Below are 57,671 nucleotides of genomic sequence, written 5' to 3'. Positions count from 1 at the left end.
GCGTGCCGCGCGGCGGCGGCGTCGCGCCGGGCCAGCAGCCCGCCCGCCGCCACACCCGCCGCGTGCACGACGCCGTCGACGCGCGGGGCGACGCGGGCGAGACGGGCGAGGACCTCCTCCGGCGCCGCCGTGGCCAGGTCCGCCTCCAGCAGGTCGACCCGGCCGGCCCACGGTTCCAGTTCCTCCGGCAGTTCCGCGCGGCGGGCCACCAGGACGACGCGGCGGTCCGGGCCGTCCAGCAGCCGGGCCGCGACGCTCCGGCCGATGCCGCCGGTGCCGCCGAGGACCACGTACGTGCCGGGCCCCGCCGGGTGTTCCGGCGCGGGGGCGGGGGCGGGCACCGGCAGCAGCGCCTGCCGCCACCAGTAGCCCTGCCGCAGCGCCAGCCGGCGCGGCGGCTCCCCGCCCGCGGCCGCCGCGGCCAGCAGGGCGGCCAGCGGCGCCCACCCGGCCGGGTCGCGGCCGGGCAGGTCCACCCAGCGGCCCTCGACGCCGCACTCCTGCGGGACGACCTCGGACGCGCCGGCCAGCAGGCCGAGTTCGGGCCGGACGACGGGGCCCTCGACGGGCTGGGCGCCGTACGACAGCCACCACGGGCGCAGCCGCGTCCCGGCGGGGAGGCCGGCGGCGGCCCGGAGCAGCGCGGCGGGTGTGTCGAGGCAGGCCCACCGGGCGCGTTCCAGCGTCTCCTCGTCCGGCTCCCCCTCGACGGCGAGGGGAAGGGCGTGCAGCCAGTCGACGCCGGTGGCCCCGGCGCCGGTGAGCGCGTCCAGCACCCGCCGCAGCGACGCCGGTTCGGCCGGGTCGGCCTCGTAGCGGTCCGCGCCGGCACGGGCGAAGGCCGCCGCGGCGCGGACGTGCACCACGCGCTCGTACACCGCCTCGAACGGGCGCAGCGCCCCGGACGGCAGGGGGCCGTCCGTCAGCACCACCAGCGTGCCGGCGCCGCGGGAGGCCGCCGTGCCGGACGCGTGCCGCCACCGCACCCAGTGCGGCTGGTGCAGCCACGCGCTCTGCGGGAGCCGCTCCGGCCAGGCGGGCCCGGGGGGCGGCCCGGGTGCGGCAGGGGCGGTTCGCACGACGTAGCGGTCCAGGTCGAAGGCGGGCGGCGGGAAGTCCCACGGTGCCTGTGCCGTACCTCCGGGCCACCGGACCTCCGCGCCGGCCAGCCAGGCGGCCGCCAGCTCCCCGGGCGGCACGTCCTCGGCGGCCAGGGTCGTCCCGTCCGCCGTCACGGCGGTGCCGCCGGTCACCGTCCGCAGCCAGGCCACCGCCTCGGCCGCGTCGGCGCACACCGCCGCCGCCCGCCGGGCCAGGGCCGGGCGTCCGGCCTGCAGGTGCCGCAGCACCCGCCCGTACTCCTCCGGCCGCTCCCGCAGGTAGTCGGCGATCCGCGCCGCGTCGGCGCGCAGACCGGCCTCGCCGGCACTGGACAGCGGCAGGACGGGCACGGGCACCGGGACGTCACGCGGCGCGTCCGCCGGGTCGCCGGCCTCCAGCACCAGGTGGACGTTGGTGCCGCCGATGCCGAAGCTGCTCACCGCGGCCACCCGCGGCCGCCCCTCGGGCCAGGGCTCCGCCGCCGCCGGGATCCTGAACGGCAGGCGCTCCGAGGGGATTTGGGGGTTGAGGCGGCGGAAGCCGACGGTGGGCGGGACGATCCCGTGGTGCACGGCCAGCGCGGCGCGGACCAGGCCGACGACGCCCGCCGCCGCGCCCAGGTGCCCGAGCTGGCTCTTGACCGACGACAGCGCGCACCGGCCCGGCTCCTCCAGGCCGTACGCCTGCCGCAGCGCGCCCACCTCGACCGGGTCGCCGAGCCGGGTGCCCGTGCCGTGCGCCTCGACGTAGCCGAGGTCGGCGGCGTCACGGCCGCTGCGGCGCAGCGCGGCGCGGATCACCTCGCGCTGCCCGGCCAGCGAGGGAGCGCTGTAACTCATCTTCTCCGCGCCGTCGTTGTTGACCGCCGAGCCGGTGACCACGGCGTAGACGGTGTCCCCGTCCCGCCGGGCCAGCCGCAGCGGCTTGAGCACGACCACGCCGACCCCGCTGGCGCCGACCGTCCCCGCGGCGTCGTCGCTGAAGGGGCGGCAGTGCCCGTCGGGGGAGAAGATGTGCTGCGGCTGGTAGCGGTAGCCGCCGGTGAGGGTCGGATCCACGAGGACGCCGCCGGCGAGCATCACCTCCGCGTCGCCCTGCCGCAGCAGCCCGGCGGCCACGTGGACGGCCAGCAGCGAACTGGAGCAGGCGGCCTGGACGGTGAACGCCGGGCCGGTCAGCCCCAGATGGTAGGCGACCTTGGTCGTCAGGAAGTCCTTGTCGTGGTGCTGCGCCAGCCGGAACCCGTCGGGCAGCGCCGCCGGGTCGGCGTCGCGCAGCAGCGACTGGAAGTAGGTGTTCTCGCCGCAGCCCGCGACGATGCCGGTGCGGCGCGCCGCCGGGCCGCCGCCGAGGCCGGCGTGCGCCAGGGCCTGCACCGAGGCCATCAGCAGGTGCCGCTGCTGCGGATCCATCAGCCGGGCCTCCTGGCGGCTGACCCCGAAGTGCCCCGGGTCGAAGTCCAGCGGCCCGGACAGCTGGCTGCGGGCCCCGACCAGGCCGTCGTCCGCCTCGAAGTGCTCGATGCCGCGCCGTCCTTCGCGGACGAGCTCCCAGAAGGCGGCGAGGTCGTCGGCGCCGGGCAGCCGGACGGCCATGCCGACGACGGCGACGGGCTCGTCGCCGCCCGCGGCCGGCGTGCGGTCCGGTGCCGCGGCCGGGCCGGCCGGCTCCAGGAAGCGGGCCAGCCGCCGCACCGTGACGTGCTCGAACAAGTCCGGTATGGAGAAGTCCAGTCCGGGTTCGTCCGTGCAGCGCAGGTGGAAGCGCATCAGGTCGAGGCTGGAGGCGCCGGCGTCGAAGAAGCGGTCGTCGGGGGCGACGGGGCGGCCGAGCACCTCCTCCAGCAGCGCGGAGAGCCGTGCCTCCAGCGGCGACGGCGCGGGCCCGGCTGCGGCCCGCGGGCGCAGGTCCCTGCCCGGCGCGGCGAGGGCGCGCCGCCGGTCGAGCTTGCCGCTGGGGGTCAGCGGCAGCGCGTCGGTGACGCGGAAGCGGTCGACGCGCACGTGCGAGGGCAGCAATTCGCCCAGGTGGGCGGTCAGTTCGTCGGCGGTCGGGGGCTCGCCGTGGCACTGGAGGCAGGCCGCCAGGCGTCCGCCGTCCGCCACCACGACCGCGTTGACGACGGCGGGGTGGCGCAGCAACGCCGCCTCGACCTGGCCGAGTTCGAGCCGGTGGCCGCTCAGTTTGACCTGCTGGTCCTCGCGGCCGAGGTAGTGCAGCAGGCCCTGCCGGTCGAAGAAGGCGCGGTCGCCGCTGCGGTAGAAGGTCCCGGCGCCCGGGACCTCGGTGAAGCGGGAGGCGTTGAGCTCCGGGTCGCCCAGGTAGCAGGGGGCGGCCATGGGCCCGCCGATCAGCAGGCTGCCGGGGCAGCCCGGCGGCACGGGCTCGCCCGCCGCGTCCACCACCCGCAGCCGGGCGCCGGCCACCGGGCGGCCGATCGCCGGGCGGGACGGCCAGGCCGCCGGGTCGCCGTCCAGGCACAGTCCGCTGACGACGTGCGTCTCGGTCGGCCCGTAGTGGTTGAACAGCCGGGCCCCCGGCAGCCCCGCGAACCAGGCGCGCACCGCGTCGGTGCACAGCAACTGCTCGCCGGCGGTGACGACTTCGCGCAGCCGTGACGGGTAGCGGCCCAGTCGCACCCCGTGCTCGGCGAGGAGCTGGAGGGCCACGTACGGCAGGAAGAGCCGCTCGACACCGGCCGTTTCGAGCTGGTCGAGCAGGGCCGGCACGTCCTGCCGCCAGCCGGGCCGGACCAGGTGCAGGCGGCCGCCGCCGGTCAGGGTGGTGAGGATCTCCTGGAACGACACGTCGAACGACAGCATGGAGAACTGCTGGGTGACCGCGGGGCCCGCGAGCCCCCCGTCCGTCTCCTGCCAGCGCAGCAGGTTGCACAGGGTCGCGTCCGGCACCTGGACGCCCTTGGGGCGGCCCGTGGAGCCGGAGGTGAACAGGGTGTACAGGGGGCGGGCGCTGCCGTGGGCGGGGGCCTCGGGCAGATCCGCCGCGCCCGGCGCCGGCGCGTCGTCCCGCAACTCCACCGCGTGCCGGGCGAGTCCGTCCGGGGCGATCGCGTCGAGCGCAGGTGCGCCGCCCGGCGGCACCAGCACGCACAGCGGCGTCGCCTGCTCCAGCACGTGCCGCAGCAGCTCCGGCGGGTAGGCGGGGTCCAGCGGGACGGCGGTGACGCCGAGCCGGGCCAGCGCGAGGAGCGCCGCCACGTGCTCGACGGAGGGCTCCAGGTACAGCGCGACGCTCGCGGGCACCTCGGCGGGCGGCAGCGGGTGCAGGTCCCGCAGCCGGACCGCCAGCCCCGAGGCGTACGAGGCGAGTTGGGCGTAAGTGACGTGCCGGCCGTCCGGCGTCACCACCGCCGTCGCGTCCGGCGTGCGGCGCGCCTGCCGGGCGAAGCCCTCGGCCACCGTGGTGAACGCGGGCTCGGCCTCCGGGGCCCGCCCGGGCTCGGGCAGGCCGCGCCGGTGCCCGGCGACCAGCTCGGCCGGGGTGCCGTCGCCGCCCTCGGCGAGCGCGTCCAGGCCCTGCCGGAAGAGGCCGTCCACGGCCGCGACCTCGTCCGCCGTGAAGTGGTCGGCGGCGTACTCCCACAGCAGGTCGAGGCCGTCGCCGCGCTCCACGACGGAGAGGGTCAGCGGGCACTTGGCGTCGGCCGGGGCGTGCCACACCGGGCGCGCCTCGACGCCCGGCAGGGCCAGCGCGGAGAAGTCCGTGTTCTCCAGCACGAACAGGAAGTCGAACGGCGGGGCGTCCGTGCGGGACGGCCGGTCGGCGAGCACGTCCGCGAACGCCACGTCCTGCCGCTCCAGCACCTGCCTCACGCGCTCGCCCTCGCGCAGCAGTTGGCCGCGCAGGCTCTCGCGCGGCGCCACCTCGACGGGCAGCAGCACGGTGTTGGCGAACATGCCGACGCTGTCGGCGAATTCGCGCACCGGCCGGTTGGCGACCGGGGCCGCCAGCCGCGGCCGGGTCCGGCCCGCCACCCCGTACAGGCTCCACGCGTACACGCCCAGCAGCAGTTGGAAACGGGTCAGCCCCAGGCCGGCGCAGAGCCGGTCGAGCACGGCGCGCCGCTCGCCGTCCAGCGCGGTGCACAGCAGCCGCCCGGAGCCGTCCGGCCGGGGCAGGGACGGCAGGACGGGCTCCGCCTCGTCCAGTCCCGCCAAGTGGCCGCGCAGCGCGGCGCGCTGCTCCGCGTAGCCGGGCGTGGCGAACCACTCGGCCTGCCATCCGGCGAAGTCCAGGGGCGTCGGCGCGGCGCCGGGCGCCTGCGGGCGTCTTCCGGCGGCCAGGTCCGCGTAGGCCGCCGACACCTCTGCGAACAGCACGTTGAGCGACCAGCCGTCGACGGCGATGTGGTGCAGGCGCAGCAGCAGCGTTCCGCCGCCGGTGCCGTCGGGCAGCCAGCGGGCGTGGAAGAGCTCGGGCCGGGCCAGGTCGAACGGCGCGTCGAGGAAGTCCCGCACGGCCGCCTCGGCCGTGTCCGTCCCGGTCGTCCACGGGTCGTAGGGCGCGCCGGTCTCCTGGCGCAGGCCCTCGGCCGAGGGGACGAAGGCGGTGCGGAGTGCCGGGTGGCGTACCACCAGCAGGCGCAGCGCCTCGCGCAGCGCGCCGGTGTCCACGGGGCCGTCCAGCCGGAAGGCCAGCGGCACGTGGTAGGCGCGGGAGCCGGGGTCCTGCTGCTGGAGCAGCCAGAGCCGCTGCTGTTCGGAGGTGGCGGGCGCGGTCGTCGCGCCGGCCGGGGCGGGCACGGGCGGGCAGGGGGCCGTGCCCGTCTCGCGCGCGGCGGCGAGGGCGGCGGCCAGGGAGGCGAAGTCCCCGTCGACGACGGCCGTGCGCGGCGGTTCGCAGCCCCAGCGGCGGCGCGCCTCGAAGCGCAGCCGCAGGGCCTTGAGGGAGTCGCCGCCGCAGGCGATCCACCGGTCGGCCGGCCGCAGGCCGATGACGCCGAGCACCTCCTCGGCCAGGGCCAGGACCTCGCGCTGCCACGGTGTGACGGCGTCGCCGTCCGCCGTGCGCGCGGGCCGCCAGGGCTCGCCGGCGCGGGCGAGCAGCGCGGCCTCGTCGACCTTGCCGTTGGCGTTCCGGGGGAGGGCGGGCACCCGGTGGACGTGGTGCGGGCGCATGTACGGGGGCAGGGCCGCGGTGAGGTGGCGGTCGAACTCCTCGTAGGACAGCGCCTCGTCGGTCACGACGAAGGCCAGCAGCTCCAGTACGCCGGCGGCGTCGGGCCGGGCGCACACGTGGGCCCGGCGGACGGCCGGGTGGGCGGTGATGCGCTCTTCCAGCTCGCCGGGCTCGATGCGGAAGCCGCGTACCTTCACCTGCCGGTCGACGCGTCCGACGTAGGTGACGAGCCCGTCCTCGTCGAGCCGGACGAGGTCGCCGCTGCGGTAGTGGAGCTCGCGGCCGCCGTCGTGCCGGGGCAGGCGGACGAAGGCGCGGGCGGTCTCCTCGGGCAGGTTGCGGTAGCCGGCCGCCAACCCCTCGCCGGAGAGCAGGAGTTCGGCCAGCTCGCCCGGGGCGGCCGGGCGGTCGCCGGCCACGACGGCGAGCGCGCCGGTGCCGGGCAGGGGGCGGCCGATGGGCACCGCGTCCCCGTCGAAGTCGCGCGGGATCGGGTGGGTCAGCGCGAAGGTCGTGCACTCGGTCGGGCCGTAGGCGTTGTACAGGACGGTGGCGCTGTCCGGGTTGGCGCGGTACCAGTCGCGGACGACACGGGCGTTGAGCTTCTCGCCGCCGATCAGCACCTCGCCGACGCCGGCGAAGCAGTCGGGGACGGTGTCGACGACGGCGTTGAAGAGGGCCGCCGTGACGAACAGGGCGTCGACGCGGGTGTCGCGCAGCGCGGCGGCCAGCAGGTGGGGCGACTGCACCGTCGCGTCGTCCAGCACCACGCAGCAGCCGCCGGTCAGCAGCGGCACCCACACCTCGAAGTTGAGCGCGTCGAACGCCGGGTTGGCCAGCCAGGCGTGCCGCTTGGGGCCGCCGGGCCGCAGCCAGCCCTCCCGGGCCAGCCGCAGGACGCCGGCGCCCGGGACCTCGACTCCCTTGGGCAGGCCGGTGGTTCCGGAGGTGTAGAAGACGAACGCCGTGCCGGGCGCGTCGGTCACCGGCCCGTCGGCGGCGGGGTCCGCGCCGTCCAGGAGCGCCGCGGCCTCCAGGGCGGTGACGCCCTCGCCCGCGCCGGCGGGCGGCGTCCCGTCGTGCACCACGACGACGGCACCCGAGTCGGTGAGGATGTGCCGCTGCCGGGCGGCGGGGCTCTGCCCGTCCAGCGGCACCACCACCGCGCCCGACCGCAGGGCGCCGAGCATCACTTGGACGAGCCGGGCCGAGCGCGGCAGGCACACCGCCACGGCCTGCCCGGGGCGGACGCCGTGGGCGCGCAGGGCGCGGGCGACGGCGGCGGAGCCGGCGTCGAGGCCGGCGCCGTCGAGGACCCGGCCGCCCTCCACGACGGCGGGCGCGGACGGGGCGCGGCGGATCCGGTCGAGGACGCGGCGGGCCAGGCCGGGGGGAGCGGATGTCATCGTGCCTCCTGGGCCGGGGCGGTACGGGGGGCGGGAACGGCGGCCGGGGGCGCCGGGGAGCGGGACAGCTCGGCCGCGACGACGGCGGCCACCCGGACCGCCCCGTCGCCCTCCAGCACGTCCCAGTGGCCGCGGGCCAGCGGCTCGACGACCAGGCCGCCCGCGGTCCGGCGGGCCCAGAACTCCCGGATGCGGCGCAGGTGGGCGGGGTCCACGGGGTCGTCGTCCGGCCCCTCGGCCTGCACCAGGACCGTGCGGGCCGCCGTCGCCGGCACCTCGTAGGCGCGCGCTGTGAGCCGGCTGTGGTTGTAGACGCGGAAGTACCGCTCGATCTGCTCGTCGTCGATGCCCGGGTACATCCCGTTGAAGCGGACGAGCTTGTCGCGGAACTCGGCGAGCCCCACGGGCTCGACGCGGGCCCGTTCGGCCGGGTCGTCGGTGCCGTGGGTGTCCAGCAGCACCACGCTCACGCCGGTGCGGCCGGCCGCCGCCAGCCTGCGGCCCATCTCGTGGGCGATCAGGCCGCCGTACGACAGCCCGGTGAGCACCAACGGTCCCTCGGGCAGCGGTCCGACGAGGCGCAGGTACTCCTCGGCCATCGCCTCGACGGACGGCAGGAGCTGTTCCCCCTCGTTGATGCCGGGCGCCTGGACGCCGGTCACCCCGGCACCGTCGGGCAGCAGCCCGGCGAGCGGCAGGTAGCAGAAGGCGGTGCCGCCGGCGGGGTGGACGCAGATCACCCGGGCCCGTCCGTCGCCGGGGCGGAACTCGACGACGCTCCCGGGGCGGCGGTCCGCCGCGCCCTCGCGGAGCAGCCCGCCGAGCGCCTCGATCGTCGGGTGCAGCAGGACGTCGCGCACCTGGAGGGGCACGCCGAACGCCTCCCGGACGGCGTGGGCCAGCTTGATGGCGGAGATCGACGTGCCGCCGAGGGCGAAGAAGTCGTCCCGTATCCCGATCCCGGGATGGAGCAGCAGCCCCCGCCATATCTGGTACAGCGTCAACTCGATGTCGTCGCGCGGGCTTCCCTGGTTGACGGCGGCGGGCCCGCGGGCCGCGGCCCGCTCCAGCACCGCCGCGCGGTCGAGCTTGCCGTTGGCCGACAGCGGCAGCCGGTCGAACTCCACGAAGACCTGCGGCACCATGTAGTCCGGCAGCCGCCGGGCCAGCGCCGCCCGCCACTCCGCCGCCGGGCGCGGCTCGGCGCCGTCCCGGCCCACGGCCGCCACCAGCACCGGGCCGCCGGGCGCGGCACGGTCCACCAGCACCGCCGCCTCGCCGACCCCGGGCTCGGCCCGCAGCGCCGCCTCCACCTCGCCCGGCTCGATCCGGAACCCGCGCAGCTTCACCTGGTCGTCCAGGCGCCCCGCGTACTCCAGCGCGCCGTCCGACAGCCACCGGGCCAGGTCGCCGGTGCGGTACATCCGCCCGCCCGGCACGAACGGGTCGGCCACGAACCGCCCGGCCGTCAGCCCCGGCCGGCCCAGGTAGCCGCGGGCCAGGCCCGCCCCGGCCACGTACACCTCGCCGGGCACACCCGGCGGCACCGGCCGCAGCCGCCCGTCCAGCACGTACACACGGGTGTTGGCGACCGGCCGGCCGATCGGGCTCTGCCGCTCCAGCGGCCGCGGCGCGACGTGCGCGGTGCTGTACACCGTCGTCTCCGTCGGCCCGTAGCCGTACAGGATCCGCAGCCCCGGCACCGCCTCGGCGAGGCGGTACAACGCGCCCTCGGGCAGCGGCTCCACGCCCGTCAGCAACTGGCGCAGCTCCAGCCCCTTCAGCCGTTCCCCGGGCGCCTCGTCGATCCACCGGACGAAGGCCGGCGGCAGATACGCCTGCGCCACCCGGTGCTCCCGCATCCAGTCCAGCAGCGCCGCCGGGTCGAGGCGCACCTCCTCCGGCACCGGGTACAGCACGCCCCCGGTGGTCAGCGGAAGCAGCAACTCCTGCTGGGCCACGTCGAATCCGGTGCTCGTCCACTGCGAGGCCGGCGCGCCGGGCAGCGCGCCGAACCGCGCCAGCCAGTGGTCCAGCAGATTGAGGACGGCACCGTGCGGCACGCCCACGCCCTTGGGGCGGCCCGTCGAACCCGAGGTGTAGACGACGTACGCCAGGTCGTCGGCCGACACCGCGACACCTGGCGCCTCCCCGGACCCCGCCTCCGCCTCGACGTCCGCGAGCGGCAACCAGCCGGCGGGCGGCGCCGGTTCACCGCTCAGCACCACGGCGGGAGCGGCGTCCTCCACCAGCCCGGCCAGCCGCTCCGCCGGCAGGCCGGGATCCAGCGGCAGACAGGCGGCCCCCGCCTTGAGGACGCCCCAGACGCCCACCGCCAGCCCGGCCGACCGGCGCAGATGCAGCCCCACCGGCTGCCCGCGCCGCACGCCCCGGGCGATCAGCGCCCGGGCCAGCCGGTTGGCCCGCCGGTCCAGCTCCGCGTAGCCGGTCCGCACGGCACCGTCCACGACGGCCGGGGCGTCCGGGCGCGTGCGCGCCTGCTCCTCGAAGCGCTCCACCAGACCCGCGGGGCGGATCCGCAGCGCGGTGGCGTTCCACTCCTCCAGCACGCGGCGGCGCTCCCGCCCGTCCAGCAGGGACAGGTCCGCCACCGGACGTTCCGGGTGGCGCGTCATCCACTCCAGCACCCGCCGCAGCCGGCCCACATAGCCCTCGGCCGTCACCTCGTCGAACAGCGCCTCGGCGTACCGCAGGCTGCCCGTCAGCCGGCCGTCCTTCTCCGCCACCATCAGCGTCAGGTCGAACGTGGCGCCCGGGGCCGGGAGCCGCAGCGGCGACAGCTCCAGCCCCGCCAGCTCCAGCGAACCGCCGTCCGCGTACTGCCACGCCAGCATCGTCTGGAACAGCGGTGTGTGCGCCGGGCTGCGCACCGGCCTCACCAGCTCCACCACGTGCTCGAACGGCAGGTCCTGGCGGCGCAGCCCCGCCCGCGTCACCGACCGCACCCGCTCCAGCGCCCCGGCCACCGTCGGCCCGTCCGACAGATCGACGCGCAGCGCCAGGGTGTTGACGAAGAAGCCCGCGACGCCCTCGACGCCGCCCCGCCGGCGGTTCGCCACGGGGACGCCGACCACCAGGTCCCGCTGGCCCGACATCCGCGACAGCAGCAGCGACCAGCCGGTGAGGACGGTCATGAACGGGCTCGCCCCGTGCCGCTCGCCGAGCGCCCGCACCGCCGCCGTCAGTTCCGCGCCGAAGGAGAAGTGCACCTCCTCGCCGCGGTAATCCTGTTCCGCCGGACGCGGCCGGTCCGTGGGGAGTTCCAGCAACGGCGGTGCGCCCGCCAGGGATTCCGTCCAATACGCGGCCTGTTCCGCGAACGCGCCGTCCTCCCACTCGCGCTTCTGCCGCACCGCGTATTCCGCGTAACCGGCGGTGAGCGGTGGCAGGGGATCGGGCTCCCCGCGCAGAAAAGCCCCGTACAGCGCGCCGAGTTCGCGCATCAGCAGGACTTCCGTCCAGCCGTCGTACACGGTGTGATGGAACGTCAGCAAAAGGTGATGCCGGTTCTCGTCCAGGACGACCAGCCGGCCGCGCGCCAGCGGGCCGCGCGCCAGGTCGAAGGGCGCGGCGGCCTCCTCGCGCCGCAGCCGCTCCAGCCGCTCCTCCGCGCCGGCGCCGGGGGTGCCGGACAGGTCGTCCACGACCAGCGCGAAGCCGGTGTCCACCGGGTCCACGTGCTGGAACACCTCGCCGTCCACGGCCGACAGGCGTGTGCGCAGGGCCTCGTGCCGGGCCGTCAAGGCGTCCAGCGCGCGGGCCAGCGCGCCGCGGTCGAGCGGTCCGCGCACGTCGAAGGCGAGCGGCACGTGGTAGGCCGCGCTCGCCCCCGGGAGCTGCGCCAGGAACCACAGCCGCCGCTGCGCGAACGACGCCGGCACACGGTCCCGCGCGCCGGCCTCCTTCCGTACCGCGTCGGGCAGTTCGGGGTCGGGGACGCTGGAAGTCTGCTGGGCGGGCAAGGCTGCTTCTTCTCCTCGGGGGAGGGTGGTTCTGGTGCGGGCCCGTACCCGGCCGCCCGGAATCAGCGGACGGGGGGAAGGAGTCCGCCCCGGCGCGGCACCGCACCGCGGGGCCGGCGGGGGAGTGGGGCACGAGGCGCGCCGGGGTCGTGGCGCGCGAAAAAAAGGGGGGGTGCCGGCTGCCTTCACAAGGCGCCGTCAGGGCATGGCAAACCTCCGGGCCGACCGGTCGTCACGGGCGTGCTCGACGCGGTGACGACAGCCGCCGTATAGCGCTTCCTGGCTGTACGGCGATGATTGATCACCGGATTGAGCGTGTCAATGGTGATTGCCCGAATGTGATCCTGGTCCCGGAACACCTCGGCCGCCGATGGATGGCACCGGCAAAGACCGCTTGTGGGCGGGGCGCGGAACGTTCCCGAAAGGCGACGAGGACGCGGTCACGGCGCCCCCCGGAATACCGGCCGGTAATACTCCGGAAATACCCGGTCGCCACTTCTCCCGCGCCACGGCGCCCCGCCCGGGACACCGCCCGCCCCCACCGGGACAAGGCACCGGCCCCCCGCCCCTACCGCACGCCCGCGAGCCCCCGGCGGATCGTGTCGAGCACCGCGCCCTGGTGCCGCTCCAGGAAGAAGTGCCCACCGGAGAACGTCGACACCGCGCACTCCCCGTCCGTGTGCTCCCCCCAGGCGGCCGCCTCCTCCGCACTGGTCCGCGGGTCGGCGTCGCCCGTCAGCACGGTCACCGGCGCCGAGATCCCGGCCCCCGGCGCCGCCCGGTAACGCTCGATCGCCCGGTAGTCGGCACGGAGCACCGGCAGCACCATGGCCATCAGCTCCTCGTCCTCCAGCCACCGCGAGTCCGTACCGCCCAGCAGCCGCATCTCCTCGACCACCGCCGCGTCACTGCCCTGATGGACCCGCTCGTCCCGGAACCGGCCCGGCGCCCGCCGCCCCGACGCGAACAGCCGCACCGGACCGGGCCCGCCGCGCCGCTCCCGGCGCAGCGCCACCTCGAACGCGAGGACCGCGCCCATGCTGTGGCCGAAGAACGCGTACGGCACACCCGAACCGAGCCCGGCGGCCGTCAGCACCTCGTCGATCCGGTCGGCCAGCCGCCCGATGTCGTCGACGCACGGCTCGCCACGGCGGTCCTGCCGGCCCGGGTACTGCACGGCGACGACGTCCACCTCCGGGGCCAGCGACGCCGACACCGGGAAGTAGTAACTGGCCGAACCCCCGGCGTGCGGGAAGCACACCAGGCGCACCCGCGCTCCGGGAGCCGGGTGGAAACTGCGCAGCCACTCGCGCTGGTTCGCGGTCGTCGTCGTCACCGTTCGTTCCTGTCGTCCGCCGTCGGGAAGCCGTCGAGAAAGGGCTCGGGAACCCCGAACCTCGCACCGGCCGCCCGCCCCGGACAACCCCTATCGGCCCCCTGTCCCACGGCCGGGACCGGCTCAGGCCGTACTGCCGGCCCCGGCCAGCTCCGGCGCGCCCCGGTCACCGCTCTCCTTCAGACGCAACGGCAGATCCGCCCGCTGCTTCACGTTGAGCTTGCGGTAGACCCGCGTCAGATGCTGCTCGACCGTGCTGACCGTGATGTACAGCTCACGGGCGATCTCCCGGTTGGTGTGCCCCACCGCCGCCAGCGCCGCCACCCGCCGCTCCGCGTCGCTCAGCGCCTCGACCCCGTCCGCGCCGCTGTCCTCCAGGCTCTTCGCCGCGTCACCCGTCGACAGCAGCGTCCGGCACAACTGCTGCGCCCCGCAGTCCTCCGCGAGCTGGAGCGCCTGCTGGCCCAGCAGCCGTGCCCGGCTGAACTCGCCCAGCTCATGGTGCGCCCGGCTCAACTCGGCCAGTGCACACGCCAGTTGGGCCTGGTCGCCGGAGGTGCCCAGCAGGTCCACCGCCTCCCGCAGCAGCGCCGTGCGCCGCTTGCCGTCCTCGGCCTCCGCCAGCGCCCGCAGCGACAGCCCCCGCACCCGCGGATCGTGCGCCCCCGGCATCGCCAACTGCTCGGCGAGCAGCTCCCGCGCCGCCTTGCCACGCCCCAGCGCGAGATGGGCCAGCGCCAGGTCACTGCGCCACGGCACCATCTCGGGCAGGTCCATCGCCCACGACCGCGACAGCTCGCCGCACCGGTGGAAGTCCAGATACGCGTCGCCCGGCCGGTGCGTCGCCAGGTAGTGGTGGCCGCGCGCCCGCAGGTAACGCAGCCCCGACGGACTCTGGAACATGCCCTCCGGCACCGCCTGCCGCAGCACCCGCGCCGCCTCCTCGTGCCGGCTCAGCGACGTCAGCGCGAACAGCTGCACCGACAGCGGATGGCCGATGGCCGTACCCCAGCCGCGCGCCGACAGCAGCCGCAGGGCGTCCTGCGCCTGCTCGACCGCCCGGTGCAGCGCCCCCTGCCGCAGCGACACCTCCGCCAGGAACGCGGTCAGCAACGCCTCCCACGTGGTGGTCTGCTGGACACGGGCCTCGGCGAGGAACTTCCGGCAGAAGGCCGCCGCCTTCCCCGTCCGGCCGGTGTTGATGAGGGCCGAGAGCGCGAACTGCACCTCGCCCATGGTCTTGCTCGACAGCCGCAACGTCGTGGCCAGCGCGTTCTCCGCCCAGTCCACCACCCGGCCGCGCATCCCCTCGTGCAGCGCGGTGACCAGCGCCGCCTGCGCGGAGCGCGGCGCCGTCGCCCCCTGGTCGCCCGCCCCGGCGTCGGCGTCCAGGGCCTCCAGCCCGTTGTGCGGCGGCTGCGACCCCAGGTGCAGCCAGTGATGCAGGCTCTTGAGCGGGCACGACCGCGAGGAGTCCCGCGCACCGGCCTCCTCCGCCGAGGACTTGAACCAGGCGATGAGCTCGTGCGCCTCCTGCGTCCTGCCGTGCCAGAACAGCTGCAACGCCACCGTGAGCGCCTTGCTCCGCTCCAGGTCCCCCCGCACCGCCGCCTCCTTGAGCGGAGTCAGGTAACGGGCGGCGGCCGACGGGTCGCAGCTCCAGAGCAGCTCGGTCAGGGACAGGGTGAGCGAGGCGCGCAGAACGGGGTCCTCGCAGTCGCGCTGCGCCAGCTCCAGGCAGCTCAGGGTGAACCGCAGGTTGGCCTCGGCCAGCGCCTGGGTCCCCGCGTCCTGCAGCACCCGCACCGCCCACTGGCCGGGAATGCCGCCCGCGGCCACCAGATGCCGGGCCACCGCGGTGGCGTCCGCGCCGCCGTCGTGCAGCAGTTGGGCCGCGCGCAGGTGCAGGCCCACCTGGTCGTCGAGCGGGAGAGTGTCGAGGACGGCGGCCCGCACGGCCGGGTGGCGCAGCTGGCCGTCGCGCAGGAGCCGGGAACCGGCCAGCGAGTCGACGATCTTCACCACGCGCGGCTGCTCCATGCCGACGAGCTGGCCTATGATCCCCGGCTCGGCCGGGCCGTCGAGCACGGCCAGGCCCCGCGCCACGTCGATGGCGCTCTGGTCCCAGCGGTACAGGCAGGCGAACACCGCCTGGCGGAAGGATTCCTCGGTGCTGGGCACGGCCGGCAGCGCGTTCTGGTCGTCCATCGGCCGCAGGACGCCGTCCTCGATCAGGCCGCGCAGGAGGAGGGGGTTGCCGCCGCAGACGTCGTGGTAGGCGGGGGCCAGGAGCCCGGCCGCCGTCTCGTTGAGGTATTCGGTGAGGACCTCGGCCACCTGGCCGACGGAGAGCGGCCGCAGCCGGATGCCATGGCAGTTCGGCTGGCGCAGCAACTCGGCCCGGAAGGCGGGGTGCGCGAGCGGCGAGACGGTCCATTCGGTGAGGACCACGAGGAGTTTGTCGGTCTTCAGCCGCCGCAGCAGATAGAGGAGGACCTGGAGCGACGGGGCGTCGGCGTACTGCACGTCGTCGATGCCGATCACGATGGGCCGGTCGGCGGCGAACTCCAGCAGCGCCGCGCACAGGGTCCGGGCGATGCGGGCCGTGGCCTGTTTCATCGCCACCGGATCCTGGTCCGGGACCGGATCCCGCTCGGGGGCGGGATCCCCCGGTGACTGGCCGAGGAAGGCGCTGATCTGGTCGTCGGCCCAGCTCTGCAACTGCCGGTCGTGCAGATCGTGGAACAACTGGCTCAGCACACCGAAAGGATGGCTCCGTTCGGCCCGGGAGCCCATGGCCGTCAGGACCAGTGCCCCGGCCCCCGCCGCTTCTTCGCCGAACGTGTGGAGAAGGACCGTCTTCCCGCTGGCGACCGCGCCCTCCACGAGCGCGACTTGTGCCCGGTGCCGTTGGGACTGTTCGAAGAGTTCTCTCAGGAGAGCGATTTCACTGCCGCGCTCCGCAAATATCATGCGCCGTCACCCCCGTACGTACTTGGGGAGCAACCTCGTCAGGTCCGGCAAAAGCTTGGGCAATTCTTGACCATCTTTTTGCTCGACTCAATGGTTGGCGCTCCCAAACCCGTTCTTCGTGCAATCTATCGCATCAGGCCATATGCGGAACATGACCGTCTGGTTGTGAACGACTCCTTGCCGGAGGTGTTCACCGAGCCGTCAATCGGGTTGACGAGGGGACGGAATGATTGGTTCCGTGTGTTTGCCGGGAGTTGGTCCGGAGTTCGCCCGGAAGGTGCCGAACGGCCAGTAGCGTGGCCGGAACCGAAAAGAACAGGGCCCGCGCCAACGGCACGGGCCCACCAGCGAGGTGACGCCACGTCACTCCGGATCGGCGGAGCCGGTGTGCGGTGCCCGCTTCTCGACCAGCAGCGCCGCCGCGACGAACCCCAGGGCCGCCACACCGGCCGCGACCAGGAAGGAGAGGGAGATCGACGTGACGAACCCCTCCTTGAACGGCCCGGCCAGCCGCGGATCGAGACGCTGAAGGAACGACATGTCGGACAGGGCGCCCTGCCCCGCACCACCCCCCTTCACCGCAGAGAAGAACGGCGCGTTCTCCGGCGCCGACCGCACGGCCGGATCGTTCAGCGCCGCGAGGAACTCCCGCGTCCGCGCGGCCTTGACGAACGCGTCGTGGATATTCCCCGCCAGCGGACGGAAGAGCACCGACATCAGGGCCGCCAGCCCCAGCGAGCCGCCGATCTGGCGGAAGAACGTCACCAGTGACGTGCTCAGCCCCATCGCCTCACGCGGTACGCAGTTCTGCGCCGCGACCGTCAGCGTCTGCAGGCAGTTCCCCAGACCGACGCCGAACACCACCATGTACACCACCGGTTGCCACAGCGGCGTCCGCACGTCCACGGTCGCGAACAGCGCCAGCCCCGCCACCGTGAGGACCATGCCCGCCACCGTGAGCCCCTTGTAACGGCCGGTCCGCGAGACGGCACCGCCCGAGAACACCGCGGCGGCCATCATCCCGACCATCAGCGGAATCGTCATCAGCCCCGCCTCGGTCGGTGACTGCCCGCGCACGATCTGCAGGTACTGGGGAACGAGCACGATCCCGCCATACATCCCCACCCCGCTCAGCGCGGCGGTCACCATCGTCGTCCGGAACGCCGGGATCCCGAACAGCCTCAGCGGTATCAACGCCTCCAGCTTCATGGCCCGTTCCACCAGCAGGAAGGCCACCAGGGCCACCGCCCCCAGCGCGTAGCAGCCGGCCGACCGCGCCGACAGCCAGCCCCAACTGCCGCCGTGCTCGGCCACGATGAGCACCGGGACGACGGCGAACGGCAGGATCGCCGCCCCCCACCAGTCCACCCGCTGCCGGCCCCCGCTCCGCGAGCCCTTGAACGCCACGGCCACCAGCACCAGCGAGACCACCCCCGTCGGCACGTTGACGAGGAACACCCACCGCCAGCCGGTCACCCCGAGGATCGACCCCCGCCCCGAGAAGAACCCGCCCAGCAGCGGACCCACCACACTGGAGAGCCCGTACACCGACATGAAGGCGCCCTGGTACCTGGGCCGCGCCTCCGCAGGCACCGTGTCCGCGATGATCATCAAGCCGGTGATGACCAGGCCGCCCGCACCCAGGCCCTGCACCCCGCGGTACACGGCCAGCTGATAGACCGACCCCGCGAACGAGCAGGCGACCGACCCCAGGAGGAAGACGGACGTCGCACCCAGGAAGAGCGGCTTCCGTCCGTAGACGTCCGACAGCTTCCCGTACAGCGGCGTCGTCATCGACAGCGTCACCAGATACGCGGTGCTGACCCAGGCCTGGGCGTCCACCCCCTTGAGGTCGTCGGCGATCGTCGCCATCGATGTGGCGACGATCGTCTGGTCCAGGGCCGAGAGGAACGTCCCGAGCATGAGCCCGAGCGTGATCAGCCCGATCCGCCGTCGCGAATAAGGGGAAACGGGCGACGGCGCGCCGGGGCCGGCGGTATCCGTGGCCCCCGGCGGAGCGGCGGACGGGGAGACGGGAGGTCCTTCTTCGGCACGCGCCGGCTTTTCCATGGAAACAGCTCCCTCACGTTCGGGGTGCGTTCGGCGGAATGCGGAGACCCCGCCGCGGACGAATCCGGACGCGGCCGTGCGCGGAGACCTGCGCGGAGAACGGACGGTCGGGGCGGACCGAATCCTGTGAAACGGGCGCGGAAAACACGGGGGCGCGGCACGGCGACGAGGCCGGACCCGGACACCTAAGCACGCACCGGCCCTCCGGTCCCCGCCCGCCGGCACGATTAGGGGCCGCACCACGGCGAAGTGGGGAACTCCCCCTACCGCGCCCGCACGGCCCCGCGGGTCACAGCCAGCCCCGGTTCTCCGCCAGCAGCACGGCCTCGGCACGCGTGCCCGCACCCGTCTTGCGCATCGCCGAGGACAGGTGATTGCGGACCGTCCCCTCCGACAACCGCAGCCCCCGGGCCACCTCCGCCACCGTCCGCCCGTCGCTCGCCGCGCGCAGCACCTCGCGCTCCCGGTCCGTCAACGGACTCACCCCGCTCGCCAGCGACTCCGCCGCCAGCTCCGGATCGACCACCCGCAGCCCCGCGTGGACCCGGCGCACCGCGTCCACCAGATGTTCCGGCGGCGCGTCCTTCACGATGAAACCGGCCGCCCCCGCGGCCAGCGCCCGCGCCAGATACCCGGGCCGGCCGAACGTCGTGCAGATGACCACCCGGCACGACGGCAGCACCGACCGCAGCTCCGCCGCCGCCTCCAGCCCGTCCCTGCCGGGCATCTGCACATCCAGCAACGCCACGTCGGGCCGGGTCCGCAGCGCGGCCTCCACCGCCTCCTCGCCCGAACCCACCTCGGCGACCACCGTGATGTCGCCCTCCAGACCGAGCATGGCCGACAGCGCCCCGCGGACCAGCCGCTGGTCGTCGGCGAGCAATACCTTGATCATGTCTTTCCTGTCGGCCGGACTCCGCCCCGACCGTACCCGACCCCCGGCCCCCACCCCACCCCGCCGGGGAGCCGGCCGACCCCGCCCCCAGCACATGATCACTGATAGGGGCCGGTTAGGGGTGTTCGCCCCGAGGCCGTCTCCATAACCTGACGGCAACCAGCCGACTCGGTAATTCCCGGACGCACGCGCACCCATGTGCCCGCGACCCGTGAACGAAAGGCGGCCGGCCGCCAGTCGGCCCGGATTTCGGCGGTCTCCGCACCGCTCCCGGAATTCCCCGGCCCGAATCACGCCCCAGACCGGTTTCAAATGAGGTGACATTGTGGGGGACGGGAACGAAGCGAAGCTTCTCGACTACCTCAAGCGTGCGACGGCGGACCTGCGGGACGCGCGCCGGCGCTTGAAGGAGATCGAGGCGGAGCAGGCGGAGCCGGTCGCCATCGTGGGCATGGCCTGCCGCTACCCCGGCGGCGTCCGCTCCCCCGAAGACCTCTGGCGCCTCGTGGCCGCCGGCGGCGACGCCGTCTCCGGCTTCCCCACGGACCGCGGCTGGGACATCGAGAACCTCTACGACCCCGACCCCGACCGGCCCGGCAAGACCTACACCCGCGACGGCGGGTTCCTGCACGACGCGGCCGACTTCGACCCCGCCTTCTTCGGCATCTCCCCCCGCGAGGCCCTCGCCATGGACCCCCAGCAGCGCCTGCTGCTGGAGGCCACCTGGGAGGCCTTCGAGCGCGCCGGCATCGACCCCGCCACCGCCCGCGGCACCCGCACCGGCGTCTTCGCCGGCGTCATGTACCACGACTACGCCTCGCGCCTGCACATCATGCCCGACGGCCTCGACGGCTACCTGGGCAACGGCAGTTCCGGCAGCATCGCGTCCGGCCGCGTGGCCTACACCTTCGGGCTGGAGGGCCCGGCGGTGACCGTCGACACCGCCTGCTCGTCCTCCCTCGTCGCCCTCCACATGGCCATCCAGGCGCTCCGCAACGGCGAGTGCGAGATGGCCCTCGCGGGCGGCGTCACCGTCATGTCCTCCCCGGACACCTTCATCGAGTTCAGCCGGCAGCGCGGCCTGTCGGCCGACGGTCGCTGCAAGCCGTTCGCGGCTGCCGCGGACGGGACGGGTTGGTCCGAGGGCGTCGGCATGCTGCTCGTGGAGCGGCTGTCGGACGCGCGGCGCAACGGGCACCAGGTTCTCGCCGTCGTGCGGGGTTCCGCGATCAACCAGGACGGCGCCAGCAGCGGCCTCACCGCCCCCAACGGCCCGTCCCAGCAGCGCGTCATCCGCGCCGCCCTCGCCAACGCGCAGATCGCCGCCGACTCCGTGGACGTGGTCGAGGCGCACGGCACGGGGACGAAGCTGGGCGACCCGATCGAGGCGCAGGCGCTGCTGGCCACCTACGGCCGGGAGCGGCCGGAGGGCCGCCCGTTGCGGCTCGGCTCGATCAAGTCGAACATCGGTCACACGCAGGCCGCCGCCGGTGTGGCGGGCATCATCAAGATGGTCATGGCGATGCGGGAAGGGCTGCTGCCGCAGACCCTGCATGTCGATGAGCCGACGCCGCACGTGGACTGGTCGGCGGGCGCCGTCGAGCTGCTGACCGAAGCCGCAGCCTGGCCCGCGGCCGAGGACAAGCCGCGCCGCGCCGCCGTCTCCTCCTTCGGCATCAGCGGCACCAACGCGCATGTGATCCTTGAGCAGGCGCCGGTGGCCGTGGAGGACGAGCCGGAGGGGCGCGAGGCTCCCGGCGTGGTGCCGTGGGTGCTGTCCGGCCGGACGGCGCGTGCGCTGGAGCAGCAGGCGCAGCGGCTGCGGGAGTTCATGGCCGAGCGGCCCGGACTGGAGCCGGTGGACGTGGCGTTCTCGCTGGCGTCGTCGCGTGCCGCGCTGGAGCACCGCGCGGTCGTGTCGGGCGCGAGCCGTGAGGAGCTGCTGGCGGGCCTGGGGGCTGTCACCGGGACGGTGGCGGTCGAGGGGCGCCTTGCGGTGCTGTTCACGGGGCAGGGTGCGCAGCGGGTCGGGATGGGGCGTGAACTGCGCGCCGCGTTCCCGGTGTTCGCGGAGGCGTTCGACGCGGTCTGTGCCGAGCTGGACGGGCACTTGGGGCGTTCGCTGGTCGAGGTGATCGATGAGGACGGGGAGGCGCTGGACCGTACGGAGTTCACGCAGGCCGCCCTGTTCGCGGTCGAGGTCGCCCTTTACCGGCTGGTCGAGTCCTGGGGGATCCGTCCGGACTTCCTCGGCGGGCACTCCGTGGGTGAGATCGCCGCCGCGCACGTGGCGGGCGTTCTGTCGCTGGCGGATGCCGCTCGTCTGGTCACGGCGCGGGGTCGTCTGATGCAGGCGTTGCCGGCCGGCGGTGCGATGGTGTCGGTCCAGGCGTCGGAGGAAGCGGTGCTGCCGCTGCTCGTCGGGCGGGAGGACGAGGTCGGTATCGCGGCTGTCAACGGCCCTGCGTCCGTGGTGGTTTCGGGTGCCGAGTCGGTCGTCCTGGAGATCGCCGAGGCCCTGGCGTCCGAGGGCGTGAAGACCAAGCGTCTGCGCGTCTCGCACGCGTTCCACTCGCCGCTGATGGACCCGATGCTGGACGACTTCCGCCGCGTGGTGGCGGGCCTGTCGTACGGGACTCCGGTCATCCCCGTCGTCGCCGGGGGCGACGTGACCACGCCCGGTTACTGGGTGGACCACGTCCGGGACGCGGTCCGTTTCGCGGACCGCGTCCGCGACCTGGAGGGCCGTGGCGTCCGTACGTTCCTCGAACTCGGCCCGGACGCCGTACTGTCGGCCATGGGCCCGGACTCCGCGCCCGACTGCGCCTTCGTCCCGGTCCTGCGCCGGGACCGCGACGAGCAGCGGGCGATCACCGACGCGCTCGGCGGGCTGCACGCCCGTGGGGTGACGGTCGACTGGCAGGCGTTCTTCGCGCCGTACCGCGCCCGTCGCGTCGATCTGCCCACCTACGCCTTCCAGCACCAGCGGTACTGGCTGGACGACGATCTGTCACTGGCCGGGGATGTCGCCTCGGCGGGTCTCGGGGCGGCCGGCCACCCGCTGCTGGGCGCGGCGGTGGCGCTGCCCGGCTCGGACGGGGTCCTGTTCACGGGCCGGCTGTCGCTGAGCACGCACCCGTGGCTGGCGGACCACGCCGTGGGCGGCACGGTGCTGCTGCCGGGCACGGCCTTCGTCGAACTCGCGGTGCGCGCCGGTGACGAGGCCGGCTGCGGAACGCTGGAAGAACTCACGCTCGCCGCCCCGTTGGTGCTCCCCGGACGCGCCGGCGTTCAGCTGCGCGTCATGGTGGGCGAGGCGGACGCGTCCGGACGCCGTTCGGTCGAGGTGTACTCGCGGGCCGAGTCCGCCAACCCGGACGAGCCGTGGACCCGCCACGCCATGGGCACCCTGACCGTGAACGCCCCGGCCGCCGACTTCGACTTCACGGCGTGGCCCCCCGCCGGCGCCGAGCCGGTGGAGACCGAGGGGCTGTACGAAGCCCTCGCGGCCGGTGACTTGGAGTACGGCCCGGTCTTCCGTGGGCTGCGCAACGCCTGGCGCCTGGGTGACGACGTCTATGCCGAGGTCGCCCTGCCGGAAGCCGTGGACGCCGGCGGCTTCGTCGTGCACCCGGCGCTGCTGGACGCTGCGTTGCACGCCATCGGCATCGGCGTTCCCGCGACGGGCGCTGAACTGCCGTTCGCCTGGGGCGACGTGACGGTCCACGCGAGCGGGGCCTCGGCCCTCCGGGTGCGGGTGTCGCCGGTGGGTTCCGGTGGTGGTGTGGCGTTGGCGGTTGCGGATGCGGCTGGTGTGCCGGTGGCGTCGGTGGGTTCGCTGGTGCTGCGTGCGGTGTCGGTGGGTGAGCTGGCGGGCCCGGTGGCGGGTGCGGAGTCGTTGTACCGGGTCGAGTGGCCGGTGGTGTCGCCGGTTGTGGTGGACGGTGGTTCGCGGGTGGCGGTGGGTGCGGTGCCCGCCGGGCTGGTGGACCGTGTGCCGGTCCGTGCGGATCTGGCGTCGGTGGAGTCGGCGGATGTGGTCTTCGCTTTCCTGCCGGTGGTGTCCGATGCCCGTGAGGCGGCGCACGGGGCGCTGGCCCTGGTGCAGGCGTGGCTGGCGGAGGAGCGCTTCGCGTCGTCGCGCCTCGTGGTCGTCATGCGGGGCGCGATGGAGGCCGCCGACGGCGATGTGGTCACGGAGCCCGCCGCGGCGGCGGTGTGGGGCCTGGTGCGTTCGGCACAGGCCGAGAACCCCGGACGTTTCGTCCTCGCCGATGTCGACGGCACCGACGCCTCGTACGAAGTGCTTCCCACCGTAACCACCCTGGACGAGCCGGAGTTCGCGCTCCGCGAGGGCGTGGTACACGTCCCTCGCCTGGCCAAGGCGGCCGTTGCCGCCGATGCCGGTGTCACCTGGGGTGAGGGGCCGGTGCTGGTCACGGGTGCGACGGGCAGCCTGGGTGGGCTGATCGCCCGTCACCTGGTGACCGGGCACGGTGTGCGTCGTCTGGTGCTGACGAGCCGGCGCGGCCCGGAGGCTCCCGGCGCCACCGAACTCCGCGAAGAACTCGTCGGGTTGGGCGCCGAGGTGACGTTGGCCGCGTGCGACGTCGCGGACCGTGAGGCGCTGGCGGGACTGCTGGGCGAGCACCCGGTGACGGGTGTCGTGCATGCGGCCGGTGTGCTGGACGACGGTGTGGTGGAGTCGCTGTCGCCGGAGCGGATCGACAGGGTTTTCCGGGCCAAGGTGGACGCGGCCCGCAATCTGCACGAGCTGACGGAGGGCCTGGACCTCACCGCGTTCGTGCTCTTCTCCTCGGCCGCCGGCACCTTCGCCAGCGCGGGTCAGGCCAACTACGCCGCCGCCAACGCCTACCTCGACGCCCTGGCCCAGCACCGCCGTGCGGCCGGCCTTCCCGCGCTCTCCCTCGCCTGGGGGCTGTGGGCCGACGAGGCCGGCGGCATGGCGGGCTCCCTCGCCGCCGCCGACCTGCGCCGCATGGAGCGCGAAGGCTATGTGCCCCTGACGGTCGCGGACGGCCTCACCCTGTTCGACGCGGCCTGTGGCACCGACCAGGCCGTCCTCGTGCCGATCGCCCTCAACACCCGGGCCCTCTCCGGCAACGACGTACCCGCCCTGCTGCGGGGTCTCGTGCGCACGCCCTCCCGGCGTGCCGCCGCCTCTGCCTCGCCGGCCGCTGCCGAAGGCTCCCTGGAAGCACAACTGCGCGCTCTTCCCGCCGACGAACGCGATGCGTTCCTCGTTGACCTGGTCAGGACCCATGTGGCCGGGGTGTTGGGCCATGGTTCGGTTGATGGTGTCGAAGGTGGCCGTGCCTTCTCGGAGTTGGGCTTCGATTCGCTGACGGCGTTGGAGTTGCGGAACCGGTTGGGTTCTGTCTCCGGGTTGCGGCTGCCCGTTACGTTGATCTTCGACTATCCGTCGCCGGTGGCGCTTGCGGCCTTCCTGCGGGGCGAGTTGCTCGGCGAGGAGGCCGGTGCGGAGCAGTCCGCCGACGCCGGTACGGCACCGGTCGATGATGAGCCGATCGCGATTGTGGGGATGGCGTGCCGGTATCCGGGTGGTGTGTCGTCGCCTGAGGATTTGTGGCGTCTGGTGGTGGGCGCTGGGGATGGTGTGTCGGCGTTCCCGGTGGATCGTGGTTGGGATGTCGAGGGTCTGTACGACCCGGATCCGGATCACGCCGGGACGTTTTATGCCCGTGGTGGTGGGTTCCTGGAGGGTGCGGGGGAGTTCGATCCTGGGTTCTTCGGGATTTCGCCGCGTGAGGCGGTGGCGATGGATCCGCAGCACCGGTTGCTGCTGGAGACGTCGTGGGAGGTGTTCGAGCGGGCCGGTATTGATCCGGTGGCGGTGCGGGGGAGCCGTACGGGTGTCTTCGCGGGTGTGATGTATCACGATTACGCGGAGGTGGTGGGCCGGGCGGCCGACCCGGTCGAGGGCTTCATGGGCACGGGCGGCAGCATCGCGTCCGGCCGCGTGGCCTACACCTTCGGGCTGGAGGGCCCGGCGGTGACCGTCGACACCGCCTGCTCGTCCTCACTGGTCGCTCTGCATATGGCCGTTCAGGCGCTGCGCAGCGGTGAGTGCGAGATGGCGCTCGCCGGTGGCGTGACGGTGATGGCCACGCCGAGCACGTTCGTGGACTTCAGCCGGCAGCGGGGGCTTTCCCCTGACGGTCGCTGCAAGCCGTTCGCGGCTGCTGCGGACGGGACGGGTTGGTCCGAGGGTGTCGGCATGTTGCTTGTGGAGCGGTTGTCGGACGCGCGGCGCAAGGGGCACCAGGTGCTGGCCGTGGTGCGGGGTTCCGCGATCAACCAGGACGGTGCGAGCAACGGTCTGACCGCGCCGAACGGTCCGTCGCAGCAGCGTGTCATCCGTCAGGCGCTTGCCAACGCGCAGATCGCCGCTGACTCCGTGGACGTGGTCGAGGCGCACGGCACGGGGACGAAGCTGGGTGACCCGATCGAGGCGCAGGCGCTGCTGGCCACCTACGGTCAGGAGCGGCCGGAGGGCCGGCCGTTGTGGCTCGGTTCGATCAAGTCGAATATCGGTCACACGCAGGCCGCCGCGGGTGTGGCGGGCATCATCAAGATGGTCATGGCGATGCGGGAAGGGCTGCTGCCGCAGACCCTGCATGTCGATGAGCCGACGCCGCACGTGGACTGGTCGGCGGGCGCCGTCGAGCTGTTGACCGAGGCTGTTGCCTGGCCGGAGACCGACCGGCCGCGCCGCGCGGGCGTGTCGTCCTTCGGCATCAGCGGCACCAACGCCCACGTCATCCTGGAGCAGGCCCCCGTCGCCGTCGAGGACGCGCCGGAGCGCGGCGCCGACGACAGCGGCGTCCTGCCGTGGGCGCTCTCGGCGCAGACCGAGCAGGCACTGCGCGACCAGGCCGGGCGGTTGCACGCCTTCATGGCGGAGCGTGGTGAACTCCCGCTGGCCGATGTGGGGTTCTCGCTTGCCGTCACGCGTTCGGCGATGCCTCATCGGGCCGTCGTTCTCGGCGAGGGGCGTGAGGAGCTGCTTGCGGGTCTCGGCCGGCTGGCCCAGGGCGAGGCCGCTGTTCAGGGCCGGGTCGTGGACGGCCGGATCGCCGTGCTGTTCACGGGGCAGGGTGCGCAGCGGGTCGGGATGGGGCGTGAACTGCGTTCCGCCTTCCCGGCGTTCGCCGATGCCTTTGCTGAGGTCTGTGCCGAGCTGGACGGGCACTTGGGGCGTTCGCTGGTCGGGGTGATCGATGAGGACGGGGAGGCGCTGGACCGTACGGAGTTCACGCAGGCCGCGTTGTTCGCGGTCGAGGTGGCCCTGTTCCGTCTGGTGGAGTCGTGGGGCGTCCGTCCGGACTTCCTCGCCGGGCATTCCGTGGGTGAGATCGCTGCTGCGCATGTGGCGGGGGTGTTGTCCCTCGCCGACGCCGCTCGTCTGGTCGCGGCGCGGGGGCGTCTGATGCAGGCGCTGCCGGCGGGCGGTGCGATGGTCTCCGTCCAGGCGTCCGAGGAGACGGTCCTCCCGCTCCTGGCCGGCCGGGAGAACGAGGTCGGCATCGCGGCCGTCAACGGCCCGGCGTCTGTGGTGGTTTCGGGTGCCGAGTCGGCCGTCCTGGAGATCGCCGAGGCCCTGGCGGCCGAGGGCGTGAAGACGAAGCGTCTGCGCGTCTCGCACGCGTTCCACTCGCCGCTGATGGACCCGATGCTGGAGGACTTCCGGCACGTCGTCTCCCAGCTCACCTTCTCCTCCCCGGCGACCCCGGTCGTCGTGCACGGTGACGTGACATCCCCCGACTACTGGGTGGACCACGTCCGCGACGCCGTCCGCTTCGCCGACACCGTCCGCACCCTGGAGGCCGACGGCGTCCGCACGTTCCTCGAACTCGGCCCCGACGCCGTCCTGTCGGCCATGGGCCCCGACTCCGCACCCGACTGCGCCTTCGTCCCGGCCCTGCGCAGGAACCGCGACGAACAGCGCACCATCGTTGAAGCCCTCGGCCGACTCCACACCCGTGGTGTGACCGTCGACTGGCCGGCGTTCTTCGCCCCGCGCCACCCCCGCCGCATTGACCTGCCCACCTACGCCTTCCAGCACCAGCACTACTGGCCGAAGGCCGCCCCGGCCGTCCCCGATGTCGCGGCGGCGGGTCTCTCGATGACCGAACACCCGCTGCTCGGCGCCGCGGTGCCACTGCCGGACTCCGACGGCTTCCTCTTCACCGGCCGTCTCTCCCTGGAGACGCACGCCTGGCTGGCCGACCATGCCGTCGCCGGTACGGTGCTGCTGCCCGGCACCGCATTCGTCGAACTGGCCGTGCGCGCCGGTGACCAGGTCGGCTGCGGCCTGCTGAAGGACCTGACGCTGGCCGTACCGCTGGTGCTGCCGAAGCAGGGCGGTGTCCAGGTCCAGGTGTGGGTCGGTGCCTCGGAGGGGAACGGGGAGCGTTCCGTCAAGATGTTCTCGCGCCCCGAGAACGCTGCTGACGACACCCCGTGGGTCCTGCACTCCACCGGCGTACTGGCCGCCGGCACCGTGGCCCCCGATTTCGACCTCTCCGTGTGGCCGCCCGCCGGCGCCGAGCCCCTGGCGACGGAGGGACTGTACGAGGCCCTGGCCGGGGACGGGCTCCGGTACGGTCCGCTGTTCCAGGGGGTGGGCCGCGCCTGGCGGTCGGGCGACGACGTGTACGCCGAAGTGGCCCTCCCCGAGGACGCCGGCGCGGAGGCGTTCGGCCTCCACCCGGCCCTGCTCGACGCCGCCCTGCACACGATCGGTCTGCGGTCGGACGGCGCCGCAGGCTCCGGCCCCGAGCTTCCGTTCGCCTTCGGTGACGTCGCGCTGTTCGCCGTGGGCGCGTCCACGCTGCGCGTCCGCGTGTCGCCGGTGGGTTCCGGTGGTGGTGTGGCGTTGGCGGTTGCGGATGCGGCTGGTGTGCCGGTGGCGTCGGTGGGTTCGCTGGTGCTGCGTGCGGTGTCGGTGGGCGAGCTGACGGCTACGCCGGGTGTGGAGTCGTTGTACCGGGTCGAGTGGCCGGTGGTGTCGCCGGTTGTGGTGGACGGTGGTTCGCGGGTTGCGGTGGGTGCGGTGCCCGCCGGGCTGGTGGACCGTGTGCCGGTCCGTGCGGATCTGGCGTCGGTGGAGTCGGCGGATGTGGTCTTCGCTTTCCTGCCGGTGGTGTCCGATGCCCGTGAGGCGGCGCACGGGGCGCTGGCCCTGGTGCAGGCGTGGCTGACGGAGGAGCGCTTCGCGTCGTCGCGCCTCGTGGTGGTGACGCACGGTGCGGCCACCGATCCCGCCCAGGCCGCGGTGCAGGGTCTGGTGCGCTCGGCGCAGTCGGAGAACCCCGACCGCTTCGTGCTCGTCGATGTCGACGGCACGGATTCCTCGTACGAAGCACTTGTCGGCGAAGTGGCCGTGGAGGAACCCGAGTTCGTACTCCGGGACGGCGTCGCGCACGCGCCGCGCCTCGGCCGTGCGTCCGTGTCGTCCGGCACCGCTGCGTGGGGCGATGGCCCGGTGCTGATCACCGGGGCCACCGGAAGCCTCGGCGGGCTCATCGCCCGTCACCTGGTGACGGAGCACGGCGTCCGCCGACTCGTGCTGACGAGCCGGCGCGGCCCGGAGGCTCCCGGCGCCACCGAACTCCGCGAAGAACTCGTCGGGTTGGGCGCCGAGGTGACGTTGGCCGCGTGCGACGTCGCGGACCGTGAGGCGCTGGCGGGACTGCTGGGCGAGCACCCGGTGACGGGTGTCGTGCATGCGGCCGGTGTGCTGGACGACGGTGTGGTGGAGTCGCTGTCGCCGGAGCGGATCGACAGGGTTTTCCGGGCCAAGGTGGACGCGGCCCGCAATCTGCACGAGCTGACGGAGGGCCTGGACCTCACCGCGTTCGTCCTCTTCTCCTCGGCCGCCGGCGTTTTCGGCAACGCCGGTCAGGCCAACTACGCGGCCGCCAACGCCTCCCTGGATGCCCTGGCCCAGTACCGCCGTGCGGCCGGTCTTCCCGCCGTCTCCCTGGCCTGGGGCCTGTGGGCCGACGAAGCCGGCATGGCCGGTGAACTGGCCGACCACGACCGGGCCCGCATGTCCCGCTCGGGCACCCGGGGCCTGACCGCCGCCGAAGGACTCGCCCTCTTCGACGCGGCCCTGGCCGCCGCGTCCGACGAGCAGGCCGTACTGGTCCCCATCCACCTGGACACGGCCGGCCTCCGTGGCGAGGCCGTACCGGCCCTGCTGCGCGGCCTCGTCCGCACCCCGGTGTCCCGGCGCACCGCGGACTCCGGTTCCGGCACCGGCGCCGAAACCCTCCAGCAGCGCCTTTCCGGCATGACGACCGAGGAACAGGACACCGCGCTTCTCGACCTCGTACGGTCGCACGTGGCCGGGGTGTTGGGCTACGAGTCGGCCGATGACGTCGAAGGGACCCGTGCCTTCTCGGAGTTGGGCTTCGATTCGCTGACGGCGTTGGAGCTGCGGAACCGGTTGGGTTCTGTCTCCGGGTTGCGGCTGCCCGCTACGTTGATCTTCGACTATCCGTCGCCGGTGGCGCTTGCGGCCTTCCTGCGGGGCGAGGTGCTCGGCGAGGATGTCGCTTCGGGTTCGTCCGAGGCCGACGTGGTCGCGGTGGCGGAAGATGAGCCGATCGCGATTGTGGGGATGGCGTGCCGGTATCCGGGTGGTGTGTCGTCGCCTGAGGATTTGTGGCGTCTGGTCGTGGGCGCTGGGGATGGTGTGTCGGCGTTCCCGGTGGATCGTGGTTGGGATGTCGAGGGTCTGTACGACCCGGATCCGGATCACGCCGGGACGTTTTATGCCCGTGGTGGTGGGTTCCTGGAGGGTGCGGGGGAGTTCGATCCTGGGTTCTTCGGGATTTCGCCGCGTGAGGCGGTGGCGATGGATCCGCAGCACCGGTTGCTGCTGGAGACGTCGTGGGAGGTGTTCGAGCGGGCCGGTATTGATCCGGTGGCGGTGCGGGGGAGCCGTACGGGTGTCTTCGCGGGTGTGATGTATCACGATTACGCGGAGGTGGTGGGCCGGGCGGCCGACCCGGTCGAGGGCTTCATGGGCACGGGCGGCAGCATCGCGTCCGGCCGCGTGGCCTACACCTTCGGGCTGGAGGGCCCGGCGGTGACCGTCGACACCGCCTGCTCGTCCTCACTGGTCGCTCTGCATATGGCCGTTCAGGCGCTGCGCAGTGGTGAGTGCGAGATGGCGCTCGCCGGTGGCGTGACCGTCATGGCCACGCCCGGTACCTTTGTCGATTTCAGTCGCCAGCGTGGCCTGTCGGCCGACGGTCGCTGCAAGCCGTTCGCGGCTGCTGCGGACGGGACGGGTTGGTCCGAGGGTGTCGGCATGCTGCTCGTGGAGCGGTTGTCGGACGCGCGGCGCAAGGGGCACCAGGTTCTCGCCGTGGTGCGGGGTTCCGCGATCAACCAGGACGGTGCGAGCAACGGTCTGACCGCGCCGAACGGTCCGTCGCAGCAGCGTGTCATCCGTCAGGCGCTTGCCAACGCGCAGATCGCCGCTGACTCCGTGGACGTGGTCGAGGCGCACGGCACGGGGACGAAGCTGGGCGACCCGATCGAGGCGCAGGCGCTGCTGGCCACCTACGGTCAGGAGCGGCCGGAGGACCGGCCGTTGTGGCTCGGCTCGATCAAGTCGAACATCGGTCACACGCAGGCCGCCGCCGGTGTGGCGGGCATCATCAAGATGGTCATGGCGATGCGGGAAGGGCTGCTGCCGCAGACCCTGCATGTCGATGAGCCGACGCCGCACGTGGACTGGTCGGCGGGCGCCGTCGAGCTGTTGACCGAGGCTGTTGCCTGGCCGGAGACCGACCGGCCGCGCCGCGCGGGCGTGTCGTCCTTCGGCATCAGCGGCACCAACGCGCATGTGATCATCGAGCAGGCCGAGGCGGCCGACGAGCCGCCACGGGACGGCGCCGACGACAGCGGCGTCCTGCCGTGGGCGCTCTCGGCGAAGTCCGCGGAAGCACTGCGGGACCAGGCCGAACAGCTGCGGGCCTATGTCGAGCAGCGTGGTGAACTCCAGCTGGCCGATGTGGGGTTCTCGCTTGCCGTGACGCGTTCGGCGATGCCTCATCGGGCCGTCGTTCTCGGCGAGGGGCGTGAGGAGCTGCTTGCGGGTCTCGGCCGGCTGGCCCAGGGCGAGGCCGCTGTTCAGGGCCGGGTCGTGGACGGCCGGATCGCCGTGCTGTTCACGGGGCAGGGTGCGCAGCGGGTCGGGATGGGGCGTGAACTGCGTGCCGCCTTCCCGGCGTTCGCGGAGGCGTTCGACGCGGTCTGTGCCGAGCTCGACGTCCACCTGGAGCGTTCGCTGGTCGGGGTGATCGATGAGGACGGGGAGGCGCTGGACCGTACCGAGTTCACGCAGGCCGCCCTGTTCGCCGTCGAGGTGGCCCTTTACCGGCTGGTCGAGTCCTGGGGCGTCCGTCCCGACTTCCTCGCCGGACATTCCGTGGGTGAGATCGCTGCCGCGCATGTGGCGGGGGTGCTGTCCCTCGCCGACGCCGCTCGTCTGATCACGGCGCGTGGCCGCCTGATGCAGGCGCTGCCGGCGGGCGGTGCGATGGTCTCCGTCCAGGCGTCCGAGGAGACGGTCCTCCCGCTCCTGGCCGGCCGGGAGAACGAGGTCGGCATCGCGGCCGTCAACGGCCCGGCGTCTGTGGTGGTTTCGGGTGCCGAGTCGGCCGTCCTGGAGATCGCCGAGGCCCTGGCGGCCGAGGGCGTGAAGACGAAGCGTCTGCGCGTCTCGCACGCGTTCCACTCGCCGCTGATGGACCCGATGCTGGAGGACTTCCGGCACGTCGTCTCCCAGCTCACCTTCTCCTCCCCGGCGACCCCGGTCGTCGTGCACGGTGACGTGACATCCCCCGACTACTGGGTGGACCACGTCCGCGACGCCGTCCGCTTCGCCGACACCGTCCGCACCCTGGAGGCCGACGGCGTCCGCACGTTCCTCGAACTCGGCCCCGACGCCGTCCTGTCGGCCATGGGCCCCGACTCCGCACCCGACTGCGCCTTCGTCCCGGCCCTGCGCAGGAACCGCGACGAACAGCGCACCATCGTTGAAGCCCTCGGCCGACTCCACACCCGTGGTGTGACCGTCGACTGGCCGGCGTTCTTCGCCCCGCGCCACCCCCGCCGCATTGACCTGCCCACCTACGCGTTCCAGCACCGGCACTACTGGCCGAAGGCCGCCCCCGCGGGCGGGAACGCGGCCGAGCTGGGCATGGGCGCCGCCGGTCATCCGCTGCTCGGGGCCGCGGTGCAGCTGCCGGACGGGGTGTTGTTCACCGCCCGTCTGTCCCTGGAAACCCACCCGTGGCTGGCCGACCATGCCGTCGCCGATACGGTGCTGCTGCCCGGCACCGCCTTCGTCGAACTGGCCGTGCGCGCCGGTGACGAGGCCGGTTGCGGTGCGCTGGAGGAACTGACGCTCGCCGCGCCGCTGGTGCTCGCCGAGCGCGGGGGGAACGCACCTGCGTGTCATGGTCGGTGCGGCGGACGAGTCGGGCCGTCGCCCGGTGGAGGTGTACTCGCGGGCGGAGTCCGCGCGTTCGGACGAGCCGTGGACCCGCCACGCCATGGGCACGCTCGCCCCGGCCGCCCCGGCCGCCGGCTTCGACCTCTCCGTCTGGCCGCCGGCCGGTGCCGAGCGGCTCGCCACGGACGGCCTCTACGAGCGGCTGGCCGTCGGCGGGTTGCAGTACGGTCCCGTCTTCCAGGGGCTCACGGGCGCCTGGCGGCTGGGTGATGACGTGTACGCCGAAGTGGCCCTCCCCGAGGACGCCGGCGCGGAGGCGTTCGGCCTCCACCCGGCCCTGCTCGACGCCGCCCTGCACGCGGTCGCCCTCGATGCCGCGGACGGCACGGAAGCCACGGAAGCCACGGGCGGCACGGACACTGCGGACGGATCGGCCGGAGGACCCCAACTCCCCTTCGCCTGGAGCGATGTGGCCCTGCACGCCGTCGGCGCCTCGACGCTGCGGGTGAGGCTGTCGCCCGCCGGCACCGACGGGGTGTCCCTCGCCGTGGCCGACGCCACCGGCGCGCCCGTGGCGACCGTCGGTTCCCTCGTCCTGCGTGCCGTGGCGGCCGGTGACCTGGCGGGTGCCGCCGCCCCCGCGCACGTGGACTCGCTCTTCCACGTCGAGTGGCCCACCGTGCCCGTCGCCTCGGCACCCCTCGCCGACGCCGGCTCCACCGGCTCCACCGCCTCCGGCGCGCACTCCATCGCCGCCCTGGAGCCCGTACCGGCCGCGTTCGACGCGCAGTTCGGCTCGGGCCCGGCCTTCGCCGGCCTCGCCGAGCTGGGCGAGGCGGCCGCGGCGGACGGCGTCCCCGCCGTGGTGCTCGCCTCGCTCGCCCCCGTTCCCGCCCCTCCACACAGTGACGGTGACAGCGACCGGGCCGACGCGGCCCGGCAGGCCGTCCACCGGGCGCTGGACCTCGTCCAGTCCTGGCTGGCCGACGAGCGGTTCGCCGACTCCCGTCTCGCCCTGCTCACGCGCGGCGCCGTCGCCGTCCAGGGCGGCGAGGGGGCCGTCGACCCCGCGCAGGCCGCCGTCTGGGGCCTGGTGCGCTCCGCGCAGGCGGAGAACCCGGGCCGGTTCGTCCTGATCGACGTGGACGACGACCCGTCCTCGTACGCGGCCCTCACCGCCGCGCTCGCCTCGGACGAGCCCCAACTCGCCCTGCGGGCGGGCACGTCGCACGCGCCGCGCCTCGCGCGCTCCGCCGCCGGCGGTGAACTGGCCGTCGTGGAGGGCACCGACAGCTGGCGCCTCGACTTCACCGAGAAGGGCACGCTGGAGAACCTGCACTTCATCGCCCACCCCGAGGCCGAGGAGCCGCTGGGGCCCGGCCAGGTCCGCATCTCCGTCCGCGCGACCGGCCTGAACTTCCGCGACGTCCTCAACGTCCTCGGCATGTACCCCGGTGACGCGGGCCTGCTGGGCCTCGAAGGCGCGGGAGTGGTCGTCGAGACCGGCCCCGGCGTGACCGGACTGGCCGTGGGCGACCGCGTCATGGGCATGCTCTCGGGCGGCTTCGGCCCGCTCGTCGTCGCCGAGGAGCGGCTCGTCTCCCGGATGCCCTCCGGCTGGACGTTCGCCCAGGCCGCGGCCGCGCCCATCGTGTTCCTCACCGCGTACTACGCGCTGACCGACCTCTCCGGCCTGCGAGCCGGCGAGCGCATCCTCATCCACGCGGCGGCCGGCGGCGTCGGCATGGCGGCCGTGCAACTGGCGCGCCACATCGGCGCCGAGGTGTACGGCACGGCCAGCACCCCCAAGTGGGGCGCGCTGCGGGCCGCGGGGCTGGACGACGCGCACATCGCCAACTCCCGCACGCTCGACTTCGAGCAGGAGTTCCTGGCCGCCACCAGCGGGCAGGGCATGGACGTCGTCCTCGACTCCCTCGCCCGCGAGTTCGTCGACGCGTCGCTGCGCCTGCTGCCCCACGGCGGCCGCTACGTCGAGATGGGCAAGACCGACATACGCGACGCCGACGAGGTGGCCGCCGCCCACCCGGGCGTCACCTACCGGGCGTTCGACGTCGTCGACGCCGGCCCGGACCGCATCCGGGAGGTGTTCGCCGAACTCCTCGCCCTCTTCGAGTCCGGCGCGCTCCGGCCGCTGCCCGTCACCGCCTGGGACGTCCGCAACGCCCCCGAGGCGTTCCGCTTCCTCGGCCAGGCGCAGAACGTCGGCAAGGTCGTCCTGACCGTGCCCGCCCCCCTCGACCCCGAGGGGACGGTGCTGGTGACCGGTGCGACCGGGACGCTGGGGGCGCTGGTGGCCCGGCACCTGGTCACCGAGCACGGCGTCCGTCATCTGCTGCTGACGAGCCGTCGCGGGGCGGAGGCGCCGGGTGCGGCCGAACTCCGCGCGGAGCTGGAGGCGTTGGGTGCCGAGGTGACGCTGGCGGCCTGCGATGCCGCCGACCGGGAGGCGCTGGCCGCGCTGCTGGCCGCCGTCCCGGACGGGCACCCGCTCACCGGCGTGTTCCACGTCGCGGGCGTGCTGGACGACGGTGTCGTCGCGTCGCTCACCCCGGAGCGCGTCGACACCGTCCTGCGCCCGAAGGCCGACGCCGCCTGGAACCTCCACGAACTCACCCGGCACCTGGACCTGTCGGCGTTCGTCCTCTTCTCGTCCGCCGCCGGCACCTTCGGCAACCCCGGACAGGCCAACTACGCGGCGGCGAACAGCTTCCTGGACGCCCTCGCCCGGCACCGCCACGCCCTCGGCCTGCCCGCCACCTCCCTCGCCTGGGGGCTGTGGGCCGACGCCAGCGGCATGACCGGCGCCCTCGACACGACCGACCTGCAACGCATGGCACGCTCCGGCGCCGCCGCGCTCACCGCGGACGAAGGACTCGCACTCCTCGACACCGCCCTCGGCCACCCCGAACCCCTCCACGTGCCCATGCACCTGGACCCCGCCGCACTCGCGGCGGACGCGGGCACCGACGGCGTCCCGGCCCTGCTGCGCGGACTCGTCCGCACCCCCGCCCGGCGCACCGCCGAGGCCGCGACCGCGGCCCCGGGCGCCTCGCTCCAGCAGCGCCTCGCCGCCCTGCCCGCCGCCGAACGCGACGCCGTCCTGCTGGACGCCGTCCGGACGCACGTCGCCGCGGTCCTCGGCCACGCCGACGCCGACACCATGGACGCCGACAAGTCGTTCAAGGAGCTGGGCTTCGACTCCCTGACCGCCGTCGAACTCCGCAACCGGCTCGGTACGGCCACCGGCCTGCGCCTGCCCGCCACCCTCGTCTTCGACTACCCGACCCCCGCCGCCCTCGCCGAGCACCTCCGCACCGGTCTCATCGGCGACGAGGAGCCCACGCCGGCCACCGCCGCGCCGACGGCCCTCGCCACCACCGCCGGTGCCGACGAACCCATCGCCATCGTCGGCATGGCCTGCCGCTTCCCCGGCGGCGTCGCCTCGCCCGAGGACCTCTGGGAGCTGCTGACGGCCGGCGGGGACGCCATCACAGAGTTCCCCGCCGACCGCGGCTGGGACGTCGAGTCGCTCTACGACCCGGAGGCGGGCCGCCCCGGCACCAGCTACACCCGGCAGGGCGGATTCCTGCACGAAGCGGCCGAGTTCGACCCGGCGTTCTTCGGGATCTCGCCCCGCGAGGCCGTCGCCATGGACCCGCAGCAGCGCCTGCTGCTCGAAGCCTCCTGGGAGGCGGTGGAAAGGGCCGGCATCGACCCGACGACCCTGCGCGGCAGCCGCACGGGCGTGTACGCCGGCGTCATCTACCACGACTATGGCCTGCGCGTCACCGACGTCCCCGAGGACGTCGACGGCTACCTCGGCACCGGCACCTCCGGCGGCGTTGTCTCCGGCCGGCTGTCCTACACCTTCGGGCTGGAGGGCCCGGCGGTGACCGTCGACACGGCCTGCTCGTCGTCGCTCGTCGCCCTGCACCTCGCCGTCCAGGCGCTGCGCAACGGCGAGTGCGAGATGGCCCTCGCGGGCGGTGTCACCGTCATGGCCACCCCCGGCACGTTCGTCGACTTCAGCCGCCAGCGCGGGCTGTCCGCCGACGGCCGCTGCAAGGCGTTCGCCGGCGCGGCCGACGGCACGGCCTGGGCGGAGGGCGTCGGCATGCTGCTCGTCGAGCGGCTGCCGGACGCCCGGCGCAACGGGCACCAGGTGCTGGCCGTGGTACGGGGTTCCGCGATCAACCAGGACGGCGCCAGCAACGGCCTCACCGCCCCCAACGGCCCCGCCCAGCAGCGCGTCATCCGGCAGGCCCTCGCCAACGCACGCGTCCCCGCCGGGTCCGTCGACGTGGTCGAGGCGCACGGCACGGGCACGACGCTCGGCGACCCGATCGAGGCCCAGGCCCTCCTCGCCACCTACGGCCAGGAACGCCCGGCCGACCGGCCGCTCCTCCTCGGCTCGGTGAAGTCCAACATCGGCCACACGCAGGCCGCCGCCGGTGTCGCGGGCATCATCAAGATGGTCATGGCGATGCGGGCGGGCGTCCTGCCGCCCACGCTGCACGTGGACGAGCCGACGCCGCACGTGGACTGGGCCGCCGGCGCCGTCGAGCTGCTGACCGAGACGACGGCATGGCCGCGGACCGACGCGCCGCGCCGCGCCGGCGTCTCCTCGTTCGGCTTCAGCGGCACCAACGCCCACGTGATCATCGAGCAGGCACCGGGCGTACCGGACGCCCCCGACGCCTCGGACACCGCGCCGGTCACCGGCGCCCTGCCCTGGATCCTCTCCGCCCGCAGCGCCGACGCCCTGCGGGAACAGGCCCGGCGGCTCCACGCCCACGTGAGCGCCAGGCCCGGCCTGCGGACCGTCGACATCGCCTCCTCGCTCGCACTGACCCGGGCCACCTGGGAACACCGCGCCGTCGTCGTCGGCGGCACCCGCGAGGAGCTGCTGACCGGGCTCACGTCGTCCCTGGTGGGGGACGAGGCCGTGGGCGGGAAGCTGGCGGTGCTGTTCACGGGGCAGGGCGCGCAGCGGATCGGGATGGGGCGTGAACTGCGCGCTGCCTTCCCGGTGTTCGCCGACGCCTTCGCGGAGGTCTGTGCCGAGCTGGACGTCCACCTGGGGCGTTCGCTGGTCGGGGTGATCGATGAGGACGGGGAGGCGCTGGACCGTACCGAGTTCACGCAGGCCGCCCTGTTCGCCGTCGAGGTGGCGCTCTACCGGCTGGTCGAGTCGTGGGGTGTCCGTCCGGACTTCCTCGCCGGGCACTCGGTCGGTGAGATCGCTGCCGCGCATGTGGCGGGCGTGTTGTCCCTCGCCGATGCCGCTCGTCTGGTCGCGGCGCGTGGCCGCCTGATGCAGGCGCTGCCGGCGGGCGGTGCGATGGTCTCCGTCCAGGCGTCCGAGGAGACGGTCCTCCCGCTCCTGGCCGGGCGGGAGGACGAGGTCGGCATCGCGGCCGTCAACGGACCGCTGTCCGTGGTGGTTTCGGGTGCCGAGTCGGCCGTCCTGGAGATCGCCGAGGCCCTGGCGGCGGACGGTGTGAAGACGAAGCGTCTGCGCGTGTCGCACGCGTTCCACTCGCCGCTGATGGACCCGATGCTGGAGGACTTCCGTCAGGTCGTCTCCCGGCTCACCTTCTCCTCCCCGGCGACCCCGGTCGTCGCCAACGGCGACGTCACGTCCCCCGACTACTGGGTGGACCACGTCCGCGACGCGGTCCGGTTCGCGGACGGCATCCGCGAGCTGGAGGGCCGTGGCGTCCGCACGTTCCTCGAACTCGGGCCGGACGCCGTCCTGTCGGCGATGGGCCCGGAGTGCGTCGCCGAGGCGGAGTTCGTCCCGGCCCTGCGCAAGGGACGTGACGAGCAGCGCACGATGGTCGAGGCCCTCGGCAGGCTGCACACCCACGGCGTCACGGTCGACTGGCAGGCGTTCTTCGCGCCGTACCACGCCCGTCACGTGGATCTGCCCACCTACGCCTTCCAGCGCGAGCGTTTCTGGCTGGAGGACTCGGCGGACCGGTCGCGGGAGGGTGCTGCCCCACTCGACCCGGCGGAGGCCGCGTTCTGGGAAGCGGTGGACGGCGAGGACCTGCCGGCCCTGGCCGGCACGCTGGACCTCGAGGACGACGCGCCGCTGAGCGCCGTCCTGCCCGCCCTCTCCGCCTGGCGCGCCCGGCGCCGGGCCGCGGCCGCCGTCGGCGGCAGCAGCTACCGGGAGATCTGGAAGCCGCTCACCGGCACGCCGGCCGCGGTTCCCGGTGGGACGTGGGCCGTCGTGGTGCCGGCGGGCTTCGCGGAGCACGCCTGGGTGACCGCCGGCGTGACGGCGCTCGAAGCGGCAGGCGTGCGGGTGATCCATGCCGAAGTGGATGCCGGCTGCGTGGACCGCGAGGTGCTGGCCGAGCGGCTGCACGACGCCGTGCGGGGAGCCGGTGCGGTGGACGGCGGCGTGCTGTCGTTCGCCGGACTGGACGCGACCTCGGGGCTGCCGCTGACGTCGGCCCTGGTGAGCGCCCTGGGCGCGGCGGGAGTGAGTGCGCGGCTGTGGGCCGTGACCCGCGGCGCGGTGTCCGTGGGCGCGTCGGAGCGGCCGGCCGCCGAGGCCCAGGCCCGGATCTGGGGCCTGGGCCGGGTGGCGGCGCTGGAGTACCCGCAGCTCTGGGGCGGTCTCGTCGACCTCCCCGAAACCCCCGACGCGCGCACGGTGGCACACCTGCTCGGCGTCCTCGCGGCACCGGGCGCCGAGGACCAGGTCGCGCTGCGGCCGTCCGGCGTCCATGGCCGACGCCTCGTCCGCGCCGCCGAGACCGGCGACGGTCCGGCCTGGACCCCGTCCGGCACCGTCCTGATCACCGGTGAGCCCGGTGCCGGGGCCGGTCGTGTCGCGCGCCGCCTCGCCGCCCGGGGTGCACGGCGGATCGTGGTGGCCGGCGGACGGGACACCGAGGCGACCGCCGTCCTGCGCGAGGAACTCGCCGCGCTGGGTGTCGAGATCACGGTCGTTCCCTGCGGCACGTCCGACCGGCGCGACCTCGCCGCCCTGCTGACGGAACATCAGGTGACGGACGTGGTCCACACGGCCGCCGCGCCCGACGACGGAGTGGTCGAGTCGCTGACGCCGCAGCGCTACGCCGCCGCCATCGCCGGGACCGTCGACGCCGCCCGCCACCTCGACGAGCTCACCCGTGAACTCGGCGTGGAACTGCGCTCGTTCGTCGTGTTCTCGGCGCTCGCCGGGACCGTCGGAACCGCCGGGCAGGCGACGTACGCCGCCGCCACGGCGGAGCTGGAGGCCCTGGTCCGCCGGCGCCGCGCCGACGGCCTGGCCGCCACCGCCGTCGCCTGGGGCCCCTGGGCCCCGACGGCCACGGAGGACGGGACCGGCGCCCGCGGGGAACAGCTCCGGCGTGTCGGCATTCCCGCCCTCGCCCCCGAGGCGGTCGACTCCGCCCTGGACCGGGCCCTGGACGGCACCGCCGAACCGGTGCTGACCGTCGCCGACATCCAGTGGGACACCTTCCTGCCGGCCGTCACCGCGGCGCGCCCCGGCGCGCTCTTCGCCGAGCTGCCCGAGGCGCGCGACCTCGCGGCGGCCGCGGAGAGCGCCACCGCGGGGGCCCTGCGCGAACGGCTGGCCGGACTCCCGGAGGGCGAGCAGCACCGCGTCCTGCTGGACGCGGTCCGGACGCAGATCGCCTCCGTCCTCGGCCACGCCGGGCCGGAAGCCGTCTCGACCGGCCGTGCCTTCAAGGAGCTCGGCTTCGACTCGCTGACCGCCGTCGAACTCCGCAACCGGCTGAGCAAGGCCACCGGGCTGCGCCTGCCCGCGACCCTCGTCTACGACTGGCCGACCGCCACCGAGCTGGTCGACCACCTCCGCACCGAACTCCTCGGCGCCGAGGACGAGATGGCGGCGTCGCGGACCGTGGTGCCGCTGGACGACGACCCCATCGCCATCGTCGGCATGGCCTGTCGCTACCCGGGCGGCGCCCGCAGCCCCGAGGAGCTGTGGCGGCTCGTCGTCTCCGGCACGGACGCGATCTCCGAGTTCCCCACCGACCGCGGCTGGGACCTGGACGCCGTCTACCACCCGGACCCCGAGCACCCCGCCACCTCGTACACCAACCGAGGCGGATTCCTGCACGACGCCGCGGAGTTCGACCCGGCGTTCTTCGGGATCTCGCCGCGTGAGGCGCTGGCGATGGACCCGCAGCAGCGGCTGCTGCTGGAGACCTCGTGGGAGGTCTTCGAGCGGGCGGGCATCGACCCGGCCTCCCTCCGGGGGAGCCGGACGGGCGTCTTCGCCGGCGTCGCCTACCACGACTACGGTTCCCGACTGCGCGCCGTGCCCGACGAGTTGGAGGGATACATCGGCACCGGCAGCTCCAGCAGCGTGGTCTCCGGCCGCGTCGCCTACACCTTCGGGCTGGAGGGCCCGGCGGTGACGGTGGACACGGCGTGCTCGTCGTCGCTGGTCGCCCTGCACCTCGCCGTGCAGGCGCTGCGCAACGGCGAGTGCTCCCTCGCCCTGGCCGGCGGCGTGACCGTCATGGCCACCCCGGGCACGTTCGTCGACTTCAGCCGCCAGCGCGGGCTGTCCGCCGACGGGCGCTGCAAGCCGTTCGCCGGCGCGGCCGACGGCACGGGCTGGGGCGAGGGCGCCGGCGTGCTGCTCGTGGAGCGGCTGTCGGACGCGCGCAGGAACGGCCACCCGGTGCTGGCGGTCGTCCGCGGCTCGGCCACCAACCAGGACGGCGCGAGCAACGGCCTCACCGCGCCCAACGGCCCGTCCCAGCAGCGCGTCATCCGCGCCGCGCTGGAGAGCGCGGGACTGGCGGCGGCCGACGTGGACGCGGTCGAGGCGCACGGCACGGGCACGACCCTGGGTGACCCGATCGAGGCCCAGGCCCTCCTCGCCACGTACGGCCAGGACCGGCCGGAGGACCGGCCGCTGTGGCTCGGCTCGATCAAGTCCAACATCGGCCACACCCAGGCCGCCGCCGGCGTCGCCGGTGTCATCAAGATGGTGATGGCGATGCGGGAGGGCCTGCTTCCGCGGACGCTGCACGTGGACGAGCCGACGCCGCACGTCGACTGGTCGGCGGGCGCCGTCGAGCTGCTGACCGAGGCCATGCCGTGGCCGCGGACGGACGCGCCGCGCCGGGCCGGTGTCTCCTCGTTCGGCTTCAGCGGAACCAACGCGCACGTCATCGTCGAGCAGGCGCCCGACGAGGAGCCCCTGGCAGAGCCGTCCGCACAGGCCGGGGCCGACGGGACGCCGCTCCCGTGGGTCGTCTCCGCCCAGGGCGCCGACGCCCTCCGGGCCCAGGCGCGCCGCCTGTTGGCGCACCTGCGGACCCGCGACGACCAGTCGATCGCCGATATCGCCCACTCCTTGGCGACGTCGCGCTCGGCCCTCGATGCCCGTGCCGTCGTCACCGGTACGCGGCGTGACGATCTCGTGACGGGGCTGACGGCCCTCGCCGCGGGCGAGCCGGCCGACGGGCTCCACGAGGGCCGCGTCGAGGACGGCGCGCTGGCGGTGCTGTTCACGGGGCAGGGTGCGCAGCGGATCGGGATGGGGCGTGAACTGCGCGCCGCCTTCCCGGTGTTCGCCGATGCCTTCGCCGCTGTGTGCGCCGAGGTGGACGGGCGCTTGGGGCGTTCGCTGGCCGAGGTGATCGACGAGGACGGCGAGGCCCTGGACCGCACGGAGTTCACGCAGGCCGCACTGTTCGCGGTCGAGGTGGCCCTTTACCGGCTGGTCGAGTCCTGGGGCGTCCGCCCGGACTTCCTCGCCGGGCACTCCGTGGGCGAGATCGCTGCCGCGCACGTCGCCGGTGTTCTGTCGCTGGCGGATGCTGCCCGTCTGGTCGCGGCGCGGGGGCGTCTGATGCAGGCGCTGCCGGCGGGCGGTGCGATGGTCTCCGTCCAGGCGTCCGAGGAGACGGTGCTTCCGCTGCTCGCCGGGCGGGAGGACGAGGTCGGCATCGCGGCCGTCAACGGACCGCTGTCCGTGGTGGTTTCGGGTGTCGAGTCGGCCGTCCTGGAGATCGCCGAGGCCCTGGCGGCCGATGGTGTGAAGACGAAGCGTCTGCGGGTCTCGCACGCGTTCCACTCGCCGCTGATGGACCCGATGCTGGACGACTTCCGCCAGGTCGTCTCCCAGCTCACCTTCTCCGCCCCGGCCGTCCCGGTCGTCGTCCACGGTGATGTCACGTCCCCCGGCTACTGGGTGGACCACGTCCGCGACGCCGTCCGCTTCGCCGACACCGTCCGCACGCTGGAGGCCGACGGCGTCCGTACGTTCCTCGAACTCGGCCCGGACGCCGTCCTGTCGGCCATGGGACCGGACTCCGCGCCCGACTGCGCCTTCGTCCCGGCCCTGCGCAAGGACCGCGACGAGCCCGAGGCCCTGGTGGCCGCGCTGGCGCGGCTGCACGTCCGCGGGGTCACGCCGGACTGGGCCGCGTTCCTGGCCCCGTGGGCCGGGCGCCGGGTGGAGCTGCCGACGTACGCGTTCCAGCACGGGCACTACTGGCTCGACGACGCCCCGACCGAGGCCGCCGGTGCGTCCGGTGCCGCCGCCGATCCCGCCGAGTCGGCGTTCTGGGAGGCCGTCGAGCAGGAGAACCTGCCCGAGGTGCTGACCACGCTCCAGCTCGACGGCGACGCGTCCCTGAGCGAGGTGCTGCCGGTGCTGTCGGCCTGGCGGGTCCGCAGCCGCGAGCGGGCGACGGTCGACTCCTGGCGGTACCGCGTCGGCTGGCAGCCGGTCGCGGAGCCGGCCGCCGGACTGCCGTCCGGGGACTGGCTGTTCGTGACGGCGTCGGGCACGGGGGCGCTCACGGAGTCCGTGCGGCAGGCGCTGGCCGACGCCGGCGTCCGGCCGGTGCCCGTGGTGGCCGACGCGGACTGCCGGGACCGTACGGTGCTGGCCGCGCGCCTGAGGGAAGCCGTGGCCGCGGCGGGGCTGTCCGCCGCGCCGGCCGGGGTGCTCTCCCTCCTCGCGCTGGACGAGGAGCACGGCACGCTCCTCACCTCCGCCCTCGTCCAGGCCCTGGGCGACGCGGAGTTGGAGGCGCCGGTGTGGGCCGTCACCGCGGGGGCCGTGGCCGTCTCCGCCGACGAGCGTCCCGACAGCCCGGCCCAGGCCCAGGTCTGGGGCGCGGGACGGGTCGTGGCCCTGGAGTACCCGCACCTGTGGGGCGGTCTGATCGACCTGCCCGGGGCCGGGGTCGCGGACGACCGGGCGCTGGAGCGTCTGGTCGGCCTGCTGGCCGACGCGGGCGGCGAGGACCAGATCGCGGTCCGTCCGTCCGGCGTCCTCGCCCGCCGCCTCGTACGGGCGCCCGAGGGCGCGGGTGCCGAGCGGGAGTGGACGGCGCCGGACACGGTGCTCGTCACCGGCGGCACCGGCGCGCTCGGTGCGCGGATCGCCCGTTGGCTGGTCGAGCGCGGCACGAGCCGTCTGGTGCTGGTCTCGCGCCGGGGCCTGGAGGCACCGGGCGCGGCCGGACTGCAGGACGAACTCGTCGCCGCCGGCGCGGACGTCACCGTCGCCGCCTGCGACGTGTCCGACCGGGACGCCCTCGCGGCGCTCCTGGACGCCCACCCGGTGACGGGCGTGGTCCACGCGGCCGGTGTGCTGGACGACGGGGTCCTGGAGACGCTCACCCCCGAGCGGTACGACAGCGTTCTGCGCCCGAAGGCCCTCGCGGCCCGGAACCTGCACGAGCTGACCGAGGACATGGACCTCACGGCCTTCGTCCTCTTCTCCTCCATCGCCGGTACCGTCGGCAACGCCGGCCAGGCCAACTACGCCGCCGCGAACGCCTACTTGGACGCCCTGGCGCAGCAGCGCCGGGCCGACGGCCTGGCCGCGACGGCCATCGCCTGGGGCCCGTGGAGCGGCGACGGCATGAGCGACGGCGAGGAACTCGCCGAGCGGCTGCGCGAGGGCGGTCTTCCGCCCATGCACGCGGAGTACGCCATGTCGGCCCTCGACCGGGCGCTGGCCGCGGACGAGAGCGGGCTGACCGTGGCCGACCTGCGGTGGGACCGGTTCGTACCGCCGTTCACCGCGGGCCGTCCCAGTCCGCTCCTGGGCGACCTGCCCGAGGTGCGGGAGCGGACCGCCGCCGCGGCGGCCCCCGTGGCCGCGGCCGGGGCCGACCCGGAACGCGCGCTGCGCGAACGGCTGGCGGGGCTCGCCGGGGAGGAGCGCGACCAGGCGCTGCTGGACCTGGTGCACGAGCAGGTCGCCGCGGTGCTCGGCCACGCCTCCACCGCCTCGGTGGAGGACGGCCGGGCCTTCAAGGACCTGGGCTTCAGCTCCCTGTCCGCCGTCGAGTTCCGCAACCGGCTGGGCACCGCCACGGGCCTCCGCCTGCCGGCCACGCTGATCTTCGACTACCCGACCCCGGCAGCCCTCGCGGGCTTCCTGCGGAGCGAACTCCTCGGCGCCGGGGAGGCCGCCTCCGACGGGGCCGACGGCGTGCCGCTCCTCGCCGAACTGGACCGCGTGGAGGAGCTGTTCACCACCATGGGCCCCGGCGACCCGGACGCCGGCCGGATCACCGCCCGCCTCCAGTCCCTCCTGGTGCACTGGAACGACCTCCAGAAGGCGGAGGACGACGGCGGGGACGACCTCGCGGCGGCCACGGCCGACGACATCTTCGACATCATCCAGAACGAGTTCGGAAAGTCCTGAATTGCCGACCGCACACGTGACGACTGTTCCCCCCGGTACCGAAGGACTGATTTCCCATGGCGAATGAAGAGAAGCTCCTCGAAAACCTGAAGTGGGTCACCAACGAACTGCGGCAGGCCCACCGCAGGCTGCGCGACATCGAGGCGGAGCAGCAGGAGCCCATAGCCGTCGTGGGAATGGCGTGCCGTTTTCCCGGTGGCGTCCGCTCCCCCGAGGACCTGTGGCGGCTGGTGTCCTCGGGCACGGACGCGATCTCCGCGTTCCCCGGGGACCGCGGCTGGGACCTGGAGGGGCTGTACGACCCGGACCCCGACACGCCCGGCACCAGCTATGCCCGCGACGGCGGATTCCTCGACGGCGCCGCGGAGTTCGACCCGGCGTTCTTCGGGATCTCGCCGCGTGAGGCGCTGGCGATGGACCCGCAGCAGCGGCTGCTGCTGGAGACCTCGTGGGAGGTCTTCGAGCGGGCGGGCATCGACCCGGCCTCCCTCAAGGGCGAGCAGGCCGGGGTGTTCGTCGGCTCCAACGGCCAGGACTACGGCTCGCTGCTGCTGACCGGCGCCGAGGAACTGGAGGGCCACCTGGGCACGGGCAGCGCGGCCAGCGTCGCCTCCGGCCGGCTGTCCTACACCTTCGGCGTGGAGGGCCCGGCCGTGACCGTCGACACGGCCTGCTCGTCGTCGCTGGTCGCCCTGCACCTCGCCGTGCAGGCGCTGCGCAACCGCGAGTGCTCACTCGCCCTGGCCGGCGGCGTCACGGTGATGGCCACGCCCAACGCGTTCATCGACTTCGCCCGCCAGCGCGGCCTGTCCGCCGACGGCCGCTGCAAGGCGTTCGCCGCGGCGGCGGACGGCACGGGCTGGGGCGAGGGCGTGGGCATGCTGCTGGTGGAGCGGCTGTCGGACGCGCGGAGGAACGGCCACCGGGTGCTGGCGGTCGTCCGCGGCTCCGCCGTCAACCAGGACGGCGCCAGCAACGGCCTGACCGCCCCCAACGGCCCGTCCCAGCAACGCGTCATCCGCGCCGCGCTCGCCAACGCCCGCGTCGCGGCCGACGAGGTCGACGCGGTCGAGGCGCACGGCACCGGGACGACGCTCGGCGACCCGATCGAGGCCCAGGCCCTGCTGGCGACCTACGGGCGCGAGCGCGCCGACGGACAGCCGCTGTACCTCGGTTCGGTCAAGTCCAACATCGGGCACACCCAGGCGGCCGCCGGCGTCGCCGGTGTCATCAAGATGGTGATGGCCATGCGCGCGGGCGTCCTGCCGCGGACGCTCCACGTGGACGAGCCGACGCCGCACGTGGACTGGGCGTCCGGCGCCGTCGAACTCCTGACGGAGAGCCGGAGTTGGCCGGACACCGGACGCCCGCGGCGCGCCGCGGTCTCCTCCTTCGGCGTCAGCGGCACCAACTCCCATGTGATCGTCGAGCAGGCTCCGGAGCCGGGGGACGACGGGCCGCAGGACGCGGTCGGTGCCGGCGCGGCGCCCGCCGTCCTGCCGTGGGCGCTGTCGGCGAAGCACGACACGGCCCTGCGGGAGCAGGCCGCCCGCCTCAAGGAGCACATCGAGGCCCGGCCGGACCTGGCGCCCGCGGACGTCGCGCACTCGCTGGTGACCACCCGCTCCGCCTTCGACCACCGGGCCGTCGTCCTCGGCGGCGACCGCGGCGAACTGCTGGCGGGACTGTCGGCCCTCGCGGCGGGCGAGCCCGCGGCGAACGTCGTCCAGGGGGTGGCCGACGTCCCCGGCAAGGCGGTGTTCGTCTTCCCCGGGCAGGGGTCGCAGTGGGCCGGTATGGCCCTCGAACTCCTCGACGCCTCACCGGAGTTCGCGGAGCGGTTGGGGGAGTGCGAGAAGGCGCTGTCGGCGTTCACGGACTGGTCGCTCACTGATGTCCTTCGTGGTGTGGAGGGTGCGCCGGGGCTGGAGCGGGTGGATGTGGTGCAGCCGGTGTTGTGGGCTGTGATGGTGTCGTTGGCGGAGGTGTGGCGTTCGTACGGGGTGCGGCCGTCGGCGGTGGTCGGGCACTCGCAGGGTGAGATCGCGGCTGCGGTGGTGTCGGGTGCGTTGTCGCTCGATGACGGTGCGCGGGTGGTGGCGTTGCGGTCGCGGGCGATCGGGGCGCTGGCGGGCAAGGGTGGGATGGTGTCCGTCCCGCTGCCGGTGGCGGAGGTGCGTGAGCTGATCGGCCGGTGGGACGGTCGGGTGTCGGTGGCCGCGGTCAACGGCCCGACGTCCGTGGTGGTTTCGGGTGAGGTCGCTGCCCTGGATGAGCTGATGGCCCACTGCGAAGCCGAAGCGGTCCGCGCCCGCCGCATTCCGGTGGACTACGCGTCGCACTCGGCCGCCGTGGAGGAGATCCGCGAGACGATCCTGGACGTCCTCGCCCCGGTGACGCCTCTTGCTCCTGAGGTGCCGTTCTTCTCGACGGTGACGGGGGAGTGGCTCACCGGCCCGGTCACGGACGCCGATTACTGGTACCGCAACCTCCGCCGGACCGTCGAACTGGAAGGCGCCGTCCGCTCGTTGATCGAGCAGGGCTTCCGCTGCTTCATCGAGGTCGGCCCGCACCCCGTCCTCACCGTCCCGCTGCGGGAGACGGCCGAGGCGGCGGGCGAGGAGCCGGTCGCCGTCGCCGGGACGCTGCGCCGCGACCTCGGCGGCCCGCGCCAGTTCCTGACCTCCCTCGCCGAGGTGCAGGTGCGCGGGGTGACCCCGGACTGGGCCGCGGTCCTCGGCGACTGCGCCCGCCGCCGCGTCGACCTGCCCACGTACGCGTTCCGCAGGCAGCGGATCTGGCCCGAGCGGGTGGCGGACGACGGGGCGGGCGGCGGTCGGCTGGTGGTGACCGCAGGGGCCGACGAGGCGGTGCCGGCCTTCGGTGAGAAGCTCGCCGGGCTGACCGGGGCCGAGCGCACCCGGGCCCTGCTGGACCTCGTCCGCGGGCACACCGCCGCCGTCCTCGGGCACGCCGGCGCCGCATCGGTGGGTGCCGGGCAGGCGTTCAAGGACCTGGGCTTCGACTCGCTCACCGCCGTCGCCCTGCGCAACCGCATCGGCGAGGCCACCGGACTCCAGCTCCCCGCCACCCTGGTCTTCGACCACCCCACGCCCAAGGATCTCGCCGCGTTCCTCGACGGCGAGTTCACCGAGGGCGCGGCCGGTGGCCGGGACGCGGTCAACGCCCAGCTGGACGCGCTGGAGTTCGCCGTGCTCTCGCAGGCGTCCGACGACGGGACCCTCGCCATGGTCTCCGCGCGTCTCCAGACGATCCTCGCCCGGATCAACCGTCCGGAGACCGCCGTCGCAAGCCGCCGCGAGGAGCTGGAAAGCGCCTCGGACGACGAGCTGTTCGCGTTCATCAACGAGGAGCTGGGCCGGTCCTAGTCCCTTCCTTCCCCGTACGCCGCCCGGGTCTCGTGGCCGAGCCCGGGCGGCGTCGCGCGGTATAGGGGGGCGGTAGGGGGTCCGCCGGCAGCGTGGGCGCACTAGGTTGGTGGGGTTCTCGGGCAGGCCATGCCTCTGGCAGGCCAAGCGTTCCGGGATTCCTGCACGACAATTCTTTACAGCGGTGTGTCATACATGATCTGGAACGACCTTTACATCGCCGGCCTGGGCACCTATCTGCCGCCGACGGTTCACACGGACGACATGGTGCGCGAGGGGGTGCTCACCGCGCAACGTCGTGAATCCCTCGGATATCACTCGGTGTTGGTGGAAACGGAAAAGGCCGCGCCGGACATGGCCGCTCTCGCCGGCAGCCGGGCCGTCGCCCAGTCGGGGATTCCGGTCGAGGAGTTCGGACTCGTCGTCCACGGCAGCCTCTGGTTCCAGGGCCGGCCCATGTGGCCGGCGGCTTCCTACGTGGCGAGCCGGGCGCTGGGTGACGCGGTGCCGGCGCTGGACATGGGCCAGCAGTGCAACGCGGGGCTGGGCTCGCTCGAACTGGCGGCCAGCCACCTGGCGGCCGGCACGCGCGGCAGCGCCGTCCTGCTCACCACCGGGGACCGGTTCGCCCCGCCCGCCATCGACCGGTGGAACACCCACGACGCCTCGGTCTACGCCGACGCGGGCACGGCCATGGTCCTCTCCAGGAACGGCGGCTACGCCAGGGTGCTGGCCACCACGACCACCTCGGACAACTTCTTCGAGGGCATGAACCGCGGCACCGGTCCCCTCGACGCCTGTCCCCCCTCTCCCGAGCGGCCGATCAGCATGGCGGCACGCAAGGCCGAGTTCGGCGAGGCGAATCCCGGCACCGAGACCTTCACGCGGCTGCTGACCGCAATCGCCACCGCCCGCCAGTCGGTGCTCGACCAACTCGGCATGAAGATCGGCGACATGAAGAAGGTCATCGACGTGGCCTCCCGCGGCGGCCTCGGCGACGAGCAGTACTGCCAGTTCTTCGGGATCGCCCCCGAACAGTCGACCTGGGACTTCGGCAGCCGCACCGGGCACCTGGGGGCCGGCGACCACTTCGCCGGTCTGGCCGACCTGCTGCGGACCGGCCAGGTGGGGCCCGGCGACCTGGTGATGCTCTTCGGCGGCGGCGGTGGCTACACCTGTACCGCCGCCGTTGTCGAGATCCTCCAGACGCCCACCTGGTGATCCCCATGGACCGCACCGGCAATCCGTCACCGTCCCACCGCACAACACCCCCCGCCCTCGACCGGCTGCGTGCCCTGCACCAGGCCGGAGTGCTCGGCCGGGAATACGGCCGGCTTTCCCGACTGCTCGCCGAACTGGAGTCGGACGAGGACCTCGCCAGGGCCGGCCGGCTCCTCGCCCGGCTCGACCCGGACGAGGTGGTCCGGGCCTCCGCCACGGCGTCCCGCCCGGTCGACGAGATCACCGTCGTGATCACGGGCCACGGCACACTCGACCCGCTGGTCGCCCCGCTCACCGCACAGCTGGCCCGCCACGGGCTGCTGCTCCGGCCCCTGGTGAGCGACTTCGACGCCTACCTGCGCGACCTCCAGGACCCCGGCAGCCTGCTCTACACCGCGGGCGCGCAGCTCGCCCTGTGCGTCCTGGACGAAGGGGTGGTCTTCGACGAGGTGCCCACCCCGTGGAGTGTCGCCGACGTCGAGGAGGCCACCACCGCCAAGCTCGCCCAACTGGAGCGGCTGACCGCCCGCTACGCGCGCAGCGGCGGTCACCTGGTGCTCAACACCGTTCCGCTGCGCCGCCACCGCACCCACCAGCTTGTCGACCACCGGTCGCGATCCGAACTGGGCGTCGTCTGGCGGGAGTTCAACGCCGGACTGCTCCGGCTGGGGACACGGCACCCGGAGGTCACCGTCGTGGACCTCGATCCGCTGGTGGCCGAGGGCGGGCCGGTGGCCGAACCCCGCCTGTCGGCGTACTTCCGGACCCACCTCGGTGACGAACTGCTGGGCCAGTACGCCCGCGAGATCGGGCACTTGGTCCGCGCGCGCCGTGGTGCCACCAAGAAGGTCATCGCCGTCGACCTGGACAACACCCTCTGGGACGGCGTCCTGGGCGACGACGGCCTGGAGGGCATCGCCGCGGCGGCCACGCCGCGCGGCGAGGCGTTCGGCCGCTTCCAAGGCGTGCTGCGTCAACTGCGCCACCAGGGCGTCCTGCTCGCGGTGGCGAGCAAGAACGACCGGAGCGCCGTCGAACAGGCACTGCGCGAACACCCCGACATGACCCTCCGGGAGGACGACTTCGTCCGCATCAAGGCCAACTGGCGCCCCAAGGACGCCAACCTGGCCGAGCTGGCCGACGAACTGAACCTCGGCCTGGACAGTTTCGTCTTCGTCGACGACTCCCCCTTCGAGACGGGCCTCGTCGCCTCCAGCCTGCCGGACGTGACCGTGGTGCGCCTGGACGAGGAGCCCGCGCTCCACGTGGAACGCCTGCTCGCCGACGGCTGGTTCGACGCCCCCGAACTCACCGCCGAGGACCGGGCGCGCACCGAGCAGTACCGGGGCGAAGCCGCCCGCCGGGAACTGCTCGGCGGCACGGGCTCGCTGGAGGAGTTCCTGGCGGGGCTCGACACGACCGCCCGGCTCTCCCGGGCCGCCGGCCGCGACATCCCCCGCATCGCGCGGCTCACGCAGCGCACCAACCAGTTCCACCTGGCCACCCGCCGGATGGGTACCGACGAGGTGCGCGCCGCGGCCGAGGACCCGGACCACTTGGTCCTCGCCCTGCACGCGGGGGACCGGTTCGGCGACAGCGGACTGGTGGGCGCCCTCTTCGTCCGGCGCGAAGGCGCCACATGGCACCTGGACAACGCTCTGCTGAGCTGCCGGGTGTTCTCCCGCGGCATCGAACAGGCCGCCGTAAGGGCCCTGTTGGCGCACGCCCGCGCCACCGGCGCCCACGAGGTGCGGGCGGTCTACCGGCCCAGCAGGAAGAACGGCCGCTTCCGCGACTTCTACCCCGGCCTCGGATTCTCGGTCGTCACGGAAAGCGCCGAGGAACTGGTCCTCCGCCACGACCTCTCCGTACTGCCGGAGCCGGTGCCGCACGTCCGCATGGAAACCGCATTCGAAGGGACCGCACAGCCATGACCGAAGAGGAATTCGCCTCCCTGCTCCGGGACGAGCTGGCGATCCCCGTCACCGTCGACGACTTCGACGCCGACCTGGACACGCTCACGCAGTGGAGCTCCCTGTACCTGATCCGGCTGGTCGTCGCCGTCGAACAGGCCACCGGCCGCCGCCTCTCCGTCGACAAACTGCTCACCGAACGCTCGCTGCGCGGCCTGTACGCGCTGGCCGCGGGCTGACCTCCGCACCCCGCCGCGGGGGCGGTCCGGCACCGTGTCGGGGGCTCCCCTAACACCGCCCCTCCCGGCGGTCCCGGGAGCCCCTACGCTCCCCCTCAATTCCACCCGAATCTCTTGATCACCCGCCTGGTCCGGCCGTAAATTCCGCCGGACCAGGCACATTTCGGCGCGCCCGGGGACTCAGGGCCGGGGCCCGGGGCCAGGCCCCGGCACAACACGTCGTGAACCCATTCGCACAGGCAAGGCTCGCATCATGAATGAAGACAAGCTCCGGGATTACCTCAAGTGGGTAACGGCGGACCTGCACGAGACCCGGCAGCGCCTTCGCGAACTGGAGGCGGGGGACCAGGAGCCCATCGCCATCGTCGGCATGAGCTGCCGCTACCCGGGCGGGGTGACCTCGCCCGAGGACCTGTGGCGGCTCGTCGCGGACGGCACCGACGCCATCTCCGAGTTCCCCACCGAACGCGGCTGGGACCTGGAGGGCCTGTACGACCCCGACCCCGAGCACGCCGGGACCGCCTACACCCGGCACGGCGGCTTCCTGCACGACGCCGACCGCTTCGACGCCGGCTTCTTCGGCATCTCGCCCCGCGAGGCCCTCGCCACCGACCCGCAGCAGCGCCTGCTGCTGGAGGCCGCGTGGGAGCTCCTGGAACGCGCCGGCATCGACCCGGCCTCCCTCAAGGGCAGCAAGGCCGGCGTCTTCGTCGGCGCCTCCACCTCCGGATACGGCTCGGACGTCGCCGAGACGCCCGACGAGCTCGAAGGGCTGCTGCTCACCGGCGGCTCCGGTGCCGTCCTCTCCGGCCGCATCGCCTACACACTGGGCCTGGAGGGCCCGGCGGTGACCGTCGACACCGCCTGCTCGTCGTCCCTCGTCGCGCTGCACCTCGCGGTGCAGGCGCTGCGCAACGGCGAGTGCTCGATGGCGATCGCCGGCGGTGTCTCCGTTATGGCCTCCCCGCTGGTCTTCGTCGAGTTCAGCCGGCAGCGCGGCCTGTCCGCCGACGGCCGCTGCAAGCCGTTCGCCGCCGCGGCCGACGGCACCGGCTGGGCCGAGGGCGTCGGCATGCTCCTCGTCGAGCGGCTGTCGGACGCGCGGAAGAACGGACACCGGGTCCTCGCCGTCGTCCGCGGCTCCGCCGTCAACCAGGACGGCGCCAGCAACGGCCTGACCGCCCCCAACGGCCCGTCCCAGCAACGCGTCATCCGCGCCGCCCTCGCCGCCGCCGGCCTCTCCGCCGGACAGGTCGACGCCGTCGAGGCGCACGGCACCGGCACCACCCTCGGCGACCCCATCGAGGCCCAGGCGCTGCTCGCCACCTACGGCCGGAACCGTCCCGCCGGCCGGCCGCTGCGGCTGGGCTCCATCAAGTCCAACATCGGGCACGCCCAGGCCGCCGCCGGTGTCGCGGGCATCATCAAGATGGTCATGGCGATCCGCGCGGGCGTCCTGCCGCGCTCCCTGCACATCGACGAGCCGACCCCGCACGTCGACTGGTCCGCCGGCGCCGTCGAGCTGCTGACCGACGCCCTGCCCTGGCCCGAGACCGGCGAGCCGCGCCGCGCCGCCGTCTCCTCCTTCGGCGTCAGCGGCACCAACGCCCACACCATCATCGAGCAGGCACCCGAGCCCGCCGACGCCGAACCCGCCGCCCCCGGCGACGGCACGGACGACGCCGTCCTGCCCTGGGTGGTCTCCGCCCGGACCGAATCCGCCCTGCGCGCCCAGGCGGCACGCCTGCACACCCACCTCGCCGAGCACCCCGAGCACGGCCCCCGCGACATCGCCCACGCCCTGGCCACCACGCGCGCCGCCCTGGAGCACCGCGCCGTCGTCACCGGCACCGGCCGCGGGCAACTCCTCGCCGGGCTCGCCGCCGTCGCCGCCGGCGAGCCCGCCGCCGGCACCGCCCAGGGCCGGGTCTCCGACGGCCTGCTCGCCTTCCTCTTCACCGGCCAGGGCGCCCAGCGCCCCGGCATGGGCCGCGAACTCCACGCCGCCCACCCGGTGTTCGCCGCCGCCTTCGACGCGGCCGCCGCCGAACTCGACCGGCACCTCGACCGGCCGCTCGCCGAGGCCCTGGACGGCGACCTCGTCCACCGGACCGCCTACACCCAGGCCGCCCTCTTCGCCGTCGAGGTGGCCCTCTTCCGGCTCGTCGAATCCTGGGGCATCACCCCCGACTTCCTCGCCGGGCACTCCGTCGGCGAGATCGCCGCCGCCCACGCCGCCGGCGTCCTCTCCCTCGCCGACGCCGCCCAACTGGTCGCCGCGCGCGGCCGGTTGATGCAGGCCCTGCCCGACGGCGGCGCCATGCTCTCCGTCCGCGCCCCCGAGGAGACCGTCCTGCCGCTCCTCGCCGGCCGGGAGGACGAGGCCGGCATCGCCGCCGTCAACGGCCCCGAGGCCGTGGTGATCTCGGGCACCGGGACCGCCGTCCAGGAGATCGCCGAGGCCCTGGCGGCCGACGGCGTGAAGACCAAGCGCCTGCGCGTCTCGCACGCCTTCCACTCGCCGCTGATGGAACCGATGCTGGAGGAGTTCCGGGCCGTCGTCTCCGGCCTCTCCTTCCACGCCCCCGCCCTCTCCCTCGTCTCCAACGTCACCGGCGCCCTCGCCACCACCGAGGAACTGACCTCCCCCGACTACTGGGTGCGCCACGTCCGCGAGGCCGTGCGCTTCGCCGACGGCATCCGCACCCTGCACGCCGAAGGCGTCCGCACCTACCTCGAACTCGGCCCCGACGGCACGCTCACCGCCATGGCCCAGGCCTGCCTCGACGACGACACCGCCGCCCTGGTGCCCGCCCTCCGCAAGGACCGCCCCGAGGCCCCCGCCCTCCTCGCGGCCCTCGCCCGCCTCCACACCCGCGGCACCGGCCCCGACTGGGCCGCCGTCCTCGCCGGCCCCCCGGCCCGCCACGTCGACCTGCCCACCTACGCCTTCCAGCACGACAGTTACTGGCTGCGGGCCACCGGTTCCACCGGCGACGCGAGCGCCCTCGGCCTCGGCCCCGCCCACCACCCCCTGCTCGGCGCCGTCGTCGCCCTGCCCGAGGGCCACCTCCTCACGGCCCGCCTCTCCGTGCAGACCCACCCCTGGCTCGCCGACCACGTCGTCCTCGGCAACGTCGTCGTCCCCGGCACCGCCCTGCTCGAACTCGCCGTCCGCGCCGGCGACGAGGCCGGCTGCGCCGCCGTCGAGGAACTGACGCTGGAGACCCCCCTCGTCATGCCCGTGAGCGGCGGCGTCCAGCTCCGCGTCTCCGTCACCGGCCCCGACGACACCGGCCGCCGCACCCTCGGCCTCTACTCCCGCGCCGAGGACGCCCCCGAGGACGAGCCGTGGACCCGCCACGCCACCGGCGTCCTCACCACCACCGGCCGCGCCGCCACCGTCGACCTGCGCGCCTGGCCCCCGGCCGGCGCCGAACCCGTCGACCTCACCGGCCTCTACGACGGCTTCACCGCCAACGGCGTCGGCTACGGGCCCCTCTTCCGCGGCCTGCGCGCCGCCTGGCGGCGCGGCGACGAGGTGTACGCCGAGGTCGCCCTCCCCGAGGACGCCGCCGCCGACGCCGCCCGCTACGGCCTCCACCCCGCCCTGCTCGACGCGGCCCTGCACTCGGTGGGCCTCGGCGGCTTCGTCGAGGACACCGGGCAGCCCTGGCTGCCGTTCGTCTGGAACAACGTCTCCCTCCACGCCACCGGCGCCGCCGCCCTGCGCGTCAAGGCCACCCCCGCCGGCGCCGACGCCATGGCCCTGGAGATCGCCGACGCCACCGGCGCCTCCGTGGCCTCCGTCACCTCCCTGGCCCTGCGCCCGGTCTCCGCCGACCAGCTCGCCACCCCCGGCACCGGCGCCCACCTCGACTCCCTCTTCCACGTCGACTGGACCCCGGCCCCCGCCGTCACCGACCCGGCCGCCCCCACCGTCGCCCTCCTCGCACCGGCGGACGACCGGCTCGCCCACGCCCTCGGCCCGGCACGGCCCGCCGTCCACGACGGCCTCGCCGCCCTCGCCGCCGAGGCCGGCACCGGCACCCCCGTCCCCGACGCCGTCCTCCTCGTCCCCGCCACCGAAGGCCCCGACCCCGAGCGCATACGCGCCGAGGTCCGCCGCGTCCTGGCCACCGTCCAGGACTGGCTGGCCGACGAGCGCTTCGAGCACTCCCGCCTCGTCCTCGTCACCCACGGCGCCGTCGCCGCCCGCGACGGCGAGGACACCGATCCCGGCCTCGCCGCCGTCTGGGGCCTGGTCCGCTCCGCCCAGACCGAGAACCCCGGCCGCTTCCTCCTCCTCGACATCGACACGGACGACGCCACCCACCGCGCCCTGCCCACCGCCCTCGGCACCGCCCTCGCCACCGACGAGCCCCAACTCGCCCTGCGCACCGGCACCGCCCTCGTCCCCCGCCTCGCCCGCGTGCCCGCCGACGGCGGACTCGTCCCGCCGCCCGGCACCGACCCCTGGCGCCTGGAGATCACCGACCGCGGCACCCTGGAGAACCTCCACCTCACCGCCCACCCCGAGGCCGCCGCACCCCTCGAACCCGGCCAGGTCCGCATCGCCGTCCGCGCCGCCGGCCTCAACTTCCGCGACGTCCTCAACACCCTCGGCATGTACCCCGGCAAGTCCGGCTTCCTCGGCCTCGAAGGCGCCGGCGTCGTCGTCGAGACCGCCCCCGACGTCACCGACCTCGCCGTCGGCGACCGCGTCATGGGCCTCCTCTCCGGCGCCTTCAGCCCCCTCTCCGTCGCCGACCGCCGGCTCATCGTCCCCATGCCCCGGGGCTGGACCTACGCCCAGGCCGCCACCGTCCCCATCGCCTTCCTCACCGCCTACTACGGCCTCTTCGACATCGGCGGACTCCGCGCCGGGGAACGCGTCCTCGTCCACGCCGCCGCCGGCGGCGTCGGCTCCGCCGCCGTCCAGCTCGCCCGCCACGTCGGCGCCGACACCTTCGGCACCGCCAGCGAGGCCAAATGGGACACCCTCCGCGCCGCCGGACTCGACGACACCCACATCGCCAACTCCCGCACGCTCGACTTCGAGCACAAGTTCCTCGCCGCCACCGGCGGACAGGGCATGGACGTCGTCCTCGACTCCCTCGCCCGGGAATTCGTCGACGCCTCGCTGCGCCTGCTGCCCCACGGCGGCCGCTTCGCCGAGATGGGCAAGACCGACATCCGCGACCCCGAAGAGGTCGCCGCCCTCCACCCCGGCGTCCACTACCGCAACTTCGACATCATCGAGGCCGGCCCCGACCGCATCCGCGAGATCCTCGCCGAACTCCTCGCCCTCTTCGAGGCCGGCGCCCTGCGGCCGCTGCCCGTCACCGCCTGGGACGTGCACAGCGCCCCCGACGCCTTCCGCCACCTCGGCCAGGGCCGCAACATCGGCAAGGTCGCCCTCACCCTGCCCACCGCCCTCGACCCCGACGGCACCGTCCTCATCACCGGCGCCACCGGCACCCTCGGCGGACACCTCGCCCGCCACCTCGTCACCGAACACGGCGCCCGCCACCTGCTGCTCACCAGCCGCCGCGGCCCCGACGCACCCGGAGCCGACGAACTCCGCGCCGCGCTGGAGGAGCTGGGCGCCAGGGTGACCCTCGCCGCCTGCGACGCCGCCGACCGCGACGCCCTGGCCGCGCTGCTCGCCGCCGTCCCGGACGAACACCCCCTCACCGCCGTCGTCCACACCGCCGGCGTCATCGACGACGGCGTCGTCGGCGCCCTCACCCCCGAACGCCTCGACGCCGTCCTCCGCCCCAAGGTCGA

12 protein-coding genes and 1 pseudogene (2 of these 13 running past the window's edge) are annotated in these 57,671 nt (G+C 74.2%); 7 read left to right on the top strand and 6 right to left on the bottom strand.

The annotated features are described in order from the left end of the window. The 6 genes from AC230_RS19335 to AC230_RS19310 form a co-directional block, all read right to left on the bottom strand. A protein-coding gene (locus tag AC230_RS19335; protein WP_049717545.1) for a non-ribosomal peptide synthetase crosses the window boundary here: on the bottom strand, positions 1-7,646 show its 5' portion. It extends 1,477 nt beyond the left edge of the window; 7,646 of the gene's 9,123 nt are visible here — the first part of the coding sequence; it begins with the start codon at positions 7,644-7,646; its stop codon lies off the left edge, out of view. Beyond that, a complete protein-coding gene (locus AC230_RS19330; RefSeq protein ID WP_078871396.1) occupies positions 7,643-11,629 on the bottom strand; it encodes a non-ribosomal peptide synthetase in 3,987 nt (1,328 codons plus the stop codon). Before AC230_RS19330 ends, AC230_RS19335 begins: the two co-directional genes overlap by 4 nt. Before the next feature lie 568 nt (positions 11,630-12,197). Beyond that, positions 12,198-12,965, bottom strand: coding sequence for a thioesterase II family protein (locus AC230_RS19325; protein ID WP_049717544.1), 768 nt, complete (start codon positions 12,963-12,965; stop codon positions 12,198-12,200). A 123-nt stretch (positions 12,966-13,088) separates the two neighbouring features. Next, positions 13,089-15,938 (bottom strand): helix-turn-helix transcriptional regulator, encoded by a 2,850-nt coding sequence (locus AC230_RS19320; RefSeq protein WP_078871395.1) that lies wholly within the window; start codon positions 15,936-15,938, stop codon positions 13,089-13,091. Positions 15,939-16,301: 363 nt separating this feature from the next. Then, the gene (locus AC230_RS19315) at positions 16,302-18,008 is read right to left on the bottom strand and encodes an MDR family MFS transporter (RefSeq protein ID WP_078871394.1); all 1,707 of its coding nucleotides are present in this window, start codon (positions 18,006-18,008) and stop codon (positions 16,302-16,304) included. Positions 18,009-18,297: 289 nt separating this feature from the next. Continuing rightward, entirely contained in the window at positions 18,298-18,903 is a 606-nt protein-coding gene (locus AC230_RS19310; protein ID WP_049717542.1) for a response regulator transcription factor, read from the bottom strand. Positions 18,904-19,252: 349 nt separating this feature from the next. On the opposite strand from AC230_RS19310, the pseudogene AC230_RS34810 reads away from it, so the two are divergent. The 7 genes and pseudogenes from AC230_RS34810 to AC230_RS19280 all read left to right on the top strand — a co-directional run. Beyond that, positions 19,253-32,347, top strand: a pseudogene (locus tag AC230_RS34810) (SDR family NAD(P)-dependent oxidoreductase); the annotation flags it as partial. Between the two features lie 79 nt (positions 32,348-32,426). Continuing rightward, positions 32,427-45,119 (top strand): type I polyketide synthase, encoded by a 12,693-nt coding sequence (locus AC230_RS30390; RefSeq protein ID WP_053161269.1) that lies wholly within the window; start codon positions 32,427-32,429, stop codon positions 45,117-45,119. A 56-nt stretch (positions 45,120-45,175) separates the two neighbouring features. Then, on the top strand, positions 45,176-48,508 hold the full coding sequence (locus tag AC230_RS19300; RefSeq protein ID WP_053161268.1) for a type I polyketide synthase: 3,333 nt from the start codon (positions 45,176-45,178) through the stop codon (positions 48,506-48,508). A 195-nt stretch (positions 48,509-48,703) separates the two neighbouring features. Then, entirely contained in the window at positions 48,704-49,729 is a 1,026-nt protein-coding gene (locus AC230_RS19295; RefSeq protein WP_049717541.1) for a ketoacyl-ACP synthase III family protein, read from the top strand. Between the two features lie 5 nt (positions 49,730-49,734). Then, positions 49,735-51,663: an HAD-IIIC family phosphatase gene (locus AC230_RS19290; RefSeq protein WP_049717540.1), complete on the top strand. Its 1,929-nt coding sequence runs from the start codon at positions 49,735-49,737 to the stop codon at positions 51,661-51,663. Continuing rightward, positions 51,660-51,881, top strand: a complete 222-nt coding sequence (locus AC230_RS19285) for an acyl carrier protein (RefSeq protein WP_049717539.1) — start codon at positions 51,660-51,662, stop codon at positions 51,879-51,881. The genes AC230_RS19290 and AC230_RS19285 overlap by 4 nt, the downstream gene beginning before the upstream one ends. 253 nt (positions 51,882-52,134) lie before the next feature. Next, positions 52,135-57,671, top strand: partial view of a type I polyketide synthase gene (locus AC230_RS19280; protein ID WP_053161266.1) — the 5' end (the start) only. The gene runs 11,278 nt beyond the window's last position; the window shows 5,537 of its 16,815 coding nt (coding positions 1-5,537); it begins with the start codon at positions 52,135-52,137; its stop codon lies off the right edge, out of view.

This window comes from Streptomyces caatingaensis (genome assembly GCF_001187435.1).
Classification (GTDB): domain Bacteria; phylum Actinomycetota; class Actinomycetes; order Streptomycetales; family Streptomycetaceae; genus Streptomyces; species Streptomyces caatingaensis.
Note: the sequence above shows the minus strand (reverse complement) of the source record. Positions and strands in the feature narration are given on the sequence as shown.

Bases quoted from the DNA above. Each gene is read 5' to 3' on its own strand.
- AC230_RS19300 (WP_053161268.1), top strand. From the start codon at position 45,176: ATGGCGAATGAAGAGAAGCTCCTCGAAAACCTGAAGTGGGTCACCAAC.
- AC230_RS19315 (WP_078871394.1), bottom strand. From the start codon at position 18,008: ATGGAAAAGCCGGCGCGTGCCGAAGAAGGACCTCCCGTCTCCCCGTCC.
- AC230_RS19285 (WP_049717539.1), top strand. From the start codon at position 51,660: ATGACCGAAGAGGAATTCGCCTCCCTGCTCCGGGACGAGCTGGCGATC.
- AC230_RS19290 (WP_049717540.1), top strand. From the start codon at position 49,735: ATGGACCGCACCGGCAATCCGTCACCGTCCCACCGCACAACACCCCCC.
- AC230_RS19310 (WP_049717542.1), bottom strand. From the start codon at position 18,903: ATGATCAAGGTATTGCTCGCCGACGACCAGCGGCTGGTCCGCGGGGCG.
- AC230_RS30390 (WP_053161269.1), top strand. From the start codon at position 32,427: ATGGTCGGTGCGGCGGACGAGTCGGGCCGTCGCCCGGTGGAGGTGTAC.
- AC230_RS19295 (WP_049717541.1), top strand. From the start codon at position 48,704: ATGATCTGGAACGACCTTTACATCGCCGGCCTGGGCACCTATCTGCCG.
- AC230_RS19320 (WP_078871395.1), bottom strand. From the start codon at position 15,938: ATGATATTTGCGGAGCGCGGCAGTGAAATCGCTCTCCTGAGAGAACTC.